This window comes from Actinoplanes sp. NPDC026670 (genome assembly GCF_040638175.1).
GTDB lineage: Bacteria > Actinomycetota > Actinomycetes > Mycobacteriales > Micromonosporaceae > Actinoplanes.
Genome location: NZ_JBEZXU010000046.1, coordinates 9394 through 67064 on the forward strand (window position 1 = coordinate 9394; position 57671 = coordinate 67064).

Sequence of the window (57671 nt, forward strand, 5' to 3'; positions counted from 1 at the left end):
CCTGTGGGGACGCGGGACTGTGGGGACGCGGGACTGTGGGGACGCGGGACTGTGGGGACGCGGGACTGTGGGGACGCGGGACTGTGGGGACGCGGGACTGTGGGGACGCGGGGACGGCGGACAACGCGCAGTTGTGGATCACGCGCGCCTGTGGACAACGCAAGACTGTGGACGGCGCGGGGGCGGGCGGGAATCGCGCGTAGCGTGGTGTGCGGGCAACAGCCCGGCGGCCGCGCTGGAGCCCGGCACCGTGAGGCGGTCGCGTGCCGGCACGAACAGGGGGCGGGTAGCCGTACCAGAAAGGAGGATGTCAGACCCGGAAACGCTGGACGACCTCGCGAAGCTCGCCGGCCACCTGCGTCAGTTCGCTTACTGAGGATTCGGCTTCGCCGAGCGCCGCGGTGGTGGCGTGTGCGGCGCTGGCCACGGCGTTGATGTTTCCGGCGATGACGGAGCTGCCGTTGGCGGCCTCGCCGATGCTGCGCGACATCTCGTTGGTGGTGGCGGTCTGTTCCTCGACGGCGGAGGCGATCGTGACCTGGTAGTCGTTGATCTCGGAGATGATCCGGGAGATCTCCTGGATGGCGACCACGGCGCTGGACGTGTCGGCCTGGATCGCTTCGACGCGGCGGGCGATGTCCTCGGTGGCCTTGGCGGTCTCCTGGGCCAGGTCCTTGACCTCGGTGGCGACCACGGCGAAGCCTTTGCCCAGTTCACCGGCGCGCGCAGCTTCGATCGTGGCGTTCAGGGCGAGCAGGTTGGTCTGTTCGGCGATCGCGGTGATCACCTTGACCACGTTGCCGATCTCCTCCGACGACGTGCCGAGTTTGGCGACCGTGTCGTTGGTGGTCTGGGCGACGCCGACCGCGCTGGAGGCGACCTGGGCGGCGTTGTTGGCGTTCTCGGAGATCTCCCGGATGGAGGCGCCCATCTCGTCGGAGCCGGCGGCCACCGACTGGACGCTCGCCGAGACCTCGCCCGCGGTTCCGGCGACGAGCCCGGCCTGTTCGGAGGCCTCGCGGGCTTCGGCGTCGAGGCGCGTGGTGATCGACGTGAGGCGCTGGGTGACGTCGCTGAGCACCTCGGCGCCGTGGTTGAGCTGGCGGACGCTGGTGAGCAGACCTTCCCGGGCGCGGTTGGTGGCTTCGGCCATCTGGCCGAGCTCGTCGCGGGAGCGGACCTCGGCGGGCACCGTCAGGTCGCCGTCAGCGACCGCGCGCAGGGCGGTGGAGACCGTCGCCAGCTGGCGTTTGATCAGGCGCATCACGCCGATGCCGACGAATCCGGCGATCAGGAAGCCGACCGCCAGACCGCCGAGCGTCATCCACAGGGCACGGTGGTAGGCGTCGTTGCCCTCTTTCGCCATCGCGTCGGCGTCGGCCTCCTCGGCGGCCTGGAGATCGTTCATCGCGTCGGACATCCCGGCGTCGCCCTTGTTGAACGCGGCGAGGATGTCCTGCGGGGCCGGCATCTCGAACCCGGCCGGCGGCGCCTCCCGGAAGATGATCACGTTGCTGAGGGCGCGGTGGTATTCGACGGCCTCGGTGAACGCGGCGAGTTTCTCCAGGCGGTCGGTGGCGCCGGAGGCGGTCGCGATGTCGCGGTAGGCGGCGAGGGCGTCGTCGATCCTGGTGGCGGCGGCGTTCTTGTCGTCGAGGCCCATCTGCTTGAGGTCGGGGTTGTTGCCTGTGGTGCCGGCGTTGTACTTGAGCGCGCTGCGGAACCACTCGGTGAGCCCGTACCGCATGTTCGCGATCAGTTCCATGCTGTCGACGTGCTGGTCCTTCATGTCCTGGAGGCTGTCGCGCAGGGTGGCGATCCGGGAGAGGGCGACCGCGGTGACGGCGACGGCGACGAGAGCCACACAGGCGGCGGCGATCGTGCTCTTGAGCAGCAGACTGCGGTCGCCGAGGACACGTTCCAGCAGGGTTCGCCGCATGGCCCCACTGTAGGAGTCATTCCGGGTGATTTTCGGCAGATTGCCCAGATAGCTCAGCGACTGCCGTGTACGAGGGCGATACTGCACCGGGCCCGGTGCAGCAGGTGCCGGCCGATCGACGGCCGCAGGGACATCCGCAGCGCCCGCCGGGCACGCGCCCCGGCGACCACCAGTTGTGCGCCGGCCGCGGCCTCGGCCAGCACCTCGCCGGGCCCGCCGACCAGGACCTCGGCGCTGACCCGGACCTGGGGGAACCGGCCACGCCAGCAGTCCACCACGGCGTCCAGCCGGCGGCGCTCGGCCGCGACCGCGCTCAGGTTGGCGTCGCAGAGCAGGTCACCGCCGGGCGCCGCCCAGCCGTGCACCGCCCGGAGCGGGACCCCGCGGACCGCGGCCTGCTCGAACGCGAACCCGAGGACCATGGCGGCGGCCGGCGAATCGTCCACCCCGGCGACCACCGGGTCGGTGTCGCGGGGCTCGCCGCGCACCACCACGACCGGGCAGCGGGCGTGCGCGCTCACCGAGGCGCTGGTCGAGCCGAGCAGCGCCCGCACCGGTGAGTGCCGTGGCCCGCCGACCACCACGAGCGAGGCCTCGGCGCTGCGCTGGGCCAGGGCGACCGCGGCCGTGCCGTGCTCGACCCGGGTGCGCAGCCGGACGCAGGGATGGGTCACGCCGGCCGTCTCCAGGGCCCGGCCCAGCATCTCGCCGACCGCGCCGTCGGTGTCGGCGTCCGGATAGACGGCGGCGGCGGGCATCATCGCGGCAGCGGGGACATAACTGGGCCATTCGTACGCGTAGAGAAGCTCCACTGTGGCGCCGGTGCGCTGCGCCTCGTCGAGAGCCCACCGCGCGGCCTTGCGTGCGTCGGGCGAGCCGTCATAACCCACGACGATCCTCTGAGTGGCCACGTCGCCTCCTCCTGCGTCCTCCCCTGATCGTCGTGGGTCGGACTCACTTCTTCAAGACCGCCACGACGGCTTCGGCGACTCCTGTCGACGAGGCCGGATTCTGCCCGGTGACCAGGTTGCCGTCGGTGACCACGTGCGGCTGCCAGTCGGCGGCGCCGCTGTGTTTCGCGCCGAGCTCCTCGAGGCGGCTCTGCAGCAGGAACGGCACCACCTCGGTGAGACCGACCGCCTTCTCCTCGCTGTCGGTGAACGCCGCCACCTGCTTGCCGGCGACCAGGGCGGTGCCGTCGGAGAGGGTGAGCCCGGCGAGCGCGGCCGGGCCGTGGCAGACGGCGGCCACGACACCGCCGCGTTCGTAGAGGTCACGGGCGAAGGCGGCCAGGCCGGGGTCGGACGGGAAGTCCCACATGGCGCCGTGGCCACCGGCGAACAGCACCGCGTCGTAACCGGCCGGGTCGAGCTCGGCGAACGCCGGGGTGGCCGTCAGGGACACCTGCTCGGTGAACTGTTTCTGCACGGGGTCGGACAGGTCGGCGCCGTCGACCGGGGGCTCGCCGCCGGCGACCGAGGCGAACTCGACGGTGTAGCCGGCGTCGGTGAACACCTTCCACGGGTGGGCGGCCTCGGGCAGGTAGTAGCCGGTGGACCGCAGGCCGCCCAGGTCGCCGTGACTGGTCAGGCCGATCAGGATCGTGTTCGTCGTCATGCGAGAACCATGCCCCCGAGCAGCCATCGGCAACCAACAGAAGTTCTGATGTCAGCAATAGGAATACTTATGACATGCTCGACCTGCTGCACACGTTCCTGACCGTCTACCTGTAGGTTCTCAAACGAAATGGCATTTTCTCAAGATCGTGTCATCTCCGTTTTCATGGTTATCAAGATCTTGTCATAGGGTCAAACTTCAAATGCCAGCTCGGTGACCTGCAGTTTTGGCGACATTTTCGAGTTGATCTTGCCTGTCGCGGTGTCGGCGACATGCTGGCCACGCGGTTGGTTCGTGGCCAGCCGAGTCTTTCTCCGCTACGGGGATGTTCGGCGGCTTGATGGGCCGTGAACCGCCTAGCTTGGTGCCTTCGCTCACGGTAAGGTCCGCGCCGCTACAGGCGAGTTGGGAAATGGATCTCCAGGTTGCGTGATGGTATCGAACAAGCCGCGATGCTGGGCTGTTCGAAGTTGGCGTCCAGACGCTGGCGAGGGTGGCGTGATCACCAGCGGTGTTGCGGATTTTGGTTGGACGGAACTGGCAGTGTTTACGGCGAGGGGTGCAAGTGGCGGACTGGCCGACGCCAGGGCCTTGGGTTTGATCTTTCTCCTGAGGCGAGCCGACGCCGTGGCGGTTTGTGCTGCTGAGGTTGGGGCTATGGCCAGCTGTCTTCCTCTCGTTCGCGCCGTTTGATAGCGGTCCTGTATACCTGGAGATCGGTTAGTGTTGTGATGTCGTCGTCGGTAAGGTCTTCGCAGTCGTGGTCGAGCAACGGCAGTAGCGCTTCCAGGCCGAGCGACAGGATCGCGAAAGATGCCCAGCCAGCCTGATCGAAGTCGGCGTACCGTCGCGCCCCGATGTCGGCTACGCGGGCGGCCAGGTCGCTGACGGCGATGCCGGTGGTCGCAGCGAGGCCGACAGCGATCACGTCGAGCGACTTCTGATAGTCGGGGCTTGCGGCCATTCTGGCTGCGTCGTCCCAGAACGGCGTTCGGTGTTCGCCCTGCCCGGTCGTTGCGGAGTCTGGGGATGCTTCGAGCGCCTCGTGGTTGCTGCGTGAATGCGTTGCGTGCCGTGCGGTGTCTGGTGGCGGCGCGCTCACGTCGTGGGCGCGGCTGCGGGAACGGGCGGACGGCTCGGTCATGTTTATCAGACTAAATACTGAATATTGGGGTTTGATCCGGTTGAAGCGCGTCGGTTGGAGCAAGCTCGCGCGTCGTTTGACCCGGCAGGTGAGCCGTTGCGGCCCCCGGCCGTAGATTCCTACTACTGGAATGACACCGGGTTTGTGCTGGTGGTGGGCGGGCTCCCGGTCGAAGTCACGGGTGAGGGTTGCGGAGGCGTCGTAGGCCGGTATGCCGGGCCGAGGAGACGCCTGATCCCTTCACCATCGATGCCTGTGACGTGGAAGGGAACCTGATGAGCACCATTTCCGGGTACGACTACGAGGTGCCGACTGAGGCGAAGCTTGTGGCTGCACTAGGCGCGGCCGCCGGTTCGGACATTGCCAGGGCACTGGTGAGCCTTGCGGCCAGGAAGCTGAACAAGGGGCATCTCAGGACGCCGGACGACGTGATCCGGGCTACGGAGGTGTTGATGGAACTTGGAGATCAACTGCGGGTCACCGCCCGTTCCGAGAAGATCCGAGCGGTGACATATCGGGCCTTGCGCGCGACTGTCGACTAAATCGGTCAGACCGGAAGACCCCCGTTGCGCGACAACGCTGCCCTGTTCGCTTCAGCAGTCCTCGGAGGCTATTCGTGTTCGCTGCATCTATCCGTCCCGACCCGTTGGCTACCATCGAGCGAATGCGGGTGCTGGCCAGCATCGACTTCGACAATCCGGTCCTGAGGGAGGCTCTCGATCGGATCGCCGCGCGTTCCGCCGAACGCGCGGGCTTGCCGATCGGGCTGGTGACCCTCGTGTTCAACACGGCGCAGATGACCGCTGGATCCGCTGGTATCAGCGGCACATGGATCACTGTGGCGGAAGGGACTCCTGTCGAGTGGTCGTTCTGCGCCAACGCTGTGGTTACCGGTGAACCATACGTGATCTCGGATACCGCCGACTCGGAACAAGCGGGCAACCCGCTGGTCACCCAGGATGGTATCGGTAGCTACGCCGGGGTGCCGGTCATCCTCGCGGGCCAGGTCGTCGGTGCCCACTGCGTCATCGGTACCAGCGCGCATCAGTTCACCGCCGAGCAACTCGACGAGTTGTGGGTGGGCGCACAGCAGGCCGCTATCCTGCTGAAAGAGTTCAGCGACCTCCCCTCGGCTGACGCGAGTGTCGTCGCGACTGGGTGACGGATGGTCAGATGCGTAGGCTGTCCGTAAGTGGCCGTCGACCGTCGGGTTCTGCCTTACGACGTCGTCGGCTGTGCAGGTAGGGAGACCCGGGGTGCCGGACGTGCCGCTCCGAGCCGAGAGCCGTAGTGCTGTGTGGCATCTCGGCGGGCCAGCGCTACTGTCGGCGCTTCAGTTTCTGAAACGGACCGGCGAGGGCCGGGCGATTTCCCTCTGGGGTTCCCCATCGGTCACGTCGTTGCTGGTCGCCGAGTACCTCGATCGATCGGGTCTGCCGGTCGTTCGGTGGACTCCCGGGACGACCATCACGGCTGCGGGCCTCGACGATCTCACGGCGCCTTTACCGGACAGTGGGGGCATTGTGGCCGTCGAGGATCTGCCCGCTGCCGTCGGTGACCTGCGCGGCGAGTCGTACCTGCAGATCGCGTGGGACCGTCGTTGGTCTCGCCGGCCGGTGTTGCTGCTTCTCACCGGTGAGGGGGCGCCGATGCGGGAGATGGTCAGCTACGACAGGCCGTTGTACGGTCGCGCGACGATCGTTGACCTCGACGCCATGGTTCGCGACTGCGAATGGACAGACGGGCGCTGAGCGACAGCCGCGGCCAGGGTCCTCCGGGATGACCCTAACGCTGTGGTCACTGATGTCGACGAAGCCGCGGGCGTGTGGTCGAAGCTGTGCTGCTGATTTGGTTTGCGGTCCGGTCCGGTCCGGTCCGGTCCGGCCCGGTTCGGTTCGGTGGGTGGACGCTGACCGGTTCAGGGTAGCTGGGGTGGTTCGACGGCGATCCAGCCGCGCTCGGCCAGCAGACCCAACGGTATCCCGAGGCCATCGGCGACGTCTGCGAGCGTGGTGATCAGCGGTTTCTTCTTGCCGTGTTCGAGGTCGAGCAGATGGCGCCGGGAGATTCCGGATCGTTCAGCGGCCTGATCGACGGTGAGGCCTGCCGCCCGGCGCGCCTGTGCGATCGCGAGCCCCAGGGCCGCGGTGCTGTAGGCCCGGGTTTGTTGGATCACTGTTCAAGGCAAACCGGACAGATCCTTGTTGTCAGTGTTCTCCAGCTCACCAAGTAGTGCGCGGGTGATGGTTGGGGCCGTTGAGGCTGCCCTCGCCGGGCTGTGACGGTGTCGGTTCTCTGTCGTGTAGGCGACTGACCTGTGATCAGGCTTTAGGTCAGGAACCGACGTGGGCAGACCGAGAGGCGGCCGGGCAGGCTAGCCCAGGCTGTCGTGTTCTTGTTGGGCGGTGTGTCTTCCGTTGCGGTATCCCGGCCGAGAGCCGGCTGCCCAAGCAGGTTTCTGTTCTCGTGTCCGGGTGTAGCGGTGGTTGTCGGTAGTGTCCGCGGTGGGTGGAGTGTCGGCCGTCGGGCAGGTGTGCGGTCCTGGGCCGAGTGGTATCCGCGCTGAGGGAAAGGGGCCGTCCGTCGAATCGTCAGGGCCGAGGAACGGGTGGTCTCGTACGGCCCGGATCCGGCAGGTCCTGTCTCGTGGCCCGAGTGCTGTGGATCGCGTCGTCGGTGTTCGCCCGAACGGGGCCTACTCACCGCCCAGACCGGCGTGAACGGTCGGGTGTTGTCGTGTCCGTTGCGGTTTGGGGTCTGGCGCGGTCCGGTCGGACGTCAGGGACGTCGTTCTGTTCTCGGTGATGTCGACGCCACAGGACGGCGGTTGTGTCAATCACCTGAAACGGGTTCGACTTTCAGCCGACACGACGAAAAACTGTCGGTGGCCATCGGCACGATCAGCGGCACTCTCGACGGTAGGAAGCGAGAACGGCGAGAGTCGTGTTTCGAACCGGCTTTGGCGGGGTGGTTGTACGAACAGGACAGGTACGCGTGAGCAGCAGCTGCAGGCGTTGCTGCATCACATCGGCCCCTGCGACAGTGACGGTCTGATCGCTGCGGCGCAACGGCAGTGGGCCGGTGCGACCGCCTCCAGGGTGCAGACGGTCGTGGCCCGGGCGATCGCCGCCGGTCTGATCCGCGACGACGGCGGCATCCTGTGCGCGGTCGGCGCGGCCGGCACATCCGTCCCGGTGGAGGATCCCAGTACGCCGGGGGCAGGGCGTCGGCCGGGACCGCTGCGGGCGGTGCTCGTCGATGTCGAGGCGGTGGTCCGGGCGAGTGCGGAGCATCCGTACACAGACCGGCGGATGTATCAGATCGGCGCGGTGCGGTTGTCGGCCGACACTGCGTGGGTCGCCGCCGGGCCCCGGTTCGCGGCGTGGACGAAACTGCCGGATGCCCAGTGGGAGCAGCAACTGCGGTCGGCGGAGGTCCGCAACCGGTACGCCGACGCGGCCGTCGAACCGGGCGAGGCTCTCGACGGGTTGCGTGACTATCTGGCCGACACCGATGTGCTGGTGGGTTTCAACGGGGTGGGCGCGGACTTCGTGATCCTTGATGACGCTGCCGTGAGGGCGGGACGTCCGGTGCTGGGCGGCGCGCGCCGGGCGGATGCGCTGTATCTGGCCTACACGGTCTGGCCGCAGGCCGGCTCGCACCGCTTGGCTGAACTCGCCGACATCGTCGGTGTTGGGCACGGCGACCTGCGCTGGCACGACGCGGTCGATGACGCCGAGCTCGCCGCCCGCCTGCTGCGGCAGGCGGCCGCCGCCGTGCAGGGCTGGCCGCCCGAGCTGCGGTCGCTGCTGTGTGCGGTCGGTGCGGGCTGCGCCGGCTGGGACCTGCTGGTCTCGTTGCTGCCAGAGGCGCCGGCCGTTGCGGCTTTCGATGATGTGACGGTGTCGCAGATCCTGGCCGACGCCCTGTCCGGACGGGACACCGCCGGGGGCGGTTTCCAAGCGGTGCGGCGTGGCCGGCGCCGGTCGCCGTTACGGCTGCCGGATGCGATACGCACTGCTGACGGGGGCGTCGACCCGCATGCGCTGGCGCAGGCCGCGACGGTCGGCGCGGTGGAGCGGCGGGAGGCGCAGCGGCAGATGGCGGCGCTGTTGGCCGGGCAGATCGGCACCGGACGGGACGCGTTGTGTGAGGCACCGACCGGTACGGGCAAGAGTTTCGCGGTGCTGGCGGCCGCGTTGCAGTGGCTCGACGGGGATCCGCGCCGGCGGGCGGTGATCGCCACCTACACCAAAGCTCTGCAGGGTCAGCTGGCCGCCGACATCGACCGGCTCACCGGCACCATCGCCGGTCTCGACACGAGCACCGACCTGGTCAAGGGGGCAGCGAACCGGTTGTCGCTGCGGGCGCTGGTCGCCGTGCTCGCCGATGCTGCCAGTGCGGCCGGGCGCCCTGGTCCGGGTCTGGGGCGGGCGGACCGGAGCCGGTTCGTGACCCAGGCCGGCTACCGGGAACTGCTGGTGTATCTGGTGCGCCGGCTGGTGACGGCGGTGACGGTGCCGCAGGGGTGGCTGGCGCGCAGCGCGGACCCGGTCGACCTGCCGGTGTTCCTGGCCGAATACATCGAGGCGGTCCACGGCCCGATGCTGTCGTCGTGGCTGCGCAGTATGAGCCAGGACGGTGACGACTACGGCCGGGGCTCCGGATCGCCGTTGGCGGCGATGACCGACACGGTGGCCGAGGCGCTGGCCGGGCACCGGCTGGTCGTGGCCAACCATGCGCTGCTGATGAGCCGGCCGGACGTGTTCGGTGACACGACGCTGCTGATCGTGGACGAGGCCCATGCGCTGGAGCAGGCCGTCACCGCGGCCGGTAGCGCCGTCGTGGAGTACCGGCTGCTGGAGAATCTGGTCACCGATCTGCGCCGCTGGTACGGCGACCAGCAGGTACGGCCGGCGGCGCTGGGCGAGTTGCTCGGCGAGTTGGAGGGGCACCTCGACACCGAGATCCTGCCCCGGGCGGCGCAGGCGGTGTTCGACACCGCGGGCGGTGAACCCGGCAGCCGGGCCGCGACGCTGGCCAGCCCGTTCGGTGGGCTGGGCGGTAACGCCCCGGCGCGGCAACTGTTGGCGCGGCTGGCGACGGTGGCGACGCTCGCCGACCGGGTGCAGCGGCTGCTGTCGGCGCATCTGCAGACGCCCGGGCAGCGGTCGGCGCCGTGGTGGGACCGCGAACGTGCCGCGGCGCTGGCCACCCGGATCGCCCGGCTGGCTGACGCGGCGAGCCGGGTCGTCACCGACGCCCGCAGCATCCTGGAACCGGCGGCCGTCGCCGGCCCGCTCCCGACCACGGGCAGCGGCGACGAGACAGACGCCGATGAAGAGGTCACTGGGGGCGCCGACGCCGACGAGGAACGGCTCGGCGAGGACGACGGCACCGAGAACGCGTTGTTCCCGCGAACCGGCCCGGACCCGGGCAACCGGGTGGTGTACGCGCTGGAACACGATCTCGCCGGGGTCAGCGTTTCTGCTCGCCGGTACGGTTTCAGTCTGGCGTCCGCCCCGATCGATCTGGCCCGGGACCCGCAGTGGGCGGCCGTCCGGGACCGTTTCGCCCGGATCTTCTATGTGTCGGCGACGTTGCAGGTCGCCGGCCGGTGGGACTACATCCGGGGTCGGCTCGGTCTCGGCGCGAGTGTGGATGCGCACACCCTGCCGGGGCCGTTCGATCTGGCCCGGCAGGCCAGGCTGGTCTGTTTCAGCGACTTCCCGAGCTGGACCGAACACACCGACGGCGCGGTCCGGACCGTCGCCCACCAGTTGGCCGGGTACGCCCGCGAGGCGATCCGCCCCGACCGGCAGGACCCGCACGAGACCGCGGTCACCGGCGGGGCCCTGGTGCTGACCACCGCGACCCGCGCAGCGGCGGCGATCACCGAACGTCTGCACGAGCAGAGCCTGGCGGTGCCGGTGGCGTCCGCGCCGCTGCTGGGTAACGCCCGCGCGGCGCGGGCGTTCACCGAGTCCGGCGGGTTTTGTGTCGCGACCCGCGGCCTGTGGCAGGGCGTCGACTTCCCGGCCCGCCGCCTGTCACTGGTGTGGATCAACAAACTGCCGTTCGCGCCGTTCGCGGACCCGGTGATCGCCGCCCGCCGGGCCGCGGTGGCCCGCCGGGCCGAGCAGGCCGGGCACCCGGACCCGGACCGGATCGCCACCGAGACCTACTACCTGCCGTTGGCGGCGATGGACCTGCGGCAGGCCGTGGGCCGGTTGATCCGGTCCCGTGACCACCGCGGTGTGATCGTGATCAGTGACCGGAAACTGGCCGGGCGGACCGCGCTGCGCCGCAGCTACCGCCGGGTGTTCCTGGAGTCGCTGGACGCGGGCCTGCTGGTCGCCGATGCGGACACCGGCGAGCCGGCCGGCGGGAACCTGACCACGATGGCCGACGGCTGGCAGCGGATCTGGCGGTTCCTCGGCAGCACGGGCCTGCTCGACGCCGCCCGGGTGGGCGAGCTGTGCCGGCCGCAGGTGCTGACCGAACACACCCTGCTGCCGGCGACCCGCAGGATCCGGCAGGCCCAGCTGACCCCGGAACAGGAAGCCGCCGCCCGCGCCGCCGCAACGCTGCCGCACCTGCTGGTGGACCGGTGCGCCGCGATCGGCGGCCATCTGCGGTTCCGTGACACGCCACTGCACCTGAAACCGGAGCAGGAACAGGTCATCCGGGCCGTCGCCGACGGCCGGGACGTGCTCGCCCTGCTGCCGACCGGATTCGGTAAGTCCTACACCTTTCAGCTTCCTGCCCTGGCCCTGCCAGGGGTGACGGTGGTGGTGTCCCCGCTGATCGCGTTGATGGCCGACCAGGCGCTCGAGCTCAACGCCACCATCGGTGGCGCGGTCCGGGCGCTGGTCGGGCCGATGGCCGAGTCGAACAGCCGCCGCGGCAAGACCGAGGTCGCCGAACAGCTCACCGGCACCGCCGAGCACGGCATCAAACTCGTCTACGTGTCACCGGAACGCCTCGGAAACCGCCGGTTCCAGGAGCTGCTGCGCACCGCCGCAGCAGCAGGCATCCTGCGCCGGGTCGCCGTCGACGAGGCCCACACCTTCGTGCAGTGGGGCGACGACTTCCGGCCCAGCTTCCGCCGGGCCGCCCAGTTGCTGACCGAGCTGCGCACCCGCCATCAGGTACGGATCACGGCCGTCACGGCCACCGCGAACCGGGCCGTGCGCGAAGGGCTGCGCACGAACCTGTTCGGCCTGGCTGCCACACCGCAGCCGGATGAACCGCTGGTCACCGTCGCCGCTGATCCGCTGCGCCCGGAACTGGCGATCTACCGGCGCACCCTGCAGGCGGCCGGCCCGAACGCGGTCGCCGGGCTGACCGAGGCGGTCGCGTCGGCCTGCGACGAGCACGCCATCTTCTACTGTCTGACCGTCAAGGAGGTCGACGCCGTCTACGCCCACCTGCGCGAGTTCGTCGGCGACGGCAACCAACGGGTCCGCCGGTTCCACGGCCGGATGTCCGAGGCAGAGAAAGCGGCGGTGCTCACCGAGTTCCGCGACGCCCCGGCCCGGCACGAGGACGGGTACGCGCCGCTGCTGATCGTCGCGACCAGCGCGTTCGGGCTCGGCGTGAACCGCGGCGACATCCGCTGCGTGTTCGTGGTCTCCCCGCCGACCGACCTGGCCGCCCTCTACCAGCAACTCGGCCGGGCCGGCCGTGACCAGGCCGGCCGGCACCCGGCCCAGCTCACCGCCGCGTCCTACGGCCTGGCCCTGGGCACCGGCCGCGGCTTCCGGACCGTGGCGTGGATGGCAGCCCAGGGACTGCCTGCCGGCAACCTCCGCACGATCGGGCAGGCCGTCCTGTCGGCCGCCCGCTCCGGTGGTGTCCTCGACCCCGACCAGGTCACCGACACCTGCCTCGGCGCCGACCTGACCGGAGGCCGGCTGACCAGCGACGACGCCCGCCGGCCCGCAACCGTGGCACAGTACCGGGCCGCGATCATCCGGGCGCTGGCCGTGCTCGCCGACACCGGCACGGTCGACGACAACGGCGACTTCCCCGCCACCGTACTGCTCACCCCTGTCGACGACCGGGCCCGCTGCGACGACCACACCCTGACCACGACCGCCGCCGCCGTCACCGCCCTGGCCCGGCAGTCACCGGGCCGGTACCGTGTCGTCGAGGTCCACCGCACCCTGACCGAGCAGGTGCCCGGCTACCGGCTGGTCGCCGACGACCCCGCCCAGACCTGGGCCGTGCTGGCCACCCTGCACGACTTCGGGGTCGTCGACGTCTCCCAGGCCGGGAACAACCGCACCCTGATCGCCGTGCACCCCCGTCGCGCCAGCGGCCTGCCCGCCGACTACCAGCAGCGGATGACCGGCCACCGCACCCGCCTGGCCGACGACCTGACCGTGTTGCGGGACTGGTACGGCGCCGACGACTGCGCCAACACCGGGTTCGCCGGCTACTTCGCGGTGAACACCAGGCCCGTGCTATCCGACGGGATCTGCTCCACCCCGGCATGCCGCTGCTCGACCTGCTGGCACACCAGCACCGACTCGCATCCCACCCCAGCGCTGCTGGACGCCCTGAACACGCCCCGCCCGAGGCCCGTCGCCCGTCGTGACGCGGCACCGTACCGCGACGCGGTCGCCCGGTACGTGCGGTCACTGTTGTGGGACAACTACCGCGGCCTGACCGCCGGCATGATCCACCGGGTCCTGCGTGGTGACGAAACCTACCTGTCGGCGCAGACCGGCCGCCGCCGGCCGTTGTGGCCACGCCTGCTGTACCACCGGCTGCGCGGCGTCGACCCCGGCATCCCGCTCGGCCACGTCCAAGCCGCGATCACCGACCTGACCGCCGCCGGCGAGATCGTCGGCGACGGCCGGGTGTGGCGGCTGCGCCTGCACGCCGACCGTGACCCGGCCCGGCGTGCCGCCGTCCGGGAGACAACCCGATGACCGGGCCGGTGACGCCGGTGTGGCGGCCGTTCCACGACGAGCCGCTGTTCGTGCCGGAGCTGCTGCACGGCCCGGACACCGTGCCCGACCGGCTGCGCACCACAATCGTCGACTACCTGACCCAGGTCGCGGAGATCCGCACGGCGCCGCTGCACACCTGCACCGCGTTCAACGCCCTGCACTTCGGGTTCGACCTCGACCGGCACGGCTACCGCGCCGAGGTCCTGGAACCGGAACTGTTCCTGCACATCAGCGGCGAACGCCCGGACCGGCCGGTGCTCCCGGTCGGAGCCTTCGCCCACATCGACCGCGGCGGCCGCCGCTCCCTGCTGGCCGAAGTCGTCGCCCGCTACGGCGCCGACCCCGCCGTCGACGACGACGGCTGGACACCACCGGCACTGTCCGGGGCCCCGCCCGGCGACCCGGACAGTGCCGGTGCCCGGATCGGGCAGGAACGGATCGTGCTGGACGTCGAGGCGTTCGGTGCCCCACTGACCGCAGCCGAATACACCGAACTGCACCGGCTACGCCGCCGCGCCACACTGCTGGACCATCGCGGCCACCTCACCGGCCCGGTCCGCTACCCGCCCGGCCCCGCCGCCCGCGACGACATCGCCCTGTACACGGCCTACCTGCTCGGCCCGGCCCGGCCGCTGCTGCTCGGCGGCCCCCTCGGCGGCCTGCTCACCGACCCCGGCGACACGGCCGTGCTCGCCGCCGCCGTGCACCAGTCGATGGCCACCATCGACGCGCTGCTCGACACCGCGCCCGGCCTGCTGCGCTGGCACGGCTACACCACCAGCCAGGACCGCTTCGACCGGCGCCGGCACGACGGCTGGCCCGGCCTCGCCCCCACCGCGATCGACGAGATCGTCCGTACCCTCTCCCGGACCGGCCCGCAGCCACGCCACACCGGCGTCTGGCCGCTGCTGGCCGCCCACGCGAACTCCCGGGCCGCCGGCGACGACGATCCGCTCGACCTGTGCGCCGCCGCCGATGTGGTGCTGCACACCAACCTGGCCGCCGCCGCGACCGCCGCCGGCGCACCGGACGGGCTACTGCCGGGCGGCATCCATCTGCGTGTCGACGACACCTGGCAGGCCGCCGGCATCTGGCGAGCCCAGCGCGAGCCGATCCCCGCCGTCGTGCTGGCCACCGACCCCCGCATCCCGCTGGGCCTCGGCCATCAACCCGACACGCCCACCGAGCCGCCCCTTACCGACGAGCCAGTCCCGACCGCAGAACCCGCCGCCGCCCCAGACCCGGCACCCGGCATCCCGCCGGCGGCCGACGACACCACCGTCGGCCCGGACGCCGACCGGACGCCGGAGCTGGTCGTCGTCCGTGACAGCCTCGTCGTCTACACGGCCGCACTGCGCGAAAGCCACTGGGACGACGGCACGCTGCCGCTGCCGGAACCCGCCGCGGCCGTCCTCGCCGACGGCCCGATCCTGCTGCAACTGCATCACGACGGTGACATCCTCGACGACACCGAGCACCTGCAAACGGTCGTCCACACCGGGGTAGCGCTCGCCGGCATCACCTGGCCGTGGAGCTTCTACCCCGGCATCAAGATCACCGTGGCAGTGGCCCGCAACGCCCGCCGGATCAGCGCCACCACCCGCCTGCTCGATCAGCCGCTACCGTTCGGCGAGCAGTACCGGTGGGACGCCGACCTGGGTATTCTCGCCGCCGCGATCGGCGCCGAAACCCCACCACCGCCCGCCGGACCCGGCGGCCTGCCGGACGAGCCGCTGCCGGACGGCATCCCCGAACGGCGCCGCGGTGTCCCCGCCCTGCGCGGCCTGATCATCGCCGCGCTGCGTCGTCACGGCGCGACCGGAGCGTTCGGTGCCCGCCGGCTCACCGGGCCGCAACTGCTCGCCGCCCTGTTCGGGCCCGACCTGACGGCGCCCCCACTGATGTGGGAGGTGATCTACACCTGCGACCGGCTGGTCGAGGCCGGGCGGCTGACCCGCGAGGAGAACACCGCCGATCCTGACCGGCCCGGCAGCGGCGGCCCCGACACCTACGTGTGGTGGCCCGACACCAGCGGCCGCCGCCCGCCCGGCCGGGCAGGGCAGGTCGCGGCCGCCGCAGTGCTGGCCGGGCAGATCCGTGAGCACTGGGTGCCGCCGTTTCGCCGGCTGCTGCCGGCCGGGCACCAGGCCAGCGACGGTGCCCGCCAGGCGTACGCCGCGTGGATCGTCGAGGTCCGCGGCTCGGACGCCGATACCGAACTGCCCGCCGGATACACCTTCGTGCGCGGCATGCTGCGCGGCGCACCCGACCCCGACGATCCGTTGCCACAGCACCGGCCGGCGCCGCAACCGCGCGAAGGGCCGGTGCCGGCCGTCCGAGCCCGACATCCCGGGTGATCCCATGCGCCCACCCCCTGTCTCGTGCTCGCACGGTCTCCCGTGCCGGCCCCGAGCACCCGAAAGTGAGGCTTCATCGATGGCTGGTCCCGGCCGGCGCCTGCGTCGGCGTCACCGCCCGCATCCCACCTGCCCCGCCTGTTCCGGCCAGCTCGACGCGGACCTGGTCGCCGCCCGCGATCAAGCGATCGCCGCTGTCACTACAGCCCTGTCCCGGCTGGGTGATCCGGCAGGGGCGGCCCTGGACGCGATCGGCGGTGAGGAGTTCACCAGCCTGGTGTGGCAGACACCCAAACTCGAACGCACCCGGTTCCTGACCGATCTGGGGGTTCCCCCTGCCCGGCGGCCCACCGCAGTCGCCGCCCGGATGGGTCTTGCCAAGCTGCGGCGCTGGCCGGTGCCCGAACAAGCCCGAGCCGGCCGGTTCCTGACCAACATCACCGCCACCGGCCTCGAGAAGGCCTGGCAGGATGCCGCCGTCGACGGCCAGGATCCCGAGGACGCGTTGCGGCTGGCACTGACCGGCGACCCGGCCCACGCCAACGTCATGCGGCTTACCGTGATCTCCCACGGCCACAGCAGCTGGGCGATGACGACTGCGCTGCGGCTGGGACTGGCCCACGGCCTGGCCCTGCCGGACTGGCCGGCCGCAGCCCTCGACGACATCACCGCCGCGTGCCGTCGGCTGGAGGAGGTATGGCCGGTAATCGCGCAGGCACTGAACCACGACGATCCCGACAGCGAGCACGACGAAGACCACGACACCGGCCACACCCCACTCCCGGTGGAATCCGGCGAATCCGCGACCGAAGGATCCACGACCGTGTCCCTCGTGACCCCCGCACCCGGCCCGGCATCGGGAACTCCCACGCAACCACTGCCCCCACCCGGCTCCGGGCCGGGCAACGAGCCGGCGGACGACGGCCCGATCATCGCAGCGCAGCTGACCGCCGCTGCCGCCGCACTCAACGCGCACCAGGAGGCGGCACGGCGCAGCGCAACGCTGCTGACCGAGACCCTGCACCGTGGCGAGGTGCCCGACCCGGGCCTGCTGACGCCCGTCACCGTGTTCATCGCAACCGCCCACGAGTTGTATGACCTGCTCGGCCGGGCCGGGCGCACCGTCCCGGAAACGGCCACCGTCGAGGATCTGCTCGCGGCCGCCGTCACCGTCAACGGTCGGCGCTCGGCCATCGCCGCGCTGGCCGGGCTGACCGGTCCCGACACCGAATCCGGCCGTGTCGCCGCCGCGGTCGCCCTCGCCGCCGCCCTGACCGCCGCCGCAGCGTGGACCGAGCAGCAGCAACAACATGCCAACGGCCTGCTGGCCCTGGCCGACCTGATCAGCGCGGTCGCCGCCAAGGACCTGCCGAACCTGCCCGCGGCTCTGGCCGCGGTCGAGGACAACCTGCCCGACGATCTCGCACCGCTGAAGTTCGCCGCCCTGCTCGGACAGCTCAACGTCGAGCCGATCACCACGGGCGACGGCACCGACCCGGCTTCTGAGGACACGGAACCGACCGAGACCACACCGGTCCCGGCGGACGAGGACAAGACCGGAGCTTCACCTGCTGGTCGCGTGCTGGCGCTCCCGCAGGGCACCATCGCCACAGCCGGCCCCGACCAGACAGCCCCCGTCCCCGGCGGACCGGTCCCGGCAGCATCGATTCCCGTCGCACCGGTCGTCGTGGGCCCGCCGCCGGCGCCCGATCAGCCCGAAGACGCGGACGCACCGCAGGTTCACGACGGCGGGGACACCCTGGCGGCGGTCTGCGGGGACACCCCAGCCGATGCGGTCGCCGGCCGGGCGCTGGTCCGGCTGCTGCTCGGACAAGGCCGGCTGAGCCTGGCCTTCCATGCCGCGGCAGCCTGCGGATTCCATCGCCGTGCCGACGCACTGCGGATCCTGGCGCTGTCCGATGCGGTGCGCACCGAGACCTCACCGACCGCCGGAATGCTGCGCAGCGCTCTGGAAACCGAACAGAGCAGCCCGCCGTCGGGTGACCTGGCCGTCCAGTTGCTGCTGCTGGCCGGGGCGGTCCGGGCCTGCCTGGTGACCGCCGACGCGGCCAGCGGCGAAAGCGTCCTGGCCCTGACCAGAATGATGCCCCAGCTACCCGCCCTGACCGCGCTGGCCACCACGATCGGGACGGCGTCCGCGCACGGCTGGCTGTACAGCCCGGCAGTACTGGCCGCTCTCGCGCCGATCGCGGGCGCTGACAACGACATCGCCGCGACCGTCGACGCAGCCCAGTACCACCGCGACCGGCGCCGCACGATGGAGTTCGTCCGGGCGAACACCATCGCGGACCTGTGGTGGGCACCCAACGGCGTCATCGGGCGGATGCTCGACGCTGCCGCCCACGACCGCCGCACCGACATCGAAACGGTCGCCGAGGAACTGCGGCGCTTCGCCAAACGCCAGTACCTCGACGACCTGCTGGCCAGGGAGGACGCCGCGCTGCGTGCCAGCAGCAGCCGCCCGCTGCAAGGACAGGCCCGCCGTAAACTCAAGGAGATGGCCGAAACCTCCGTGGCGGCGGTCCGTGACTGGGTCACCGCGGTACGCGCCAACCAGCAGGCCGGATCCGAACCGGTCCCGGCCCACCTGACCACGCTGCGGACCACCGTCCTGGCCCAGTGGCCAGCCGCCGAACAGGAACTGACCGGCACAGCCGCCGAGGCAGCCGGGATGTTGCAGGCCGACGCCGCCCACGCGTGCCGCGACAGTCTTCAGCGCAGCGTCGCCATGCTCAACGGCGACCGGCCGGCCGGCCCGGACCGCGGCCCCGATGCCGTCCTGCACCAGGACCTGCTGCGCTGCGCGGCCCTGCCGTTGCACCGCGACGGCACCCCCGCCCGCACCGTCACCTTCGACGACGTGACCATCGCTGCCGCCACCGGCTGGGAAGACGCCTTCACCGCCCGGCTGGCGGCCGAGGAGTACACCACCGCGGGGCTGATCGCCGACTCGATCACCGACATGTCGTTGGCACGGGCCATGCGCGACCAGCTGGCGGCCGCCGCTGCCCACACCCGCACCGACCTGATAGCCCTGCACCGTGCGGTGACCGCAGAGACCGCCCGCGCCGCCCGCCTCGGCCAGCTCGACGAGACCGCCAGCAGCACGGTCAGCAGCCTGCTGGCAGCCGGCGACGTCACCCGCCTGCCCGCGAGCCCGGACAACCACAACCTCGGGGCGCTGCGCACCCACCTGCTCGACGTGCGGACCCTACTGCCGCAGTACCTGCGGGAGGCACAGGACACCCTGCACAAACGCGTCGACAACGAGGTGCCCGACCGGCACGACACCGCGCTGGTCACCGCCATCCACGACCGTATCGACGCCGGCGATCTGGCGACCGCCGAGGAATACCTGCTCGCCGCCCTGCACGGCGAAGCCCCGCCCACCGCGGAACCGGCCACCGACCTGCACGAGTTCCTCCAGCTGATCGACCTCATGCCCGCCGGGATCACCCGAGAGCTGATCACCACGATCCGCGAGGCGGACTCCTTCGCCGGCCTCGACCTGACCGTACTGTCGCCGACGCGCCGCACGGCCGCCGCCGACGGTCTGCAAGCGTGGGTCGAGCTCCGCGAGACCCGCCACCACAAGGTCCAGAAGAGCGCCCTGGCGGCCGTGCTGCGCCTGGCCGGTATCGAGTTCGGGCCGCTGCGGCCGCTGACCGACCCGCCGGCCGTCTCCCGCCGGGCCTGGTGGGACCTGACCGGAGTCCGGCGCATCGGTGACACGCTGGTACCCCAGTTCGGGTCGGCAGCCGGTGACCGCCAGCGGATCATGCTCTGCTGGGGCGACGCCGACGTGCGTGCCCTGTTCGGCTGGATCGCCCAGGACCCCGGCACCCACCAGCCGGTCATCGTGCTGATGCTCGCGCCGATGACCGCCGGCCAGCGCACCGACCTGGCCCTGCGGTGCGCCAAACTCAGCGAGAAACCGGTTATCGTCCTGGACGACATCGCCCTGACCCACCTCGCGCTGCGTGGCGGCGACCAGTTCACCGCGACCGCCCGCGCGCTGCTGCCGTTCGCCGCGACCAACCCGTACGCCCCCGAAGGACTCGCCGCCCTGCCGTCGGAGATGTTCTACGGCCGCCGCCTGGAACGCAGCAAGATCATCGACGCGAACGGCCCGAACCTGCTCTACGGCGGCCGGCAGCTGGGCAAGACCGCCCTGCTGCAGGACGCGGCCCGCACCTTCGAACGCGTCCCCAACCAGATTGCGATCTACGTGCCACTGCCCAACGGCATCGGCAACACCTTCGACCCCCTCGCGCTGTGGGACAAGGTCGCGGAGAAACTCACCGAACGCAAAATCCTGCCGCCGAAGAAGGATCCCCGTAACCCGGTCCGCAACGTTACCGCCGCCGTCACCGCCTGGCTCGACGAGGACCCCACCCGCCGGATGCTGCTGCTCATCGACGAATGCGACGGCTTCTTCGACGCCGACGCGGAGACCGGGTTCCGCAACGTCACCGAACTGCGGGATCTCCGCGACCGGCACGACCGAAGGTTCAAACCGGTCTTCGCCGGCCTGCACCAGGTCCAGCGATTCGCCAGCCTGCCCAACCAGCCACTGGCCGGCGCCCACCTCGGGGAACAGATCGCGATCGGGCCGCTAGGCCCCGAACCCGCCTACCAGCTGCTGTTCACCCCGATGGAGACCCTCGGTATCCGGTTCACCGCCGACGACCTCATCCACCGGGTGCTCGCCTACTGCAACTACCAGCCGAAACTGCTGCAACTGGTCGGCCAGGCCCTGGTCGCGTCCGCGCTCAGCCGGCGCCACCACGGCCCCCACTATGAGATCAGCGAAGCCGACCTCGACCAGGTCATCGGCTCCGAAGACCTGCAACGCCGGGTCCACGACACCGTCCATCTGACCCTCAACCTCGACTCCCGATACAAACTCATCGCGCTGGTGGTCGCCTTCGCCGCTCTCGAGAACGGCGCCGACCACACGCTGAGCACCTCGACACTGCGCGAGGAGTGCCAGAGCTGGTGGCCGGAAGGCTTCGCCGGCCAAGGCGCCGACGAGTTCCGGTCCCTGTTGGAGGAGATGCGCGACCTCGGTGTCCTCACCGTCACCACCGGCCGGCAATGGCGGCTGCGATCTACCAACGTCCTGCGCCTGCTCGGCACCGCCCACGAGATCTGGGAACAGCTGTGCAGCCCGCAATGGCGCACCACGATCACGAAACTGTCCGCGAAACAGGCCCGCGACCGGCTCGACGGCCTCATCTCGCCGTGCACCGACCAGCAGCTCTCCCGGCTCGTCAGCCGCGGCAGCACCGTGCAGATCGTCGTCGGTACCCCTGCCACCGGCGCCGAACGGGTCCGCGAAGCACTGAGACACGCCCGCGACCGCTCCGGCGCCCGATTCGAGCTGCTGACACCGGGCAACCTCGCCGCCTACAAGACCCAGCTGCGCGGCGGCGACCCCGGCGGCGTGCACCGCGTCGTGCTCAGCCCCTTGCTGCACCGGCCCGACGCGTTGAGTGACTCCATCGTCAAGGCGGTCCAGATTCCGGCCGCGGCCGGTGCCACCCGCACGGTCGTGCTGGTCGTGGACGGCACCGACCCGGGCATCCTCGACGCATTGACCGGGCCGAGCCTGCCGGTCAGCGCCGACGACGTGATGCCACTGCGCCGGGCCTCCGCTGTCGGCCTGCGGTCCTGGCTGTCAGCCAACGACCGCCTGGAACCCTTCAACGACCCGGGCAGCCATCCGGACCTGATGACCGCGACCGGCGGATGGCCGCTGCTGCTCGACCGCGCCACCAGGCTGGCCCAGGAACTGTCCCGCCCTCGGCCCATCTGTGAGCGCCTCACCGGATGGCTGAGCACCACGGAAGGCGCCGCTGAACTGGTCGAGGCCACCGGACTGCGTATCGATCCACGGGCCGAGGCCGCCTTCGGGCACCTGGTCGACTATGCCGACCCGGTCACCACCGACGACCTCGTCGAATGGTGTGCCGAAGCCGGCGCCGACCCGCAGCGCACCGCCCGCATCCTGCAACTGCTCGACGTCCTGGTCCAGAGCGAGACCGACGGGATGTGGACACCGGAACCGGTGCTCACCCGGGCGTGGCAGCTTCTGCAGAAGACCGCATAGCCCCGGGGCCGTCGGGCGCCGAGACATCATCCGGTCCGCGGACGTCATCCGGTCCGCGGACCGGATGACGGCAACCGTGCACGGTGGTTGACACGGCACGACTCGGCCGGCCTCAGGCATTGCATTCCTTGACGCAGCCCGCTGCCCATTGCCGCCGCCCTCACCCGCGCCCTGAGGTGACCACCATTCGATGGTTACCATGTGCCACCAGAAACAACGGGCTGGCCGGACCCATCGTGACACGCGCGGGCACCGGAGGATCAAGTGATGAAACCTCGCGATGGTGGCTCGGTGAACGGGAAGAGGAACTGTCCGCCGTCCAGATGCAATGTCGCGGTCTGGGGCACGGACAACCATTCGGATGCCCACACCTTCCCCACCGTGAGCACGGCAGGGCGCCGCCCGTCATCCAGCACGACACTCGGTACGGTGCCGCCTGGAAGCTCGCCGTACAACAGCCACCAGGCCGGCATCGTGTCCCGGCCACCGCCCCTGGCCTGCTGGTGATATGTCCCGCTCCATCGCACCCACTCATCCTCCGCAGGTACGTGGGAGCCATCGAGTTCAGCTCGATGCTGTGCGCTGTTCAAATCCCGCCAGAAACCGTCGCTGCGCCACTGCAGGATCCAGCCGGAACCCGGCAGATGCAGAGTCTGGACGTGTCCACCGGTGAGACGGCCCGCCACGCCGTTCCCCTTTCAGCCCTTCTGGACCAGCCGCCGGGGCTGTCGAGCATTCACCATTCGGTGTGTCCGCGCTCCATGCGACCCAAGCTGAATACCCAGGGTAATCGCTGAGGCGGTGGGGTCTGCGGCGGACAGCCGCCGATGGCAAGAAGTCTCGCTCGGGGACACGACCCGATGACGCGGACGGCACCTCATCGGCAACAGGCCGCGGCGACGCGGGTGGCCGGAACGGTGGGACCGTCATGCCGGGGTTTTCGCGGGGCAGGTTCTTGGCGGCCGGCGGCATCCTGGTGCCGCGGCTATGCCGGCATACACCGGACAGACAGTGGCCTGGAGAATCTCAGCCGTCCGTTGAGTGGCCTGCACGAACAGGCTGCCGCACCACCGGGAACCGGTCCAGGCCCCGGAAAACGACTGAAGGCATGAGTAGAGAAACGCCCCTCCCGGTGAACGAAATCTGCGATCAACTAAAGTGCTGCTGATATCGTGCTGCTTGCTGGTGAAGTGGCGGGGAGGGGTCGGCAGTGGATCGTGCGATCAGCGGGTGGGCTCGGCAGCGTTTCGGGGAGCGTGCAGAACACGTCCGCGACGCAGTGGTGGAGGCGTTGCGGGAAGCGGTGACCGACGCGCAGGATGCCCACAAGGAGGGCAAGAGCGACAGGCTCTACACCTTCGGCTGGACGCTGGCCGTGCGTAAATACGAACGCCTCGTCGAGACGCTGTGCGACATGGACGATGTTCAGCTGGTCCGCCCGGCGGGGTCGCCGCACAATCTCGTGCTGTTCGGCGACAACCTTCTCTACCCGTTCCGGTACGCCAAGGACGGAGCCACGGCGCTCAGCGAAGCCCGGGTGACCGACGGCCGGGTCAGCGCGATGGTCGCCGAACTGTTCCAGCGCTTCGGCCCGGAGCCCACCCACCTGGCGGAGCCGTTCCCGCTGTTCACCACCGAACCCGAACCTGAACCCGGTGCCGACGATGCCGAGTTCCGGTCGGCACTGGACAAGCTGCCGCCGACCACGAAACTGATCCTGATCGCGTTCGCTTGCAACGAGCGCACCGGCCTGATCGACGCCGCCTGGGGCGAGGGGGAACTCGTCGACGGAGCCGGGCATCTGCGGTGGATTCCCGGCTGCTACGAGCCGTTGCCGGCCGCCACGGCCATGGCCGGCAGCGGGGGAATCGTTCCCCTGCCCCGTGCCGTCGGAGAACCGGACGCAGACACCCGGTTCGACAACGGCACCATGCCGACGGTGCCCCTGAGCGCCCGGCCCCCGATCGAACGCGCCCACAACGACGTGTTCCCGCCGATGATCGAGCGGGCCCCCGAAACATCCAAGGCTGATGAAGAGGACCGGTAACCGTCAGCTGTCGCTGCTGCCCGGCACCGAGGCGGCCGCCCCCACACCGGCAGCGGTCGCTCAGGTCTTCGATCCGGCGCGATTGACCCAGGCACGCCACCTGGCGGGCAAGACCAAGAAGGAGGTCGCCGAGGCGGTCGGGGTGACCCCCGCGGCAGTCGGACAGTACGAGGCTGGCGTGACCCGGCCCCGGCCGGAGCTGCTTCCCCGGCTCGCCGACGAGCTCAACGTGCCGATAGCGTTCTTCGTGGCCGGCCGGCCACACGCCCGCATCAACGCGTCCGGCGCGCACTTCCGTAGTCTGCGGACGGCCCGTTCGTGGCAACGGGACAAGGCGATCGCCCACGTCAACCAGGTGGGAGAGCTCACCCTGGCGCTGGAGCGGCGTGTACAGCTGCCCTTGGTCGACCTGCCGGGGTTCGCCGGCGGGGAGGTGCATTCCGGTATCGAACTTCCCCGCTCACCGGTCGAGGCCGCCCGGGCACTTCGCGCCTACTGGAGGCTGGGGACGGGCCCGATCCCGCATCTGGTCCGCCATCTCGAGGCACACGGCATCGTGGTCAACACCCCGCCGCCGGACCATGCCGACCGAGAGGTCGACGCGTTCTCTACCTCCTACCTGAGACCGATCATGGTGCTCACCGCGAATCGCACCGACGACGTCTACCGTTACCGGTTCACCGGGGCCCACGAACTCGGGCACCTGGTTCTGCATGGCGACACCGCCCCCGGCGACACCCAGCACGAGCGGGAGGCGGACACCTTCGCCGCGGAGTTCCTGACCCCCCGAGCGAGCATCGTGTCCGAGCTTCCCGCCCGCGCTGACCTGGGCCGGCTCGCCGAGTTGCAGCGGGTCTGGGGCGTGTCCATCGACTCCCTGCTGTACCGCTGCCGGGAAGTCGGGCTGCTGTCCGACCAGGCTGCCGGCCGCGCCTGGCGCAGGCTGGCGCAGCTTCGTCAGGAGACCGGTTTCGCCACCGAGTCGGTCGACCGCTACTCGGGCGAACAACCGGTGATGTTGCGGCAGGCGTTCGAGGTCGGCGCGCAGGCGACCGGCCTGACTGTTCCCGGACTGGCGCAGGAACTCGGATGGTCGGTGGAGCGAACCCGTGAGGTCCTCGGGCTGACCCACCAACGTCCGGTGTTACGCCTGGTCCCGTGACCCTCTGCCGGCTGTGTCCGGGCCGCCCGGAACCGGCGACCCTGTTGTTCCATCAGCGAGTCCGGCCGTGAGCGGCCGGTGGCCGGGCTGATTCAGCGCGCGGCCCTCTTCTCGGTGAGCGGATCCGCTCACCGAGAAACTCGCCGATTCGGTACCGGTCAGCCGGGAGACAGGTCGAACAGGCCTGGCGGCCGCGTTTCGAGGCCCAGCGCACGACGGCTCCGGTCGGTTTGCCCGCGGGGAAAGTCGTCGGGACTCAGTCATCGGCCGATCTGCGGATCCTCGCCGGCGACGAGCCGCACCGGCACTCCGGCGATCAAGCCCCGCACGCACATGTCAGATGTGCCCCGGCCACCGGATCGAGTCTGTCGTGGAATGCGACGATCAGCCGGGGCTGTTCGTCGAGCAGCATCCGGGCCGGGCATTGTGGTCCGGTCCCGCCATCCGCCGGTCGCCCGGCCTATCCCGCCGCATCGCCGTCCAGTTGACCGGATAGCAGCGGTGCCGGCGCGCGCCGAGGCCATGGGTGTCGCACCAGCGATGCGCGGGAGTGTTGAACGGCCCGCCCTGGATGACACACGTTGCTGGCAGGCTGGTAGGATTCTTGGTTTTGCATCACGGCACCGGGTTGGGGTGGTGGATCGGCGCCCTGCGGTGGGACGATGCTGCCGGCAGGGCCCGGGCCGGCCTCGTTCGTGCGCCTCATGGTCATCTGAGGTGCGCGTACTCCGGTGTGGCTGGCCGGGCTAGGGAGACGGCGGGCCGTTTCCGTGCGGCAGCGGGAAGTCCACGCCGGTAGGCCGTTCGCCGCGTTCGGGGGCGCTGTTCCCTCACGGGTGCCGGGTGGGCGTCCTGCGGCGGGTGTTGCTGACGTGAAGGAAGCCGTTGCCGGGAAGTCCGTCGCGTGGTGTACCGGGATAGTCGCGTGGTGTACGCCTATGATGGTAGGGATATTTGATTACTGACTGCGGGACGCCCAGTGGGCGTCCCGGCGATCGCTGCTTCATGCGACTCTTGGAGTCTCCTGGCGTCCCGCCTCCATCAAGGGGCGCCGTGACGAAACTTCATCAACACCGTGAAATCATCGCGAAGGGAGTGGGAACCGGTGCCGGGTTCGCAGCCATGCTCTGTGGCTCTCCCGACGGCGGTATCCTCATCGGTTTCGCTGTCGAGGCGGTGGTGCTCAAGGTCTGGCGCGAACAGGCCCGCGACGAGCCGGGCCCCCAGACGCCGGCCGAACACCGCAAATGATCCTGGCGGGCGGGGGTGGGCATGACCAGCCGCGCTGTCTTCGCTCGCGAAGAACTGCCCTCTGCGTACCTGATCGACCTTCATGGTGGCGGCGGTCTCTGTTCGCCGGTGACGGCCCGGGCGCATCAGGTCCTGCCGGACGGCGGCGCGCGGACGCGCTGCGCCGGCGTGACCGGGCCTTATCAGAGCCGTGATGACCGGTGTGCCGGATCCGCTGACCCCACCGCCACGGCGACTACAGCACGACGATGACATGGACTCTCGTTTCCGTTCAGCCGGCGGCGGCCGGGATGCTCACCTGATCGGCAGGCACCGCCACGCCCGGGTCTCGCCCAGCGGCGATGCCGTCCGCTGCAACCGGGCAGCCTGCCAGGTGACACTTTCGCAGCGGCCTGCCCCGGTGGCGCTCCTGCGGGCAGGACAACGGCCCCGGGTGGGTCTGTTCACCGAGACGGCTGACCACGGGAAGAGCCGCAGGGCGGCGGCCCGGTGGGATCTCGTCGAAGATCTCGAACCTGCCGAGAGCGGCCCCGGCGCGGGCCACGCCGCCGCTGATGATCGAAGAACCGCAGTCGAGGCCGCATAACGAATCACACGCCGATAGGTGACGCGGCCCGGACCCGGCGGCCGGTCACGTTGCGACGGGGACGTCTTCGCGGCGCACGACCGGGTGGGGCGCCATACACCTGGCCCGCCAGCCGGGACGGCTATGAGGAACCCGAACGGCGCCTGGTGCTCCTTCACCGAGCCGAGACCGTCACCCTTCCGGTGTAATCACGGGCCATACCCGGGTCAGACCGGGGGCCGAACTGATCTGGCACCGCGCCGTCGCGGGGCGCGTCTACGGTCGCCGGCGGTGTCCCCGGAATCAGGACGGCCGCCGTCGCGGGCAGAGCCGTCGGCCGGTGGCCGGGGTGAGGGATCCGGCCGGCGGGTCTGGTCGTGGCGGGCCGGCCGGATCCGAGGATGGGTTCGTGTCCGAGGTGATGTCTGTTCGCCCAGGACAGATGGGGAACGCAGCAGGTCGCGGCGGCACTGCAGGGCTGGGACACCGGCGCGTTACTCGCCGGGCCCCCCATCGTCGTCGTGGCGGAACTGGTGGCCGCCGGGCCGGTGGTGTGCCCGGTCCTGGACTCGGGCCGGGCCGGGCTGCGGGCACTGTCGGGGATCGGTCCGGCGGAGCCGGACGTCCGGAACCCGCGGCCGGTGTCCCGGTCCTGACATGTGTCGTACCGTTCGTCGGCGAGCCCGAGGTGCTGCTGCGGTCCTCGTTGGTCAACTAGTTCGTGACGGGAACTAAGGTGGTCGTGGACATGACCACCGCATCGACGTCGGAGTCAACGCGGGCGTATTCGCACGGCACGGGGGCGTGCCGGGCACGGGCGGGACCCTGATGCTGCCGATTGCGCAACACGTGGTCACGGACGGGCTCTTCGACGCGATCGACCGAGTCGACGCCGGGGCCGCTCTGCTGCGCGACCTGGTCGAGGCCGGCAACTGACGGCCCGGCCGTGACGCTGTCGCGGTACACCCCGGGCCGTCGGCTGGCACCGAGACCGCGGTTCAGGCGCTGGCGGCCCCGGAAACGCGGGCGGCGCGCAGGCCAGCATCACTGCGTTCCTGTAACGCCTCGATGACGGTCGTGGCCGCGGGCTGCTCGAAGCCGTCCGGGAGTAGCCGGAAACGGTGCAGCTTCGGCGGTGGATCGCCGTCCTTGTATCCGGTGACCTTGCCTGGCCGCAGAAAGTCGCGGGCCTCGTCAGGTTCCACCTCGAGTAGACCGAATCGTTCCAGGGTGGCGTGCGTCATGTAGGTGTCCCGGCTGAGGCCGTAGTGCCGCAGCCGGGTGTCGCCGTCGACGTAGACCGGACGGCCACTGCCGTACTTGGCGTGCAGCAGAGCGACCATCAGCACCATGGCCAGTTCGCTGTCCTCGAGAACGTGGATCCAGCCGTTGAGGAACAGTCCTGCCGGGAGCCGGACGAGCGAGGCCGTCCTCGGACTGGGGATGCGATAGGTCTCGTTCGGTTCGTCCGTGTCGTGGTAGCGGCTGCCGCGTTCCTGTTTCAACAGGAATCCCTCGTAGGTGCCCACGGGCTTCGCGGCGTTCGGCAGTTCGACGAGATCCACCGAGGGGTGCGCCAGTCGGGCCAGGGCCTCGTGAACCTGCCGGAGCTTCTTGTCCCGGACACTGATCGACGTTCTCGTGCCGGTGGCTCTCACCGCGGCAGTGGCTACCAGGTCGACCCAGCTGACGGGTTCGTCGGGATCGTTGAGGGGCAGCAGATTGCTCGGGCGTTCACCATCCGAGCGTGACTGTGCGACGAACAGGGCGGTCAGGTAGAACCGCAACGCGATGCCGCGAGGGGAGATTAGCCTCGTCGACGGTGGCCGTTGGCTGCGGTCGGGGAGCCCGCGGTCGGAGAAGTCGCCCACGGCCGGGTCGGTGTCCGGCCGGGCGATGAACGACGGCCGGACCGCCAGCTGCTTGCCGGTCGGCGCCAGCAGAAACGCCGTGCCGGTCTGGTCGGCGGCAGGGCCCAGCACCGTCAGCCGCTTCAGGCGCTTCTCAACGCGGTCAAGCTCCTTGGCCGTCGGCGGAATCAGGTTCCAGAAAATCTTGACCACGAATCTCGTCCCCTTTACCTGAACCTCTTGACCCGCCTGAGAAGGCCTACCGGCTAACCGGTCAGCCTTTCCGGCGGATCAAGCCGCTCTGGCAGCTTACTCGCGATCTTGGTTTTCGCCCAGCAAGCTTCAAGGGCGCCGGTGAAACGGCCGGTGCGCTCGGTGAACCAGGCGAAGAGTCGGCTGGTCGCCGACAGGGCTCGGCCGTGTTCGGTTCGGTCGAGTCGGCCCCCGGCTGGACCCGGGGGGCCGACTCTGCGGCGCGGCTCGAGTCTCGATGAGTCCGTGGAGAAGGAGATACGCCGGTGTCAAGGGTACGCAGTTCCCGAGAGGTGATCGAGCAGCCGGGGCAGCAGTCGGACAGGTTGCCGCTGCGGTGGGCGGTGATCCTGTTGGCCGCGGGTGTCGTCGCCGTTCCGATGGCGGCGACGGTGGGGGCGGCGGGAGCGGTCGCGGCGTTCGTCACGATCGCGGGCGCTCTGCACGTGATCGTCGGCTGACTGTCCGGGCGGGGAGGCCCTGGCAACAGGGCCGCCCCGCCCGGCCGTACGGATCTTCGAGAGGCCGAGGGCTGAGCCGGCCGGCGTGCGGCGGTGAGTGCGGGGGAGGCGGGAGGGGAGTGGCCGGGCCGGTTCGTGGTGGTTCTGTGTGATCGGCGGGGCTCTGGACGGGGGCCGGTCAGCCGGCGAGGAGGTCGCTGTGGCCGTCGTCGTCCTCTTGTCGGGTGTCGGTGCCGCGGCGCAGTTCGAATCGTTTGCGGCGGGCGGCGAGCAGGCAGTCGGCGTGATACCAGCGGCGGCCTGCGACGCGGCGGCCTGCTCCGGCGAGGTCGCCGATGTTGAGGGGTTGGTCGCAGTCGGCGCATCGGCCGCCGAGTTGTGCGCTGATCGTCTGCCGGGCGAGGCGGTAGGCTGCGAGCAGGTGTAGGTCGTTGGCGCGGTAGTCGTGGTCGCGGCGGTGGTTGCCGTGCCCGCAGTCGAGCCGGTCGGCGTTGCCGAATGCCTCGGCGCCGATGGTGTGGCAGGTCGGGCAGGAGGTCCACTGGTACCAGCCTTCGGCGGCGGAGTACATGGACGCGTAGTCGGCTGGCATCGGCCCGGCCGGGGTCATCTCCTCGGGTACGGGGATGCCGCCGGCGCTGTAGAGCGCGGTCCGGCTGCGCCACTGCTCCGGGAGCGGCTGGGTGGCCCGAGCGTGGTGCGGGTCGGTTCTGGTGCCCGGTGGGATCGGCTTGGGGGTGTCGCGGGGCTGTTCGGCGGCGTGGGCGAACTCACGCCACTGGTCGAGGTCCTCGTGGTGGTACCGGTCGTCGCCGACCTGGAACCACAGTTGCTGGTTCGGTAGCCAGAAGTCGGGTTCGTATTCGTGGCCGCTGGCGAGGGTGAACGAGACGGGCCGGAACTGCCAGGGCATCAGTAGATCGTGAAAGAACAGCGCCCATTGAGCGTGGAGCAGGGTCGGGAAGTCGACGCCGGCGAAGTGGGTGGTTGTTTTCAAGATCGGGCTTTCTGTCTCGGCTGACCAGCTGCCATTCCCTGGCTGGGGAGAGTGCCATTCCCTGGCTGGGGTGGTGTGGCCGTCCGGTGGCGGTGAGCCTTTCGCAGTGGTTGCGGGTGACCGGCCGCGGGTGGAACGAATGCGGATCTGTGTACTGGTTTCGGATGGTATCTCGCATAAAGTGAGCTGGAGCGCACCGACACACCGATTCGTGCGCCACCCGAAAGGGTGAATCGGGAGTGTCGTTGAGGGTTTTAGTCTGAGTTGCGATGTTTCTTCTGCTGCCCGTTCCGCCGGTACGGGCGGGCGGGGCGGGCCGAGGTGTTGGCAGGGGGGAGCTGCTGGCTGCGTGGCCGGCGACGGGTGGGTCAGCCGGTGATCCTGATCGTGTGGATGCCCATTGCGGGGTCCGTGGTAGGCCCTGTTCCGGCTGTGCCGGAAAGTGCGAGGTGAGGGCCTTTCCTGTTTCCGGCGGTTGTCGTCTCTTTGCTTCGGCTGCCGATGGCCGGGCCGTTTCCCGGCGTTGTGTCGATCGTCGGTTATCACTGCCGTGTTCGAGGGTGAGAGCCGTCGTCGATGCTGGCGCCTATGGCAGATCGCCGGGCCGGCGGGTTCGCGATTTAGCGCATCGGCGGTCGTGTCTGGTTGCGAGTGCGGCGGAAAGTGTCAGACCCCACCTCTAAGCTCGGCCGTCGCGACCGTCCGGTGCACGGTGATCAGGATGTGCGCCGTCGTAAACGGCGGGCACCGTCCGTCAGGTGTGCCGGCAGTCGTGCCGGTGGCGTTTCCGCGAGACGTCACCGACACGGCGACCGCGTATGCGGTCGGCCGGAGGATGACGAGTTCAGCAAGGGCTTGGGGGTAGCGTGCGTCCGTCCGTTTCGGATGTCGAGGATGCCGACGAGGTCGGTGACCTGTCGGCTGGTGGGGTGGATCTGTGGCAGCTCGCCGGGTTGCCGGGCGGCCTGGTGCAGGCCAGCTATCTGGTGGGCCGCTGGGCGGCGCAGTACCGGCTGATCGTCGACGTGCTGCTGGCGCAACAGCAGCACTCACTGACCGGTATCGCCGCGGCGGAGCTTCCCGGCCTGCTGCGCGATCATCTGACGGCGGCCGGGGCGGACCCGGGGCTGATCGATGATGCGGGCTTCAGTCTGGAGCGGCGGATGCGAAGCCTGGAGGAGTGGAAGGTCGTCGAGGTCTGGCAGGACCGGGCCCGCCGGGACGAGGACTTCCTGCGCAACCTCGACCGCTATCAGTTGACCGAGGTTGCCGCGGATCTGCACCGGGCGGTGCGCAGCATGGGACAGGACGCTGCCGCGGACGCGGCGGCGACCCTGGCGCCGACGGTGCTGACCGCCCAGCTGCTGCGGTTGGCGCAGGCGATCGCGGGGGATCCGGCGGCGTGCGCGGAGGCGTGGGCGGTGATCAACCCGACGCTGGCGGCGATGGCGAAGGCTGCTGCGGGCTGGCAGGCCCGGCTCGCCGGTGCGCTGGCCGGCGCCCCGGATGCGGGAAAGCTCATCCAGATCCAGGACACGCTGCGCCGGTACGTGGACATGTGGGGTGCCGGCATCGACACCCATTCCGAGCAGATCGCCTCGACGGTGCGAGTCCTGCTCGCGGTGCCGGAGGAGACCTGGCAGCGGGTCGGTGTGCACGGTCTCGGCGCGACCGCCGACGATGCCACGGTCGCTGAGCTCGCCGACTCCTATGTGCGGACGCTGGACACGCTGCGCAGCTGGTTCGACGGCCCGAACAGCCAGGCGCGCCGGTTGCGGCGGCAGATGCGCGACACGATCACCCCGCTGGTGCGCGGGCAGCGGACCCTGGCGGCGGTCGGCGGGCACGTGTCGCGGCGGGCGGAGCTGCTCGCCCTGGCCGGCCGGCTGGAGGCGGCCGACGACGACGCCCAGGGGTGGGCGGTCTGGTGCGCGGCGACCGGCCTGTTCGCCGCCCGGCATCTGCCCGGCAGCGGGCCGGCCCCGGCCGGGAATCCGGGGGCGGTGTCGTTCTGGGACGCCGACGCGGTACCGGTGGCGGCCCGGCTGCGTAAACAGGGACCGCGGGGGACCACCGGCAGCGCAGCGCGGATCCCGGACCGTAGTCAGGCCCGCGCGGCCGCGCGGGCTGCGGCCGCGCAGGAACAGGCGGCGCAGGCCCGCACGGAGCAGGCGGTGCTGGCCCGGTCGGGTCTGCGGCTGTCGCAGTGGCGGGACCTGAGTGAACCGGAGCTGGGCCTGCTGCTGGAGTTGCTGGCGGCGATCGCGGCGGCCCGCCCGGACGGCGTGTCGGATTGTTCGGCGACCACCGGTGACGGCCGGTGGCTGCTACGAGCCGAACCCGCCCCGGCAGGGGCGCCGACGGCGGTGGTGCACACCCCGATGGGCAGGCTGGTGCACCCGGACATCCGGCTGCACATCAGCGCGGCCGGGCGGAGCCTGTGATGGCGGGGACCTCGGGGGAGACCCGTGACGCGCAGCGCGCGTTCGTCGGCCTGCTGGCCAAGCCTTTGGTCACCCCGTCCGTCGATGCGGACCTGTACCGGCTGGTGGTGCGCCGGCTCAAGCAGGTGAAGGAGTCAGCGCAGCGGCTGGGCTACCGGGTGCAGCGGGTCGGCCGGGTGATCCGGCTGGTCCGGGTTCCGGTCGCCGGGACGGTGACGTTCCCGCCGGTGCCCGCGGAGGTGGTGCCGCGCCGGGTCCGGTCCCTGGCGTGCTGCCTGGCCGCGTGCTGTGAGGAGGCCGCCGGCACGGTCACCTTGCAGAAACTGTCCGACATGGTGCGGGACCTGATCGCCGCACCAGGCGTGCAGGTCGCCCCGTACGACCCGGAGGAACGGGCGCAGCGCAAGCTGCTGCGGGAGGCGGCACGGCTATTGGAAAAGTACGGGGTGCTGACCCGCCGGACCCGCGACGAGTCGCTGCTGGACGAATGGACCGAGTCGGGCCAGGGCGTCGGCGCCGGATACGACGTGGACCGGGACGCGCTGCTGCTACTGACCAGCCCTGACGTTCTCGAACTCGCGTTCACCGGCGAACCGGCCAGCCCGGAGCAGTGGGCTGCCACCCGCACGATCCGGCAGCTGCGGGCGTTGCTCGAGACACCGGCGGTGCTGTACGCCGACCTGACCGATGACGACGCGAACGCGCTGCGGGTCAGCCGCGGCCTGCGCAACACCGACGTGGCCGCGATGACCGGCGGGCATCTCGAGGCCCGCGCCGAGGGGCTGCTGCTGGTCCTAGCCGACGACGAACGCCCCGCCACGGTGGTCGACTGGCCGCGGGCCCGGGCCGCGGACTGGGTGGCGCTGCTGATGGCCGACAAAGCCGGCCGCGACGGAACCCGGCAGCCCGACGGCACCGTCACGCTGACCAGCGGGCAGGTCGACGAGATCGTCGACGACCTGATCGGCTGGCGCGGCGACTACATGAACAGTGCACAGAAACAGGCGCCGGGCACCATCCGCCACGACGCACAGAAACACCTGGTCGAGCTCGGCCTGCTGCGGGCCGCCGGTGACGGGTCGTGGACCCTGCTGCCGGTCGCGGCCCGCTACCGCGATCCCGACGTCACCATCACCACCCCCACGGAGAACCTCTGATGAGCACGACCTTCCCTGATGGTGTGACCGGCCCGGTCACCCCGGGCCCGGACGCCAGCGACGACCAGCTGGCCGGCTGGCGTGACGCGGTCACCAGCGGCGGTCTGCCGCAGCCTGTCCAGTCGCGCTGGCAGGTGCTGCGCGCCGGGGTGGTGAACCTGTGGGAGTTCGACGTCGCCGAGTACTGGTTCGCCGACGGCCGGGGCCAGTTCGTCGGCGCGAACCAGTCCGGCAAGTCCACGCTGATGGCGCTCACCACCCTGATCATGCTCGCCGGTGACCTCGGCCGGCAGTACGTCGACACGTTCGGCGAGTCCGACAAGTCGTTCCGGTACTACGTCGAACCGACCGACGACACCCGCGACCGGCGTGACACCACGGCCAGCACCAACCGTGGCTGGGCGTGGGTCGAGTACGGCCGCATCGGCGACGACGGCCGGCCGGAGTACTTCACCACCCTGCTGTACGCGCAGGCGAAACGCGGGGTGAAGGCGATGCCGCCGACCTGGATCGTGTGCCGCGGCACCGCCCGGGTCCGCGACGGCCTGACTCTGTGCGAGGGGCAGGCGGTGGCGGTGCCGGCGCAGCTGGGCAGCCCGGACGGGCTGACCGTGTGCGACAACGGCAAGCACTACGCGGCCCGGCTGGCCCGGGACCTGTTCGGGTTCACCGACACCGACCGGTACGACACCGTCCTAGAGATGCTCAAAGTCCTGCGGACCCCGCACCTGGGGCAGCGGCTGAACCCGGACTGGTTCACCGAGCAGATGCGCGCCGCGCTGCCGCCGATCGCCCGCGCGGAGATCGACGAGCTCGCCGAGGGCTGGCAGCAGCTGGAACAGTTGGGCCGTGACCGTGACACCGCCGCCGAGGCCCGCGACGCGGTCGCGCACTACCTGGCCAAGGGCTGGCGGCCGTGGGCCGACGCGGTCCTGCGGCTGCGCGCCGACGAACTCCTCGACGCCTACACCGGCATCGACGGCGCCGACGGGGCCGTGCGCGACGCGACCGGCACGCTCGAGGCCGCCCGCAAGGAGCTGACCGCCGAGCAGGCCGTCACCGACGGCCTGCTGCGCCAGTCGAAGCAGGCGCAGGCTGACTACGAGCAGGCCCTGCAGTCGCGGGCCTACCAGGGCGCCGCCCAGCGCACACTGAACGCCCAGCGGCTGCGCGGTGACGCCGGCCGGGCCCGGGACCGGGCCGGTGAGCTGGCCGGGCAGGCCGACAAGGCCCGGCACGCCCGGGACATCGCCGAGGCCGCCCGCGTGGCGGCGCAGAAGACCGCGACGACGGCCGGCGAGCGGGTCGACGCGGTCGCCCACCTGGCCGCGGCGAAGGTGCGCTCGGCTGGTCTGGAGGATCAGGCCGCTGACTGGGTCGCCGTCGGCGACATCACCCGGCTCGGCGTGGCGATCAAGAAGCGCAAGACCGCGATCCCGGCCCTGCGCGACCTGATCCGCAAGTCCGGCACGGCGACCGGGAAGCTGACGGTCGCCGACCAGCGGGCCACCGATGCCCGCGAGACGTTCACCCGCTGGCAGAAGACCGCCGGCACGGCCGCAGCCGCGGTCGAGGCCGCTGTACAGGCGCTGTCCGACGGCATCGAGCGGTGGGCTCTCGGCCTGAGCGACGCCGCTCCTGCCGCGGTGCTGCGTGAGCAGTGGATGCACGCGGTTACCGAGCAGGCGCGCTCGCCCCGCCCGACCGCGGTGCTGGCCCGGCTGATCCGTACCGGCTGGCTCGACCCGGCGATCACGCCGCTGACCCGGCGGGCGGCCACCCTGATCGCCCGGGCGCAGCAACTACGCACGGACGCTGACGGCTTCGACACCGAGGCCACCACCCTGGCATCGGCGGGCGACCCGGAACCCGACCGGCCGCAACGGTGGACCCGCCGCATCCGGCCGGTGTTCCCCGGCCCGGACGGTGCACCGCTGTGGCGGCTGATCGACCCGGCCGACGGCACCGATCAGAGCACCGTCGACCATGTCGAAGCCGCGTTGGACGCCGCCGGGCTGCTCGATGCGTGGGTCACCCCGGACCGGGTGTGGCTGGCCGACCGCGACGGTGACGACACGATCGTGACGCTGCCCGAAACCGCCCCGGTCGGCCCGGCCCTGGACACGGTGGTGCAGCCGGCCGAGGACGCCGGAGCCCTGGGGCCGGCCGTCGCCCGGCTGCTGGCCCTGATCGGGTTCACCGTCGGCAGCGGACCGCTGACCGGTCTGGTGGCGATCGCCGGCGACGGCCGCTGGCAGACGCCGGTCGCCGCCGGGCGTGCCGCGCCCGGTAGCCACGGCGCGGAACTGCTCGGCGTCGCGGCCCGGGCCGCCGCCCGCCGCCGCACCATCGCCGACCTGCGCGAGAAGGCCGAACAGGCCCGGGCCGAAGCCGCGCTGGCGCAGGACGGCGCCGAGCAGCTGCAGGAGCGCATCACCGAGTTCACCACGGCTGCCGACCAGGCCCCGCAGGACGCCGACGTGATCCGGGACACGATCACCTCGGCCAACGCGCACCGCGAACTCGACAACGCCGAAACGCAGCTGCGGCGGCGCGAAGGTGAGCGGGCCGACGCTCAGGAGAAGGTCGATCTGGCCAACACCGAGATGCTGCGGTTCGCCAGCGAGTATCGCCTGCCGTCGCGGGAGGACCTGCTCGACAAGGTCGGCATCGACCTCGACAACGCCGTCGAGGCAGTCGCCGAACTTCAGAACGCGATCACCGAACGGGCCGGCGCCGATCTGCAGCACCGGTCCGCCGGCCAGGCCGCCGGGAAAGCGGAGATCGATCTGGGAAACGCCGACCGTGAACACCTCGACGCGGCCGAGAAGGCCGCCACGGCGGATCTGCTCGCGACCAAGGCCGAGCAGTCGGTCAACGACGACGACCAGCAGCAGCTCGCCCGGGTCAAGCAGCTCGCCGCCGACCGCGACGGCCTCAGCAACCGGGTGGAGGCCAGCCGGGCCGAGGGCAGCCGGCTTGCTGAGCAGGCGGTCCGCGCCGATCAGATCCTGACCGGTGCCCGCAAGACGCAGGCCGAGGCGCAGGACCGCGGGGCTATCGCGGTGCAGAACTGGTGGATCCCGGTCGATGCCGGCCTGGCCGCCGCCCGTGGCATCAGCATCGGCGAGGACCGCACCCCGGCCGCAGCCCGGGCACAGGCGCAGACCGCCGCGCAGACGCTGCGCCCGCCGCAGTGGCCGGACACCGGCGAGGAGAAGTCCCGCCGGGTCGACATGGCGTTACAGAAGGCGCTCGGCACCGAACTCATCACCCTGCGCACAGTTCTGGAGTCCTACGGCGGCCGTAGCGTGCTCACCATCGATCCGGAGGCCGCCGGCGGCCTGACCGCGGTCGCGATCGTGGTCGATGCGTCCGGCACCCAGCTCAGCCCGGCCGACGCGATCGAGCACCTCGACGACCTGGTCGTACGGCTGACCCGCAGCCACGACGAGAAGATGCACGACATCTTCACCGAACTGCTGTCGTCCACGTTCGTCGACCATCTCCGGGACCGGCTCAAGGCGGTCATCCGGCTGCTCGACCTGGTCAACGACGTTCTCGGCCGGCACCCGACCGGCGCGAACCGGACCACCATGCAGCTGCGGCGTACCGCGGCGGAGGGCCAGCGGCCCGCCTACGAGATCCTGCGCACCCTGCAGCACGGCTCGGTGGAGTCCGACACCGTCCAGGAACAGATCCGCACCTTCCTGGCCGAACGTATCCGGGAGGCGCAGGATGCCGGGCACACCGGCCCGCAGGAATGGACCGACCACCTTGCCGAACTGCTCGACTACCGGCGCTGGTTCGACGTGGTCGCCGACTACCGCGTCGGCGACGCCAAGTTCCAGCCGTTCACCAAACAGGTCCACGGCGTCGACTCCGGCGGCGGCAAGGTCGTCACCCTGCTGCAGCCGCTGCTGGCCACCCTTGTCGCCCTCTACGAGGAGTCGGCGATCGCGCCGCGGCCGCTGTGGCTCGACGAGGCGTTCGTCGGCGTCGACCCGGACAACCGGGCCGCGATGCTGGAACTGCTGGTCGACTTCCGTCTCGACTTCCTGCTCGCCGGCCCGAGCCCGCTGGTCGCGGCCGCACAGGTGCCGTCGGCCGCGCTGTGGTTCATCTCCCGTGCCCCGGCCCCGGCCGCCGGCGTCGACCTGTCGCTGATGCTGTGGGCCGGCAACACCCTGCAGCGGGTTCCGGTCGCTGACATGGCTGCCCGCACGTTCACCCCGAAACCGGCCGCAGCCGACGCCGGCCCCGACCTGTTCACCGTCCTGACCGCCGACATCGCAGCCGACACCGTCATCGACAGCGGTGACCTGGACACCGGCGACGCCGACGCCAGTCACCTCACTGCCGGCACCGATGCCGAGCTGGGCGACGACGGCCGCACCGGTGCCGACCTCCAGGACGGGCCCTTCGCCGACGAGGATCCGCAGTGAGCGCGGCCGCTGACCGGTGGGCGTTGGCCGGGACCGGCCCGGCGAAAGTCCTCGCCGCCGCCCGGGCCCGGCTGCAGAAAGGCGAGACCGGCGACCGGGTCCGGCTCGCCGTCGACCTCGACGACCGCGAACGCACCCAGGTCGGCCGGCTGCTCGGCGTGGCCTGGGAAGCCAGCAGCAAAGGCGTCACCCTAGGCAACCTGCGTGCCGGGCTGGCCGGGCTCGGCGACGACCTGACTGCTGTACTGACCCGCCACGGCGGCGCCCCGCACAACCTGCGGGCGAAGAAGGTCGCCGACCAGGCGGCCCGCGCCGCCACGAATGCCGCCGCCTACCAGGCGCTGGCCGCGGCCGGCTGGCCCGACCCGGCCGTTGCCCTCGCCCAGCACCGCCGGTGGCTGGAACGTGCTGGCGCCGACCAGATCACCGACAGGGCCGACGCGCTGGCCCGGCTGCGGCAGGCACTGCCCGGCGACAACGGCCCGCTACCGCAACTGGCCGACCAGTTGTTCGGCGACACCCACTGCCTGGACCGGGACCAGCCGTTGGGCAGGCTCGCCGCCCGCCTGCTGGCGGCGGCCGCCGCTGACCCGGGTGAGGAGGCGTCCGCGGCTGAGCAGGCTCTGACCGCCACCGCCTGGCGGCGTGCCTGGGCCGCGGTCGGCGTTGTCTGCGACGAGGTCTCCTCCACCGTGCTGGTCCTCGGCCTGCCACTGGCCGGGCACGCGCCGGCGGCGATCCTGAGCACCGCGGCGGCCGGGTGCGGAGAACCACTCTGGCTGACCTCCCGGTCACTGCGCGGCACCTGGACCGTACCCGCCGGGGTGCGCACCGTGCGGGTGTGCGAGAACCCGTCGATCGTGGAAGCGGCCGCCGACGACCTCGGAGCCGCCTGCCCGCCACTGGTCTGCGTGTACGGCAGGCCGTCGTCAGCGGCCTGGGCGCTGCTGGAATCGCTGGCCAGCGCGGGCGTGCGGCTACTGGTCAGCGCCGACCGGGACACCGCAGGACAACGGTTCTCCGCCGAGATGCTGCGCCTGCCCGGCGCCCAACCGTGGCTACCCGACGCCGACGGCGTCTTCGAAGAAGCCCGCCTGCCGCTACTACTGGCCGACCTACGGCAGGCATCACCGGCAAACCACCTGGCGTAAACCCGCTCCAGCACGCTGCCGTGCCCGTGCCCGCTGCAGCACGGCCACGGCAGCGTGTCCGGTGCTGGTCTGCTGGCGAGGTACGGTTGCGTCGGCAGACCGCCGGGCCCGTCACTGCCCCGCAACGATCCGGGCTTGCATGCCGGCTGGGCTCCGTCTTGATCCGGCCGTGACCGTCATAGCGGAAGTGTCACCTGTTCAGGTGATGAATGGTGAATCAATAGACACCTCACTGCTTGTCTGCGTCCACACCTGCAACAGCGGAGCCCTAACGTCAGACGAGGGTGTGGATGACGATGGACACTTGTGCGCATACCTATAGCGCAGGCCAGGTTGGCCTCATCAGCCCAGCAGTGAATACGGTTCTCATCACACGGCAGCGGCCCGACACGGCCCACCGGTCAACACCTGAAGCCGGTGGCTGTTTCGGCTGGTTCGGTTCGCGGTGTGGCGGCCGGATTCGCCCGGCGGGCGACGGTGCCGCCGACCAAGTCACCGGGTCGCGGCCGTGACGATTCCCGCGACCGATGACCCGGCCGCCGGCAGCTGTCCCGGCGCGGCCGGTGACGAGATCTTCGAGACCTTCTACGCACAAAACTTTCACCGATACGTCGGCTTTGCCATCTTTCTCGGGGCGTCACGGCCGGACGCCGCTGACGCTGTCCAGCAGGTCATGGTCGGCGTCTGGCGCTTTTGGACCGATCGCATCTGCCTGTCGCGGATGGCTGCCGATCCGCGTGACGCGTACATCAAGACGGCCATCAGCCGTGCCGTCATTGATCAGAACCGGCGCCGCACCGCGCGCCTGGGCCTGCTGGCGATGCTGACCAGCCGTTTCCCGGTCGACTTCATCGTTTGGCAGGAATGCGTCGAGGAAACGTCGCCGGTGGTCGCGATGCTGCAGAGACTCCCGCAGCGCCAGCGCATGGTGCTGGTCCTGGCGGCTGAGGGTCACACCTCCCAAGAGATCGCGGATCTGATGGGGATCCGCCCGTCGTCGGTGCGTTCGCACCTACAGAAGGCCCGAAAGAAGCTGCGGAAGGCATTGGGTGACCAAGGAGAGCAACCATGACCGACACCAATCCACCTGAGAACCTCACCAGAGCAGAACGTGACCTGATCGAGCAGGCCGCCGGTTCCGCGGCCTGCGGGATGGTCCTGGACGTCCCGGCGGGTCTGGCCGACCTGCGCCGCCGGGCACAGGCGGTCCCGGAGCCGCACCGGCCGCCGGCAACCCATCGCCGGCGGCCGGCATCGCTGCCGGGCCGGCGTATCCCCCGGCAGGGCCGTCGCGTCTCCGGCCGGCTGAGGCCGTCGGTGCGCCCGGCAGCCCCGGCCGGGCCGCGTCGCGTGCCGGTGGTGCCGACCCTGATGACGGTGATGGCTCTGATCCTGGTGGCGATCGGGGCCCGCACCCTCACCGGCCAGTCCACGATGAGCGCGGCGGCCGGTGACACCCACCAGGCGCAGGAGCCGGCCGGCCTGCTGCCGGGCAGCCACCCACCCGGCCCGACACTGGTCGTCGAGGAGAGGTCGGCGGTGCCGGCCTTGCGCTACATCATTCGCCGGCCGGACCAGATCCGGCAACGCTACACCTGGCAGGAAGTCGTGATCGACCGCCGGCAGAGCGAGCAGTGGGTCACCTTCGCGTCTGGCCCGCACGCCACCGGGACGCGCCGCGTCGCGCAGGACTGGGCGTGGGATATGACCCTGACCGTCAGGTCGGAGGATCAGATCGACATCGGGTTTCCCGCCGACGTCACGGCCGCCCTCGCAGGGCAAGACGAACCGACCGCTGTGGACTGCCTGCGCCGGCTCGACACCCCGTCTGCGCTGCCGCGGACGACGAGACTGGTCACCGGGCCGTCCTACTGCGCGTTACGGCCGGCCGCGGCGACGGTGGCCGACGGCTATCAGCTCGTGGCCTTCAACGTCCAGGACCGTGACACCGACACGATGATCCTGTCCGCCGCGGCCTGGGACGTCGGGTCGTGACCGCGCGACCACCACCGGGGTACGCCGGTCCCCATTTCGGGTGGACTTCTTGCCACCGGCTGAGCGTCGCGGTCAAGGTTACCGGTGGTGGAAGCCCTGAACCCGCGAGTCCGGCCCATGTCGCCAGTTGACGCCGTCTGATTAGGTTCCTCCCGGTACGTGATGCTTTGCCGGTATCGGCGTCGCGAGTGGTGCGCTCATCGACGTTCACCGGTGCCGCAGCGGCGGCGTTACCGGCCCCACAGGCGGGAGGAATGAGAGAGATGACAGAGCTGGTGTATGCGCGGGGCACCCGGTCGGCCGCCGAGGTCCAGCAGGACATCGACCGGTTCTGGGACCGGCTCGACGACAGCGACGTCGTGCAGGCCCTGGCCGAGGCGGGCGTCGACCGGCGGGATCTGCCGCCGGCCGGGGAACGGGAGAAGACCGTTCAGGTCAGTGCCCTCGGCGCGGGCCTGGACCCGACCGCGGTGGCCCTGATCGTGGCGTTCGCGCCGACGGCCAACGAAATCCTGATCACCGTGTGGACACAGGTCATCCTGCCGCGGATCCGGCGCCGTTACGGGCGCGACGCCGTCGGTGACCAGCGGCCGCCGGACGCGTGACCGGCAGCCGGCTGCCTCCACACGTGCAGAAGGCGGTCTGGGGGCGAGCCTTCGTCTACCAGATGCTCGACCTGCATCAGCTCACCGTGGAGGCGGCCGGCTACGGCCTGCTGTGGAACGAGGTCCGCGGCAGGTTGCAGGCGCTGACGGCCCGGCAGGTCGAGTTCGACCCGGCCGGGCCGGTCAGCGGCTTCCTCACCACCCTGGCCGAAGACCTGCGGTCGAGCATGATGCCGTTCCCGGACGGCGGCGCGGAGAAAGTGTGTTCCCCCATGCTGGATGACATCGAACGGCTCCTGGCCGACGCGGGCAGGCTCCGCAATGACCCGCTGCAGACCCTGTTCACCGACACCCTGCGGGCCGCAGCCGGCGCCTACCGGGCCTGCGGCCTGCCGCTGCCCGACGACATGGTCACCGCGGTAGAGGTGAGCTTCGATCACCAGTCTGCACCGGTCGATTCTGCGCTGCCGATCCAGGTGATCGCCACCACCCGGCTCGGTGACACCCCGTCCGGGGTGTCGGCTCACGTCGACATCGTCGTCAGCCCCACCTACCTGGACGAACTGACCGTCTTCGCTCTGCCGTACGTGCTGCTGCACGAATGCGTCTGCCACGTCTTCCAAGGGCCCTGGGGCCCGGGCCGGATCCAGGCCGATGCCGACAGCCGGTTCGCCGAAGGGTGGATGGACCACATCGCCTACACCGTGGCCTGCGACCAGGCCCGTGCACTCGCCGGCGGCAAACCGGCGAGCTCGCTGTCGGCGGTGCCCCGCCCAGGCGCCCTGCGGGAAGCCGCCGACCAGGTGCACCGGGCCCGCCACCAGCCACACCCGCGCGACCGCGCCTGGGCGGCACGCGCCATGGGCGTGCGGGCGGCCCGGAACCTGGCCGAGCTGATGACACGGCTACCGGAACTCGCCGGCAGGCCCGTGGAGGCGGCCGCGGCGTTCCGGCGGCTGAGCCTGCGCCTGAACGTCAGCGAGTTCAGCAACACCCAGCGGGACCTGTTCGTCGCCGCCGTGCACAAGGCGACGCTCGCCCGTACCGAGCACGGCCTGGTTGTCCAGTTACGCAGGTATCTCGAAAGAGACGACCTGGTTCACCTGGTCGAGGGTACGGTCAAGCTGTTCACTTGACGAACGAATAGTGGATGCGGATGGTGGAGGCAGCCCGGCAGTCCGCCAGTGGAAGAAGGTCGATGGCCATGCTCAGCCGCTATCGCATCCTCGACGCCATCCTGGCGCTGCGGGAGTTCACCGTCGGTGACCTGGCCGGGTACAGCCGCGCCAGGGAGAATACCGTGCGCACCGTCCTGGGCCGGGACTCCCGATTCGTCGAGCGCATCGGCACCCGCGCCGACGGCCGCCGCGGTGGCCAGCACATCCTGTACCGGCTGCGCTGCGACACCGAGGACGAACTCGTCGGCATTCTGCGGGAACTGGACGGGATCGGCGCCAACCTGCCCCCACACCCGCAGACCCAGGAGGACGACCCGGTGATGCTGTCACTCATTTCCGCAGAGAACGTCCTGCTGCACCAACTGCCGCAGGCCCCACCCGCTGAACGGGCGGACCTGGTACACCTGGCCATCGCCGACTACCACAGCGTGCAGATGCTGGCCGGCCACGACGGCACCGAGACCGCCGCCCACCGCCGGGTCGTCGAACTGCTGCTGCGCCTGGCCGAGGTCGAGCAGGAAGCGTTGCAGCGCACCCCACCCGGGAGCACGGGACAACCGGACTCCATGTGGAGGGCATTGGGGCACGACGGCGCCAAGAAAGTCGAAGCGATCGGCCACGACCTCTACGACCTGTTGCCGTCGATACCCGTGCTGAACGATCCAAGCCTGCTGCCCGACCTCATCCGCCGGGTGGCCAACAGCTGCCTCGGCCAAGCCATCCTTCGCGCCGGCTACCCCATCAACGCCCGACGCTGACGGGTGCCCACCAACGTTAACACCAGGCCAGGAACGAAACCCCACGTCATGTACTGAGGTCGACGTCGGCACCGTCACCTGCTCGGCGCCTCCCGCGGGGTCGGCATCCGCCTGGTCCGCGACAACCACACCCGCGTTGACGCCGCCGTCCTGGCCACGGTGCTGCGCGACTGGACCGACTCCCTGGCCGAGCGAGACCGGCCGCTGGCCGAACTCGACGCGCCGGTCCTGGCCACGCTGACCCGCCTACAGGCCGATGTTGGCCTTGGCCCCCATGTACGACCCGGCACCGGGAAAACCTGACCGGCACAGCTGCACGAACTTGTCGCTGAACCCGAGCCCGGTCAGCTCGCTCAGCTCGACGAACCGCACGCCACGGATCGGCCGGGTGTCTACACCCTCGCCGATCGCTCCGACGTTGCCCCCGACCCGACGGACCTCGAAGGTGATGTGAACGACGTGCGCGGCAGTGTTGTCACACAGATACAGCAACCGGCCCGGTTCCACCTCGACACCGGTCTCCTCTCGCATCTCTCTGATTAGCGCCTCGGACAACGTCTCCCCCGCCTCGACCTTCCCGCCGGGCAGCGAGGAGGTCCGCGGGCCGTCGGTGTCCTGGTCCAGCAGCAGAATCCGGTCGTCCTCGATGCAGATGCCGGTCACACGGGTGTTCACGCCGCGACCTTAGTAACCACAGCAGATCTTGACGGGACGGCACGGCGATGACCACGGCACCCATCCGGGTGGTCATCGCCGCCGGTGGACTCGGCACCCATGTCGCCGACTGGTCACAACTGGTACCCAAGGAGTTCCAGCCGGTCGACGGCGACCCGTCCTGCTGTGCCGGCAACCCCCGACGAGACGGCCATGCTCACCCGCCCTTTCGACGCCGAGCAGGCCCCGCATCGAGGGGTCATCGTCACCACCGGAACCACCGCCCTCGAACAGATGATCACGATGGTCGAGAAACCCGACCCCACCCGTGCCCGGCAGTTGATCGACCAGCACGGTGCCGACCGGCTGCGGCTCCTCGAAGGCCGCTTCAAGATTTCACCGGAGCTGCTCACCGAACTGCGTCATGTGCCATCGCCTACCGGGTGTCCCGAACCGCGACTCTCCACGGCCCTCGCCATGCACGCGCGAACCAGCGCGGTGCGGGTCGTCACCACCGGATCCCTGGTCATCGACCTCGGCCGTCAGGGCAATAGGGCCGGGGCGAGCGTGACGGTCTCCCCCGGACGCCCCGCCACGCTGTCCGCGAAACGGGCCGCCGCCGTCCTGGTGGGCATCGACCGGGACCTGACGGCAGCCCGGTGAGTCGAAAACTGCGGAGACCACCACTTATTGTCGCCCGCATGGGTGATCCATCATCGGATGGTCTCGGCGATAGCCGATCGCCGTGCGCGGCTCTCGGCCGCCAGGACCGTTTGACGGCGGCGTTTGCCTGCCGCTGAACCCGCTTGCAGCCGGAACGACCCATCCCCGAACCCGGAATCGACTCCCGTGCCGCCGGGTCACGTGGTGATCGCCGATGTCCGTTCGGCGGAGCCACGATGCACGACCCCGCACTAACCTACCTGCATGTGATCACATGAACACCTAACGTAAGGAAGTGAATGTGGATCCCCCCGCCACTCCCAGCCCTCCATGGCCGGGCACCGGCACGCCGCCGTACAACGGACGCGGCACGCCGCCTCATCCGCTCCCTGGCCAGCCGGCATCTCGGGCCGCGGTAGGCGGTCTCCTGTCGGCCTGGGTGCCCTACTCGCGCGGCCGCAGCAGTCCGGCGGCGTTTGCTGTAGCCGCCGCATGGGCCGAACAGCAGGCCACCGAACGTGGCCTTCCCGTCCTCTGCGTCCCCGGCGGCAAACATCAATCCAACACCGGTCCGATCTTCCGCAACCGCGTCGGGCAGGAACATGCACCCGACACACGCACGCAGCGGCGGACGGGAGTAGTCATCGTCACGATGCCGACGTTCGACCTGATCCGTTGGAGTGTCCAACTATCGGCGGGCAACGGCCTGGTCGTCGTCGACCCGGGTGGCCCTGCCCGGCTCACCGGCTGGGCAGGAGCTCTCGGCGCAGTCAACCTCGACACCGGCGCGCGCGCCGCGCTGGACCCCCGGGTACGCGACCTCCTCGCCGAACTGGTCAGCTACGGCGCCAACGACTACGCCTCCAGCGGGAACCGCGATCGTGCGCACCGCCTGCTCACCGAGATGGCGGCTGCCGGGCAGATGGAACGCGCCGTCGTGCTCGGCGCGCTGCTGGCGTACGGCGCATCCTCATCGGCGATGACGGCCATCGCCAGACTGATCGATCTCATCCTGCCGGTAGCCACCTGGCTCGCCGACTCCCCGGAGTGACACCCCGAGCCCCGGCGGGAGCGCGGCCGGCACCGTGGTCATGCGACTGACTGGGCCCTCAAGTGAGCCGCCGGACGCGGTAAGACGACACCTCGAGTTGATAGCTGCCAGCGAACAGACCGGTGAGCCCTCCACTGAGAAATCGATTGTCCGAAGTGGTCGCGATTCGGGAGCCGTCAACCAGAAAGGTGAGCACGTTACCGTCGGCTCGCAGGGCATACGTGTGCCAACCGGCATCCGGAACGTAGGGCTGCCCTTCGACGAGCCACGCCCATGGGCCTTCATCGGTGTAGCCGATCGAGGCCGGGTACCCGGCCCGGACGGCTGCGGAGTACCCACCGCCGCCAGCAGACCGGCGGGCGGCGAGGCCGAAGGACGTCGGGACCGCTTGGGCACCTCGGGTCATCCGGACGCGGGCCTCGACCGTGTAATCGGCGAGAGACCCGGTGTCGTACGGCGCGAGGATGGGATCAGCGCCGTACCCGGTGCCATCGTTCACCAGCATCCCGCGTAGATGTTTCCAGGAGGGATGGCCGGCCCAGCCGTTAAGCCCGGAAGACCAGTCCGCGGCGTAGAGCACAATGCCCGCGGCGTCTGACGTCGCGGAGAAGCCGATCTCGGCGCTCGACAGTGCCGCCGCCGGCACCGCATTCATGCACGAGAATGCGAAGAGGCAAGCAGCGCTCAATGCAATGCCGGGAAGACGGCTTCTTATGCCATTTGTCATGTTTTGAGGATAGATTACTGGGTATCCGCGAATCCGGTAAATCGAATCGGGCGGTTGGCCACGCTGCGCAGCACCGAGCTGCGCGCCCCTTGGGCTTCACCGTTGTCGAGATCGGCCGGTGACCCCGCGCCGCACCGCGCCGTGTCGACGTCCGCAAGGTCAACCCCGGCAAGAAGGCCGTCGCCGTGCCTGCGGGCAGCCTAGACAACTGATCTCTACAGTCAGCTCGTACGTCAGCTGGCCGAGGTCTCCGACCGGCGTCAGGCTGTCGTCGCCGTCCATGAGCCGAGCATCCCGATTTGCCTGGCAGTGCGCAAACGATCCCCGTCGATGCAGCCCGGCGCAGAGCCTCACAGTGGGCGACAAGACTTTTCCAGGACTGGGCCCGGCGCCACCGATCCGTTCGTTGATCTGCCCGACGGGGCTCACGACCAGGGCGCGAGAACCGCCGGGCAGGCCGATGCATCCATCTGTCACGATGGATTCGAGGCGGAGGGAGTGCCCGTGGCACAGCCGAGCGAAGTGCCGGTTGCCGGTCCGGCGCGGGGATGGGCCGGCACATTCTCGGGTGCGGGGGTGTTCGGGGAGGCCGAGCGGGCCACGGTGGCCGATGCCCTCCGCCACTGCTACGGGCATGCCGGGCTGCGATGGCCAGGGCGGCTGGTCTGGGCCGCGTCACCGTTGCAGGGCCGAGCGCTCGCGGCAGACCTCACACGTCGGCACACCGGGCTGCGGGGCCGTGTCACGGCGGTGTTCGAGTACTTCAGGCGCGCCGCCCCGGCCATCGTGGTGGCGGTGCTCACCTACGGGCTGCCGGTTGCGGTGTTCTGTGCCGGGAGTGCCTGGATGCTGCCGAAAATCCTGATGGGCGAGCCGTTGCGGTCGGCGGGCCACGCCCTCAGCGTGGATCCTGCAGCGTGGCGTGGCGCCTGGATCGGTGGGGTGGCCTTCTGCCTGCTGGCGGTACCGATCATCGTCTGGAACGTCTACGCCACCGAACCGTTCTTGAGCGACGAGGACGGGATCTGGGAGATCCTCTGGGCTCTCGTCGTGGGCTTGCTCGCGGGGCTCGCCGCGTTCCTGCTCGCGGGGCTGTGGATCGCCGTGGGCAGTGGAATCGGCGCGGCCCTGCGCCTTGGCGGGGCTGACCCGCCGTCTACGACCTGGACAACGACCTTGCTGGTGTGCACGCTCGTTCCGGCGGTCCTGGTGAGTGCGGCCGTCGGTGTCCTGGTCCGGTGGCGGCGGAACCCGCCGTTGCCGCTGCGTTTCGGTGACCCGGCGTACCGGACACTGTCATCGGTGGATATCGCCGCCGGCCGGGCGGTGCCGAGACAGCAGCGCCCGCCGGCCTGGCAGGCCCTCGGCTCGGTCGAGGACACGATCGGGCAGGTGGTCGGCTGGTCGAGCCCACCACGACCGGGCCGGTACCAGGTGGAGCACTTCGCCAGCGGTGCCGGTGACGTGACGGCCGGGCCGGTCCAGCCGTCGGATAACGGCATGCACGACGACGATGCCGTGGCCGTCGCCCGGGATTTCGCGGCGGCATCGAGGGCCGGGTGGTGGTGGCCGCACACCGAGTTCGTCGTGGTCACCGAACCGCCGGTGACCTTCCGCGCTGAGTGGACCGGCCCGCAGGGGGACCCGCAGGCAGCGGGTGGGTGGCGGCTGCACAGCACGGACGGGCCCGCTGCTGAGTGGCCCGACGGTTTCCGGGTCTATGCCTGGCACGGCGACGCGGTCCCGGCGGCAGTGATCGAGAAAGACGGCGAAGTGCCCGACGGTCCTCACCGCACGGTACGGGCGGCCATCGCGCTCATCGGCTGGAACAGCTATATCCGGCGCGCCCGGTGGCGGCTTGTCGGCCGGGCTGAGGATCCGGCCGACCCGCAGTCCCTTCTCGCCCTCTACGAGGACCCTGGCTGTCGCCGGCGCGGCAAGTCGGTACCCGCACGCCGGCTCCGTGGTGTGCGGGTGCTGGTGCGGAGCACGTCAGGTCGCGACCCTGACGCTGACATGTTCCGGGTGGCCGAGCCGGTCCCGGAAGCCATCGGTGACCCGGTGGAGGCCGCTGCCTGGCAGTACGGCTGCCCTGCCGACATCTACCGGCGACCGCGGAATGAGGCCGACCGTGCGGCCGCTGGCTGCCCACTCGCCGGTTCTTCGGAGAACGGGCCGCCGATGCTGGCCGGCCCGCAGATCCTGGCCGGTCTGCTGATCCTTTCGCAACCGTGCCCCGACCTTCCCGAAGCGGCCTGGCAGCCGCTCGGGTCCCAGGGCGTTGAGCTCGGCGGTGACGACCAGGAGGTCACCACACACCGGCTCTACCCGGGAATCGACTCGCCCGGCGTGTGGTGGGCCGCTCCGGTCGCCAACATCGGCCAGACGCTGATCCACCTGGATATCTCGCCGGGGCAGTCCGTCAACCTGGTCCGGGCCGGTGAGAACACGACCCATGCCATCGGCCCCGGCTCCTGGCGCATCAACGGCAAACGGGACTACGAGCTGCCGTTCACCCTTCAACAGCCGGGATAGCCCCCGGCAGCGCCGCTCGCTGGTCCGGGAGCCCGTCCGGGGGACCGGGGATGATGCGAACCTCGTTGATCATGGGAGGGGGCCGGAACGTGCCGATCCGGTCAGCGACGGCATCCCGGGCGACCCGCCATCCGGTGCGGCGCCACCCGTGGTCGTGCCTGCACACGGGAGCGAGATGGCACTCCGGTCCGTTCCTCGTGTCTCCCACCGGCGTGAGCATTCATGGTGATCGTTGTTGAGGTAGGGTTCTGGCTTCACGCGTGAACGGGGATGAGGCGCGGTATGAGTGGTACACGCCGTCAGCAGCCGACGGGCCGGGGCGTCTCGTCTCGTGGCAGGGTAGTGCGGCGACCGAGTAGGCGGCCACCGGCGCTGTCGCCGCATGTACGGCAGGTCCTGGCGGATGTGCAGCGGCGCCGGGAGGCGCAGAACCGGGACACCGCTGCCGGACACGCAAACCGGCCATTGACACCGGCGAAGGTCGTCTTCGGCTGTGTGAATCTGTGCCTGATTCTCACGGTGCTGCTCGTCGAGCCGCTGCGCAACGGGCTGCTGACGGTGCTCGGGCCGGTAGCTGCCGCTGTTCTCGTGATCCCCGTGGCGCTGTTGCTGTTCGGGGTCAAACGGCGCTGACCGGCTCCGACCTCGACAGCCAGGACCCGGTCGGTCGGGCGGAGTCCGGCCCGCCGATCACAGACTTCGGACGATCACGAGACAGGGCTGCCGGTGGCGCCGGTCATCGGGGGCGGTGTAGTTGCGGCAGCCAGTCCGGCGGGTTTGTCGCGCGGGTGGCGGCCGGTGCCCACCCGTCCGCGGGATCGGGGTGCCGGGGCGCCCAACTGCGGGGCAAGGGCAGCGCGCGTGCCTGCTGTATGCAGTCGTAGGCGACGGTGTCGGGCTGTGGGCTGAGGTCGGTGAGTGTCAGGGGGAGCCCGGTGCCCGCGTTGAGTTTCGGGTTCCAGGTGCGGCAGATGACCTGGCAGGCGTCCTGGGTTTCGAAGACGACGTGGTGGTGGTCGTCGATCCAGCTGAGCCGGTCTCCGGCGGCGAGCCGTTCCCGGCCGATCAGGTGCCCGTTGGGGGCACTGCCTGCACGGTTGAGGTGCGGTACCGGATCTTCGGTAGCGTCGTCGTCGCCGTCGCTGAGGCCGCGGACTACGGCCGGGTCGTGGGTGACATGCAGTTCGAGTAGGTCCCCGTCCGCGTGTGCCTGCCACCGGCCGATCTCCACGGCCTGCGCTGCGGTGATGCCGGGATAGGCGGTGACGGCGAACCGCTGGCCGGCTCGCAACGGCAACGCGATCCGGGCACCGGCCCGCAGCCGGTGGACGGCGGGCAGCGGATCCCAGCTGCCGATGCCGGTCACGCGTTGCCGACAGAACTGGATCGCGTCCTCGGCCAGCTGTTGGCTGACGCGGAAGAACTCCCGGCCGGCGGCGACGCGTTGGGCGTCCAGGAGCCGGTGAACGGCTTGCTCGACCGCGTTGGCGTTTGAGGTCAGGACACGGTAGGTGACGTCGAAACCGAACGGCACCGCGGTGCCGCGCAGGTCGCCGGCCCGGTCCTCGGGTAGCCGCAGGGTGTAGCCGATCTTCAGCATGCCGGGCATGGCGGGATTGCGGGACACGTAGACGAACCCGTCGCCCGGCTTGACGGTACCGGCCGGGCGTGCCCGTACCGCGGATGCTGGTGGATCGGTGGTCTCGAGTTCGACTTTCCCGTCAGGGTGTGCCGGTGCGGTGACCAGCAGATCGTCGTGTGGTGAGAACGGATCTAGGCGCGCGGTCGCGGCGGGAACCCGCAGCAGCTCCCGGACCAGGGCCGGGAGCTCGCCGCTGTCGGTGTCCGTCTCGCGTCCGTGGGCGACGAGGGCCTTGCCAGCGGCCTCGGTCAGCAGGTGCGCGAGCTCGTCGCAGGCACGGACCTGCACCGTGCCCAGCCGAGTGTCGGTGCCGTCGGTCGCGTCCACCAGGTCGGCGCAGACACCCCCGCGGCGGCCGATCAGCAGGAGCTCGCCGGCGTGGACGGGATTGGTGAGGTCGAACACGAAGTGGGCACGCAGGCCGGGAGCGCCGGTGCGCGGCCGCCGGCAGATCAGCTCCAGCCGGTCGGGTGCGCCGGGATCCCGGTCGACGCCGAGCAACCGGGTCCCCTCCACCAGCGTGGCGGTGGCCGCTTCCACCTGTTCGGCGCCGTGGACCCGGATCCGTAGCCAGGGCAGCGGGCCGCGCATGCCGTGTTCGGTGTCCGGGCCGCTGAGCACCGTATCCGGCCTGCGTAGCGTCCACGTGCGCAGCAGTTGCGTGATGCACCGGTCCTGGACGAGCTCGTCGTCGGTGCGTTCGCGCAGCAGGTGCCGTTCCAGCGTGCTCAGCTCGCCGATGGCGGCGGCGATCCGGTCACGATGGTCGCCGAGGATCTCGGTGACCCGGGACCGGACGGTGCGCTGGGATGGGTCCGGGCGGTTCTCGGGGCGCCGCAGCAACCGTAACGCCTGCACGATGGTGACCTGGTCCACGCCGATCGTGTGCAGGTGCTGGGCCTTGGACACCTCGGCGAGCAACGACTGCGCCCACCGCTCTACCGCCCGGTTGCTGTCGGTGGTGCCGCGCAGAGCGAGCACGGCATCGTGTTGCACCCGCGGATCGGGTTCCGCCCGGAGTGTGGCCCAGATGTCGGGGTACGCCGTCAGCGGCGTCGCCGGGCGCGTCAGGCATGCCGTGATCCAGTCCGGGTCGGTGACTCCCCAGTGCCGCTTCAGTTCTCGTTTGACCCGGGCGGGGGTGACCGATGCGAGCCGGCGGGCCGACCACTGCTCCAGCAACAGCCGGTAGGTGGCCTCCGGATGCCAGGCCGGCAGGCCGCAGCCCAGCAGAGCGACCGGCTCGCCGATCCATGCCCCGGACCACCGCAGCGCAGCACCGGTCGCAAGGTCGAGGACCTGGTCTGTCGCGGCGCCTTGGCGGAGAATACCGCTGCCGGACAGCAGCTGCACGATCTCACCGCTGCGATGCCCGGCGGCGGCCTGTGCCGTCGCCCGGGCTACGAGCAGGGCGTGAAGCAGGTCGGTGTCACCCAGCGCCGGGGTGAACAGCCCCGGATCGGGTGGGGTCTGGCCGGCCAGGCCGGCGCAGACGGCGGCGATCCATTGCTCACGTTGTCCGGCCAGATCGGTTGTTGGCACGAACCGAGTGTCTATGGTGCCCATTGCCGCCGATCCGGCGGGTGGGCGGTGTCGGCTGGTGGGTGGCTGCTGGCGTAGGTGCTGTTCGGTCTCCTGCCTGGGGGAGACCGGTCGGGCGGCGTTCAGGCCGGTCCGCTGGTCTTGACGGCGATGCCGTGTCCTTCGAGTTTCTGCTGGAGGTCCGGGATCAGGGCCGGTGGCAGGGCCAGGGCGGCCAGGTGGCGGGCCCGGGTGACCGCGACGTACAGCACCCGCATCGACTCCTCGGTGCCAGGGGCGGGGGAGCCGGTGGCCCATCGGGTGATGAGCTGGGTGGCCCGGTCGTCGTCGGGAAACAGGACCATGACGGCGTCGGCCTGTTCGCCTTTGACGCTGTGGATCGTCCCGGTGCGGGTGTCATCCGCTGTGCCGGCGGCGGCGCCGAGGCGGGCCAGCGACGACGCCTTACGGCTCCCCTTGCCCGACGGTGCGGACAGTTGGCCTTTCGGGGCGGGAATGGCGGACGGCGGCCGTAGCGTCGTCAGCAGGTCACGGGCCTGGGTGCACCAGTCGGCGGCGGGCATGCCCAGGTCGGGCAGGTCGGTGAGGACCTGCGCTGCGAGCCGGGTGAGGTGGTGGGTGTCGATGCCGAACCGGTCGAGGTTGTCACGTTCGGTGGCGGTGCCCGCGGCGGTGAACCAGAACCGCAACAGTTCGGCCCGTAGTGTCTTGTCGGCGATGTCCCGGGCGCGCTGGTCCGGGGTCCGGCGGCGTAGGACGGTGACGGCCCAGATCAGTGCTTCGGTGTGCCCGGTCGGTGGCCGGCGGGTGTTGGCGGTGGTGCCGGGCAGGGCGCGGGAGTCGTGGGCCAGGATGAACCGGTCGCCGGCGGGGATTCCGGCGGCGTCGGCCAAGGCCGCGAAGGCCGCCAGTTCGGTGTTCTGGTGGCGGGGCAGCAGCCACACCGGGTGGGCGCTGTCGTGGTGATCTGCCAGTGCGGTGTCAGTGCCCCGGGCGGGGCCGGTGCGTAGTGTTGCGGCGAGCCGGCAGATGGTGGTGGAGCTGCGCCAGTTCCCGGACAGGGTGATGGTCGTGCCGGTGGTGAACAGACGGGAGCAGGCGGGTGTGCCGTCGCTCCGGAAGCTGTAGATGGCCTGGTCGGGGTCGCCGATGGTCAGCACGGGCAGGCCGAGGGCCCCGATCTGTTCGATCAGGTCGACGTCGACGTCCGAGCAGTCCTGCGCCTCGTCGATGACCAGTTCGGTGAACCGGGCCGGCAGGGTCCGGGCGAGCTGCTGCCGGTGTTTGCGAAGGTAGAAGGTCGCTCTCTTGCGGACCTCCTCGCCGGTGAGCAGGTGATGGTTGTTGGCCAGCTGGTGGCGTCGGGTCTCGGCCAGCCGGCAGACCCGATCGATCTGGGCGTCGGACAGCCGGTGCCGGCCGTCGGCGTAGCGGTGCCGCCCCGGCAGCGAGGCGACCGGAGCGTCGTCGCCGCCCGGGTACCGGAAATCGAACTCGGCGAGGTCGAACCGGGCGCGTTTGCCCTGACTCAGGGTGAGGTCGATCCTGCGGAGCTCCGGGGGTGCGTCGCGCCACGTCTCGATGTGCCGGAACGCCGGTCGGCTGTCGTCGCGGAGCAGGAACGGGCGCACGAGGAATCGCCAGAAGAATCCGTCGAGGGTGGTGATGACGTGCGGGTGCTGCAACAGGTCGGTCCGGCCGAGGGCGGTGGCACGGCGGCGGACCTCGGTGGCGGCGACCCGGGTGAACGACGCGATGGCCCGCCCCACTGGCTGTCCGGCCGGGGTGGCGCAGTGCCGGTCGACGATGGTGCGGGTCTTGCCGGCGCCGGGGCAGGCGATCACGCTCAACGGCGCCACAGCGGTGATCAGGTGGTGTTGCGCGGCTTCGGCGGCGTCCCGGCGACGTTGGAGGCCACCGGCACCAGGGGTGTCGGGTAATCCGGTCATGACGATGGTGCGACCAGCCAGGTGATGGCGTCGGCGATGTACGGCGGGACCCGCAACGGCCGGCCGCTGATGGTGCTCTGGTCGAGGAAGTCCTGGGCGAAGTCGCCTTTACGCAGCCGTGTCTTCTTCATCGCGGCGACGATGATCCGGGCTCGTTCGTCGGCGGTGGCCGCCGCGTCGATCCGTTTCCGCAGTTTTGATCCGGCTTGCGGTCGTTGTACTTGCCAGGCGGGCCAGAACGCGTCGTTGCCAGCCTCGAGCAGTTCCGGTTCGAGGGTGCTGGGCGCGGCGAACACCCGCGCCACCGCGGCGGCGTTCAGGTTCGTGAGCAGGCGGTTCAGCGCGGCGATCGGGTCCTTGCGTTTGCCCGGGTCGGTGTCGGTCAGGACCGCGACGCGTTGCCCGATCCGTCCGGCGTCCGTGTCAGTGAGCAGCAGCCGCAGGTAGGGGCCGAAGTCGACGCCGTCGATCGCGACGATGGTGGAGCCGACGAACCGGGTCCAGGCCCGGGGATCATCTTTCAGCAGGGTTCTGGCGAGCGCGGGCAGCAACAGTGCTTCGGCGATGCCCTCGACGAGGATGGTGCGGGATCCGAACAGCAGGCTGCTGCGGGTGGCGTCGAGATACCGGTTGATGCGCGCCTGGTCGGCACCGGTCAGGCCGAGTCCGGCGACACCGATCGCGGCGGCGGTGAACCGCGCCGCCAGCGGCGCCTGCGGCCCGGCCGGCGTGGTATCGGCGGCGGGTTCCGGGGCGGGGATGGGCTGGCGGCGAAGCACCACGATGTCGTCGACGTCGGTGTGCGCGGCCAGCAGCGGGGCGTGCGTGGTGACGACGACCTGGATCCGGCCGAGCCAGGTCCCGGCGGTGGACGCCCGCTGCGACTTGGCCGCCGTATCGGCGAGAAAGTCCAGCAGGACCGCCTGCAACTGAGGGTGCAGGTGCGCTTCGGGTTCCTCGACCAGCAACAACGTCAGATCGGCCTGGGCGGCGGCGTGCAGATGGGTCAGCACGGTAGCGATGTATGCCAGGTTGGCGTACCCCATCCCGGACTCGGTGAGCTGCCGCGGCTGCACACCTGCGTCGGCCATCCGCATCCACAGACCGCGAACCAGACTCGACAGGTCGGCGTTACCGAACCCGAGGTCGGTGGCGTGCTCATGGGCGCCGCTGGTTAGCCGCGCGAGCGGCTCGTTGACCGTCGCCGCCGCCCGCTGCAGCACCGGATGCGCGGCGATCGCGTCCAGTTGCGCGCCGACCTCGGCCAGGAACCGGTCGGTGTCATGACGCAGCCCGGCGTCGTCGACGAACATCTCGTTGTCCAGCAACTGCTGCAGGATCGCCCGGATCCGGGCACTGCCCGCCGGACCGAGCTCGCGGACCGCGTCTCGCAGCGGCGGCAGATACACGTGCCGGATCCGGCCCCGCGCACCCGGATCCGGGTCGTCGTCGACGGCGCCGCTGCCGGCGGTCCAACTGGTACGCCCTCGCGACTCCTGCCCGGCCGGCGGCTGATAGGTCAGCGTGTACACCGCGGTCGTCTCATCGACGCTGCCGGCCCGGCTGACCGGTGTCGCGTCGCTGTAGGCGGCGAGTTCCGCGGGGCTGCCGCGCAACGTCATCTCGATCGTGAACCCGGACCGGGCACCGGTACGTGACACGTCGTCGGGATCGGCCCACAGCGTGCGGCGGCCGTCCAGCGGGTCGGTGACCAGCCGGGCCGCGTCCACAACCCCGGACTTACCGGCACTGTTCTCTCCGAGCAGCACCGTCACACCCCGCCGTAACGGGATCCGTGCCTCGGCGAACGCCCGGAACCCGGACAGCCGCAACTCCGCCAGGAACACCGGCATCCCCCTGTCCTGTCAGGTTGGGTTCTGAACAATATCGGCCGTGCCGTCAAGCTACCCGGACGACCCGCCGCTGCGGCTCTGTCTCGTCGAGGCGCACGGTGTAACCCGGGCCCCAAGCCGTTGACCCTGGTAGTTCCCGGGTTTGCTGCGTACGGTCGTCGCAGTGACGACCGTACGGCGGACCTGAACCATCGCCAGAAGGACACCCGGCCGGTGACGGTGCTCGGCCATTGCCGCCGCCTCACCGACGAGGCCGCCCAACGGGCGAGAACTGTGTCAACGACGTGACCAACCTGAAGCACCTGGTCCCAGACCTGCTCGATCTGGCCCACCTCGGCAGCCGCACCCCGGGGCCGTGCCACTGTTCCCGGACGAATCGTGCGCGATGCCGTCCACGCCCACGAACCGCTCGCGAGAACCATCCAGATCACCCTGACCGGCACCTTCGACCGGTACATGGTGCACGGAGAAGAGGTCAAACCGCAGCGGCTATCAGCCGGATCCAGGCGCTGCCATGCACAACACGACCCCGTCGATAGTTGTCGCACTGCAAAGAAACACGAATACTGGGCACGAACCCGGTTAGG

General features: G+C 70.5%; 37 protein-coding genes. 24 read left to right on the forward strand and 13 right to left on the reverse strand.

Annotated features, from left to right (window positions below; translation table 11 throughout):
* Positions 1-310 precede the first annotated feature (310 nt).
* The 4 genes from AB0E94_RS35085 to AB0E94_RS35100 all read right to left on the reverse strand — a co-directional run bounded on the left by AB0E94_RS35085 (position 311) and on the right by AB0E94_RS35100 (position 4700).
* Positions 311-1939 carry a methyl-accepting chemotaxis protein gene (locus tag AB0E94_RS35085; protein WP_360335423.1) on the reverse strand — a complete coding sequence of 543 codons (1629 nt, stop codon included), beginning with the start codon at positions 1937-1939 and terminating at the stop codon, positions 311-313.
* 53 nt (positions 1940-1992) lie between these two features.
* Complete coding sequence (locus AB0E94_RS35090; protein WP_360335425.1) at positions 1993-2850, reverse strand: universal stress protein; 858 nt, start codon at positions 2848-2850, stop codon at positions 1993-1995.
* Positions 2851-2893: 43 nt separating this feature from the next.
* Positions 2894-3556 (reverse strand): type 1 glutamine amidotransferase domain-containing protein, encoded by a 663-nt coding sequence (locus AB0E94_RS35095; RefSeq protein ID WP_360335427.1) that lies wholly within the window; start codon positions 3554-3556, stop codon positions 2894-2896.
* A 655-nt stretch (positions 3557-4211) separates the two neighbouring features.
* Positions 4212-4700, reverse strand: coding sequence for a hypothetical protein (locus AB0E94_RS35100; RefSeq protein WP_360335429.1), 489 nt, complete (start codon positions 4698-4700; stop codon positions 4212-4214).
* Between the two features lie 275 nt (positions 4701-4975).
* Here AB0E94_RS35100 and AB0E94_RS35105 point away from each other — a divergent pair, with 275 nt between their 5' ends.
* The 3 genes from AB0E94_RS35105 (at position 4976) to AB0E94_RS35115 (ending at position 6451) form a co-directional block, all read left to right on the forward strand.
* Entirely contained in the window at positions 4976-5242 is a 267-nt protein-coding gene (locus AB0E94_RS35105; protein WP_360335431.1) for a hypothetical protein, read from the forward strand.
* A 122-nt stretch (positions 5243-5364) separates the two neighbouring features.
* Positions 5365-5862 (forward strand): GAF domain-containing protein, encoded by a 498-nt coding sequence (locus AB0E94_RS35110; protein ID WP_360335433.1) that lies wholly within the window; start codon positions 5365-5367, stop codon positions 5860-5862.
* 94 nt (positions 5863-5956) lie between these two features.
* The gene (locus AB0E94_RS35115; protein ID WP_360335435.1) at positions 5957-6451 is read left to right on the forward strand and encodes a hypothetical protein; all 495 of its coding nucleotides are present in this window, start codon (positions 5957-5959) and stop codon (positions 6449-6451) included.
* 167 nt (positions 6452-6618) lie between these two features.
* On the opposite strand, the gene AB0E94_RS35120 is transcribed toward AB0E94_RS35115, so the two are convergent.
* Positions 6619-6876: a helix-turn-helix transcriptional regulator gene (locus AB0E94_RS35120; protein ID WP_360335437.1), complete on the reverse strand. Its 258-nt coding sequence runs from the start codon at positions 6874-6876 to the stop codon at positions 6619-6621.
* 838 nt (positions 6877-7714) lie between these two features.
* On the opposite strand from AB0E94_RS35120, the gene AB0E94_RS35125 reads away from it, so the two are divergent.
* The 3 genes from AB0E94_RS35125 to AB0E94_RS35135 all read left to right on the forward strand — a co-directional run bounded on the left by AB0E94_RS35125 (position 7715) and on the right by AB0E94_RS35135 (position 22150).
* The gene (locus AB0E94_RS35125; RefSeq protein WP_360335439.1) at positions 7715-13639 is read left to right on the forward strand and encodes a DEAD/DEAH box helicase; all 5925 of its coding nucleotides are present in this window, start codon (positions 7715-7717) and stop codon (positions 13637-13639) included.
* Complete coding sequence (locus tag AB0E94_RS35130) at positions 13636-16017, forward strand: hypothetical protein (protein WP_360335441.1); 2382 nt, start codon at positions 13636-13638, stop codon at positions 16015-16017. The genes AB0E94_RS35125 and AB0E94_RS35130 overlap by 4 nt, the downstream gene beginning before the upstream one ends.
* Positions 16018-16096: 79 nt before the next feature.
* Entirely contained in the window at positions 16097-22150 is a 6054-nt protein-coding gene (locus AB0E94_RS35135; RefSeq protein ID WP_360335443.1) for a hypothetical protein, read from the forward strand.
* A gap of 260 nt (positions 22151-22410) precedes the next feature.
* On the opposite strand, the gene AB0E94_RS35140 is transcribed toward AB0E94_RS35135, so the two are convergent.
* Positions 22411-22836 carry a hypothetical protein gene (locus AB0E94_RS35140; protein ID WP_360335445.1) on the reverse strand — a complete coding sequence of 142 codons (426 nt, stop codon included), beginning with the start codon at positions 22834-22836 and terminating at the stop codon, positions 22411-22413.
* A 524-nt stretch (positions 22837-23360) separates the two neighbouring features.
* Here AB0E94_RS35140 and AB0E94_RS35145 point away from each other — a divergent pair.
* From AB0E94_RS35145 to AB0E94_RS35160, 4 genes are all read left to right on the forward strand, one after another.
* Positions 23361-24197 carry a hypothetical protein gene (locus AB0E94_RS35145; protein WP_360335447.1) on the forward strand — a complete coding sequence of 279 codons (837 nt, stop codon included), beginning with the start codon at positions 23361-23363 and terminating at the stop codon, positions 24195-24197.
* Positions 24181-25359: an XRE family transcriptional regulator gene (locus AB0E94_RS35150; protein WP_360335449.1), complete on the forward strand. Its 1179-nt coding sequence runs from the start codon at positions 24181-24183 to the stop codon at positions 25357-25359. Before AB0E94_RS35145 ends, AB0E94_RS35150 begins: the two co-directional genes overlap by 17 nt.
* 1053 nt (positions 25360-26412) lie before the next feature.
* The gene (locus AB0E94_RS35155; RefSeq protein ID WP_360335451.1) at positions 26413-26610 is read left to right on the forward strand and encodes a hypothetical protein; all 198 of its coding nucleotides are present in this window, start codon (positions 26413-26415) and stop codon (positions 26608-26610) included.
* Positions 26611-27696: 1086 nt separating this feature from the next.
* On the forward strand, positions 27697-27831 hold the full coding sequence (locus tag AB0E94_RS35160; protein WP_360335453.1) for a hypothetical protein: 135 nt from the start codon (positions 27697-27699) through the stop codon (positions 27829-27831).
* A gap of 342 nt (positions 27832-28173) precedes the next feature.
* Here AB0E94_RS35160 and AB0E94_RS35165 read toward each other — a convergent pair whose 3' ends face one another.
* Positions 28174-29238, reverse strand: a complete 1065-nt coding sequence (locus tag AB0E94_RS35165) for a hypothetical protein (protein ID WP_360335455.1) — start codon at positions 29236-29238, stop codon at positions 28174-28176.
* A 305-nt stretch (positions 29239-29543) separates the two neighbouring features.
* Between AB0E94_RS35165 and AB0E94_RS35170 the strand changes: the two genes are divergently transcribed.
* On the forward strand, positions 29544-29738 hold the full coding sequence (locus AB0E94_RS35170; RefSeq protein WP_360335457.1) for a hypothetical protein: 195 nt from the start codon (positions 29544-29546) through the stop codon (positions 29736-29738).
* 178 nt (positions 29739-29916) lie between these two features.
* Here AB0E94_RS35170 and AB0E94_RS35175 read toward each other — a convergent pair whose 3' ends face one another.
* The gene (locus tag AB0E94_RS35175) at positions 29917-30735 is read right to left on the reverse strand and encodes a hypothetical protein (protein ID WP_360335459.1); all 819 of its coding nucleotides are present in this window, start codon (positions 30733-30735) and stop codon (positions 29917-29919) included.
* 866 nt (positions 30736-31601) lie between these two features.
* On the opposite strand from AB0E94_RS35175, the gene AB0E94_RS35180 reads away from it, so the two are divergent.
* The 9 genes from AB0E94_RS35180 (at position 31602) to AB0E94_RS35220 (ending at position 44468) form a co-directional block, all read left to right on the forward strand.
* Positions 31602-33179, forward strand: a complete 1578-nt coding sequence (locus tag AB0E94_RS35180; protein ID WP_360335461.1) for a DUF2397 domain-containing protein — start codon at positions 31602-31604, stop codon at positions 33177-33179.
* A complete protein-coding gene (locus tag AB0E94_RS35185; protein WP_360335463.1) occupies positions 33179-34336 on the forward strand; it encodes a TIGR02678 family protein in 1158 nt (385 codons plus the stop codon). Before AB0E94_RS35180 ends, AB0E94_RS35185 begins: the two co-directional genes overlap by 1 nt.
* Positions 34336-38781 carry an SbcC/MukB-like Walker B domain-containing protein gene (locus AB0E94_RS35190; RefSeq protein ID WP_360335465.1) on the forward strand — a complete coding sequence of 1482 codons (4446 nt, stop codon included), beginning with the start codon at positions 34336-34338 and terminating at the stop codon, positions 38779-38781. The genes AB0E94_RS35185 and AB0E94_RS35190 overlap by 1 nt, the downstream gene beginning before the upstream one ends.
* Entirely contained in the window at positions 38778-39932 is a 1155-nt protein-coding gene (locus AB0E94_RS35195) for a TIGR02679 domain-containing protein (RefSeq protein WP_360335467.1), read from the forward strand. The genes AB0E94_RS35190 and AB0E94_RS35195 overlap by 4 nt, the downstream gene beginning before the upstream one ends.
* A gap of 508 nt (positions 39933-40440) precedes the next feature.
* Complete coding sequence (locus AB0E94_RS35200) at positions 40441-41004, forward strand: sigma-70 family RNA polymerase sigma factor (RefSeq protein WP_360335469.1); 564 nt, start codon at positions 40441-40443, stop codon at positions 41002-41004.
* Positions 41001-41927 carry a hypothetical protein gene (locus AB0E94_RS35205; RefSeq protein WP_360335471.1) on the forward strand — a complete coding sequence of 309 codons (927 nt, stop codon included), beginning with the start codon at positions 41001-41003 and terminating at the stop codon, positions 41925-41927. Before AB0E94_RS35200 ends, AB0E94_RS35205 begins: the two co-directional genes overlap by 4 nt.
* A gap of 263 nt (positions 41928-42190) precedes the next feature.
* A complete protein-coding gene (locus AB0E94_RS35210; RefSeq protein WP_360335473.1) occupies positions 42191-42532 on the forward strand; it encodes a hypothetical protein in 342 nt (113 codons plus the stop codon).
* Between the two features lie 23 nt (positions 42533-42555).
* Positions 42556-43668, forward strand: coding sequence for a hypothetical protein (locus tag AB0E94_RS35215; RefSeq protein ID WP_360335475.1), 1113 nt, complete (start codon positions 42556-42558; stop codon positions 43666-43668).
* 62 nt (positions 43669-43730) lie between these two features.
* Positions 43731-44468, forward strand: coding sequence for a hypothetical protein (locus AB0E94_RS35220; RefSeq protein ID WP_360335477.1), 738 nt, complete (start codon positions 43731-43733; stop codon positions 44466-44468).
* Positions 44469-44714: 246 nt separating this feature from the next.
* On the opposite strand, the gene AB0E94_RS35225 is transcribed toward AB0E94_RS35220, so the two are convergent.
* Positions 44715-45143 (reverse strand): NUDIX hydrolase, encoded by a 429-nt coding sequence (locus AB0E94_RS35225; RefSeq protein WP_360335479.1) that lies wholly within the window; start codon positions 45141-45143, stop codon positions 44715-44717.
* A 192-nt stretch (positions 45144-45335) separates the two neighbouring features.
* Here AB0E94_RS35225 and AB0E94_RS35230 point away from each other — a divergent pair, with 192 nt between their 5' ends.
* A complete protein-coding gene (locus AB0E94_RS35230) occupies positions 45336-45785 on the forward strand; it encodes a hypothetical protein (protein ID WP_360335481.1) in 450 nt (149 codons plus the stop codon).
* 652 nt (positions 45786-46437) lie between these two features.
* Positions 46438-46836 (forward strand): hypothetical protein, encoded by a 399-nt coding sequence (locus AB0E94_RS35235; protein ID WP_360335483.1) that lies wholly within the window; start codon positions 46438-46440, stop codon positions 46834-46836.
* Between the two features lie 58 nt (positions 46837-46894).
* Here the strand turns inward: AB0E94_RS35235 and AB0E94_RS35240 are convergent, their stop codons facing one another.
* Positions 46895-47563: a LamG-like jellyroll fold domain-containing protein gene (locus AB0E94_RS35240; RefSeq protein ID WP_360335485.1), complete on the reverse strand. Its 669-nt coding sequence runs from the start codon at positions 47561-47563 to the stop codon at positions 46895-46897.
* 504 nt (positions 47564-48067) lie between these two features.
* Between AB0E94_RS35240 and AB0E94_RS35245 the strand changes: the two genes are divergently transcribed.
* Positions 48068-50098, forward strand: coding sequence for a DUF6745 domain-containing protein (locus tag AB0E94_RS35245; protein WP_360335487.1), 2031 nt, complete (start codon positions 48068-48070; stop codon positions 50096-50098).
* 405 nt (positions 50099-50503) lie between these two features.
* On the forward strand, positions 50504-50731 hold the full coding sequence (locus AB0E94_RS35250) for a hypothetical protein (RefSeq protein ID WP_360335489.1): 228 nt from the start codon (positions 50504-50506) through the stop codon (positions 50729-50731).
* Positions 50732-50834: 103 nt separating this feature from the next.
* Here the strand turns inward: AB0E94_RS35250 and AB0E94_RS35255 are convergent, their stop codons facing one another.
* From AB0E94_RS35255 to AB0E94_RS35265, 3 genes are all read right to left on the reverse strand, one after another.
* Positions 50835-53282 (reverse strand): GIY-YIG nuclease family protein, encoded by a 2448-nt coding sequence (locus tag AB0E94_RS35255; protein ID WP_360335491.1) that lies wholly within the window; start codon positions 53280-53282, stop codon positions 50835-50837.
* Between the two features lie 122 nt (positions 53283-53404).
* Positions 53405-55231, reverse strand: a complete 1827-nt coding sequence (locus tag AB0E94_RS35260) for a UvrD-helicase domain-containing protein (RefSeq protein ID WP_360335493.1) — start codon at positions 55229-55231, stop codon at positions 53405-53407.
* Positions 55228-57084 carry an AAA family ATPase gene (locus AB0E94_RS35265; RefSeq protein WP_360335495.1) on the reverse strand — a complete coding sequence of 619 codons (1857 nt, stop codon included), beginning with the start codon at positions 57082-57084 and terminating at the stop codon, positions 55228-55230. Before AB0E94_RS35265 ends, AB0E94_RS35260 begins: the two co-directional genes overlap by 4 nt.
* Positions 57085-57671 lie beyond the last annotated feature (587 nt).

Excerpts from the sequence above, each read along its gene's own strand:
- AB0E94_RS35220 (WP_360335477.1), top strand. The coding sequence starts at position 43,731 with ATGGCCATGCTCAGCCGCTATCGCATCCTCGACGCCATCCTGGCGCTG.
- AB0E94_RS35205 (WP_360335471.1), top strand. The coding sequence starts at position 41,001 with ATGACCGACACCAATCCACCTGAGAACCTCACCAGAGCAGAACGTGAC.
- AB0E94_RS35100 (WP_360335429.1), bottom strand. The coding sequence starts at position 4,700 with ATGACCGAGCCGTCCGCCCGTTCCCGCAGCCGCGCCCACGACGTGAGC.
- AB0E94_RS35210 (WP_360335473.1), top strand. The coding sequence starts at position 42,191 with ATGACAGAGCTGGTGTATGCGCGGGGCACCCGGTCGGCCGCCGAGGTC.
- AB0E94_RS35235 (WP_360335483.1), top strand. The coding sequence starts at position 46,438 with ATGCCGACGTTCGACCTGATCCGTTGGAGTGTCCAACTATCGGCGGGC.
- AB0E94_RS35150 (WP_360335449.1), top strand. The coding sequence starts at position 24,181 with ATGAAGAGGACCGGTAACCGTCAGCTGTCGCTGCTGCCCGGCACCGAG.
- AB0E94_RS35135 (WP_360335443.1), top strand. The coding sequence starts at position 16,097 with ATGGCTGGTCCCGGCCGGCGCCTGCGTCGGCGTCACCGCCCGCATCCC.
- AB0E94_RS35185 (WP_360335463.1), top strand. The coding sequence starts at position 33,179 with ATGGCGGGGACCTCGGGGGAGACCCGTGACGCGCAGCGCGCGTTCGTC.
- AB0E94_RS35265 (WP_360335495.1), bottom strand. The coding sequence starts at position 57,084 with ATGCCGGTGTTCCTGGCGGAGTTGCGGCTGTCCGGGTTCCGGGCGTTC.
- AB0E94_RS35105 (WP_360335431.1), top strand. The coding sequence starts at position 4,976 with ATGAGCACCATTTCCGGGTACGACTACGAGGTGCCGACTGAGGCGAAG.
- AB0E94_RS35095 (WP_360335427.1), bottom strand. The coding sequence starts at position 3,556 with ATGACGACGAACACGATCCTGATCGGCCTGACCAGTCACGGCGACCTG.
- AB0E94_RS35130 (WP_360335441.1), top strand. The coding sequence starts at position 13,636 with ATGACCGGGCCGGTGACGCCGGTGTGGCGGCCGTTCCACGACGAGCCG.
- AB0E94_RS35240 (WP_360335485.1), bottom strand. The coding sequence starts at position 47,563 with ATGACAAATGGCATAAGAAGCCGTCTTCCCGGCATTGCATTGAGCGCT.
- AB0E94_RS35190 (WP_360335465.1), top strand. The coding sequence starts at position 34,336 with ATGAGCACGACCTTCCCTGATGGTGTGACCGGCCCGGTCACCCCGGGC.
- AB0E94_RS35230 (WP_360335481.1), top strand. The coding sequence starts at position 45,336 with ATGCTCACCCGCCCTTTCGACGCCGAGCAGGCCCCGCATCGAGGGGTC.
- AB0E94_RS35110 (WP_360335433.1), top strand. The coding sequence starts at position 5,365 with ATGCGGGTGCTGGCCAGCATCGACTTCGACAATCCGGTCCTGAGGGAG.
- AB0E94_RS35085 (WP_360335423.1), bottom strand. The coding sequence starts at position 1,939 with ATGCGGCGAACCCTGCTGGAACGTGTCCTCGGCGACCGCAGTCTGCTG.
- AB0E94_RS35260 (WP_360335493.1), bottom strand. The coding sequence starts at position 55,231 with ATGACCGGATTACCCGACACCCCTGGTGCCGGTGGCCTCCAACGTCGC.